Annotated in this window: 48 protein-coding genes, 1 tRNA gene and 2 rRNA genes (1 of these 51 cut by a window edge); 22 read left to right on the top strand and 29 right to left on the bottom strand. The window is 68.5% G+C overall.

Annotated features, from left to right (window positions below; all coding sequences use genetic code 11):
- On the top strand, positions 1–1,055 hold the 3' portion of the coding sequence (locus EPN98_RS22335) for an alpha/beta fold hydrolase (RefSeq protein ID WP_293365149.1). The gene continues 709 nt to the left of window position 1, outside the view; 1,055 of the gene's 1,764 nt are visible here — the last part of the coding sequence; the start codon falls outside the window, past its left edge; it ends in the stop codon at positions 1,053–1,055.
- Here the strand turns inward: EPN98_RS22335 and EPN98_RS22330 are convergent.
- From EPN98_RS22330 to EPN98_RS22315, 4 genes are read right to left on the bottom strand one after another with little or no spacing between them, the layout of a single operon-like run.
- Positions 1,052–1,846, bottom strand: coding sequence for a glutathione S-transferase family protein (locus tag EPN98_RS22330; protein ID WP_293365148.1), 795 nt, complete (start codon positions 1,844–1,846; stop codon positions 1,052–1,054). The genes EPN98_RS22335 and EPN98_RS22330 overlap by 4 nt on opposite strands.
- Positions 1,843–2,481 (bottom strand): glutathione S-transferase family protein, encoded by a 639-nt coding sequence (locus tag EPN98_RS22325; RefSeq protein ID WP_293365147.1) that lies wholly within the window; start codon positions 2,479–2,481, stop codon positions 1,843–1,845. Before EPN98_RS22325 ends, EPN98_RS22330 begins: the two co-directional genes overlap by 4 nt.
- 2 nt (positions 2,482–2,483) lie before the next feature.
- Positions 2,484–3,281 (bottom strand): enoyl-CoA hydratase/isomerase family protein, encoded by a 798-nt coding sequence (locus tag EPN98_RS22320; RefSeq protein ID WP_293365146.1) that lies wholly within the window; start codon positions 3,279–3,281, stop codon positions 2,484–2,486.
- A 2-nt stretch (positions 3,282–3,283) separates the two neighbouring features.
- Entirely contained in the window at positions 3,284–4,249 is a 966-nt protein-coding gene (locus EPN98_RS22315; RefSeq protein ID WP_293365145.1) for an alpha/beta hydrolase, read from the bottom strand.
- A gap of 123 nt (positions 4,250–4,372) precedes the next feature.
- On the opposite strand from EPN98_RS22315, the gene EPN98_RS22310 reads away from it, so the two are divergent.
- Entirely contained in the window at positions 4,373–5,455 is a 1,083-nt protein-coding gene (locus EPN98_RS22310) for an SDR family oxidoreductase (RefSeq protein WP_293365144.1), read from the top strand.
- A gap of 59 nt (positions 5,456–5,514) precedes the next feature.
- Here EPN98_RS22310 and EPN98_RS22305 read toward each other — a convergent pair whose 3' ends face one another.
- Entirely contained in the window at positions 5,515–6,444 is a 930-nt protein-coding gene (locus EPN98_RS22305) for a hypothetical protein (RefSeq protein ID WP_293365143.1), read from the bottom strand.
- A gap of 176 nt (positions 6,445–6,620) precedes the next feature.
- Between EPN98_RS22305 and EPN98_RS22300 the strand changes: the two genes are divergently transcribed.
- Together EPN98_RS22300 and EPN98_RS22295 are read left to right on the top strand one after the other, a co-directional pair.
- The gene (locus tag EPN98_RS22300; RefSeq protein ID WP_293365142.1) at positions 6,621–7,433 is read left to right on the top strand and encodes an enoyl-CoA hydratase-related protein; all 813 of its coding nucleotides are present in this window, start codon (positions 6,621–6,623) and stop codon (positions 7,431–7,433) included.
- A 5-nt stretch (positions 7,434–7,438) separates the two neighbouring features.
- On the top strand, positions 7,439–8,203 hold the full coding sequence (locus tag EPN98_RS22295; protein WP_293365141.1) for an SDR family oxidoreductase: 765 nt from the start codon (positions 7,439–7,441) through the stop codon (positions 8,201–8,203).
- A gap of 12 nt (positions 8,204–8,215) precedes the next feature.
- On the opposite strand, the gene EPN98_RS22290 is transcribed toward EPN98_RS22295, so the two are convergent.
- A complete protein-coding gene (locus EPN98_RS22290) occupies positions 8,216–9,007 on the bottom strand; it encodes a PEPxxWA-CTERM sorting domain-containing protein (RefSeq protein ID WP_293365140.1) in 792 nt (263 codons plus the stop codon).
- 269 nt (positions 9,008–9,276) lie between these two features.
- Here EPN98_RS22290 and EPN98_RS22285 point away from each other — a divergent pair, with 269 nt between their 5' ends.
- The 3 genes from EPN98_RS22285 to EPN98_RS22275 are packed head-to-tail and all read left to right on the top strand — an operon-like array spanning position 9,277 to position 12,575.
- Positions 9,277–10,929 (top strand): histidine kinase, encoded by a 1,653-nt coding sequence (locus EPN98_RS22285; RefSeq protein ID WP_293365139.1) that lies wholly within the window; start codon positions 9,277–9,279, stop codon positions 10,927–10,929.
- Positions 10,926–11,543, top strand: coding sequence for a response regulator transcription factor (locus EPN98_RS22280; RefSeq protein WP_293365138.1), 618 nt, complete (start codon positions 10,926–10,928; stop codon positions 11,541–11,543). The genes EPN98_RS22285 and EPN98_RS22280 overlap by 4 nt, the downstream gene beginning before the upstream one ends.
- Positions 11,544–11,582: 39 nt before the next feature.
- Positions 11,583–12,575 carry a hypothetical protein gene (locus tag EPN98_RS22275; RefSeq protein WP_293365137.1) on the top strand — a complete coding sequence of 331 codons (993 nt, stop codon included), beginning with the start codon at positions 11,583–11,585 and terminating at the stop codon, positions 12,573–12,575.
- Positions 12,576–12,619: 44 nt separating this feature from the next.
- On the opposite strand, the gene EPN98_RS22270 is transcribed toward EPN98_RS22275, so the two are convergent.
- From EPN98_RS22270 to EPN98_RS22250, 5 genes are all read right to left on the bottom strand, one after another.
- On the bottom strand, positions 12,620–13,114 hold the full coding sequence (locus tag EPN98_RS22270; protein ID WP_293365136.1) for a GNAT family N-acetyltransferase: 495 nt from the start codon (positions 13,112–13,114) through the stop codon (positions 12,620–12,622).
- Positions 13,114–13,923: an enoyl-CoA hydratase/isomerase family protein gene (locus EPN98_RS22265; protein WP_293365135.1), complete on the bottom strand. Its 810-nt coding sequence runs from the start codon at positions 13,921–13,923 to the stop codon at positions 13,114–13,116. The genes EPN98_RS22270 and EPN98_RS22265 overlap by 1 nt, the downstream gene beginning before the upstream one ends.
- Positions 13,924–14,199: 276 nt before the next feature.
- Complete coding sequence (locus EPN98_RS22260; RefSeq protein WP_293365134.1) at positions 14,200–14,844, bottom strand: hypothetical protein; 645 nt, start codon at positions 14,842–14,844, stop codon at positions 14,200–14,202.
- Positions 14,845–14,875: 31 nt separating this feature from the next.
- Entirely contained in the window at positions 14,876–17,527 is a 2,652-nt protein-coding gene (gene ppc / locus EPN98_RS22255) for a phosphoenolpyruvate carboxylase (protein ID WP_293365133.1), read from the bottom strand.
- Positions 17,527–18,513 carry a DUF885 family protein gene (locus EPN98_RS22250; protein WP_293365132.1) on the bottom strand — a complete coding sequence of 329 codons (987 nt, stop codon included), beginning with the start codon at positions 18,511–18,513 and terminating at the stop codon, positions 17,527–17,529. The genes ppc and EPN98_RS22250 overlap by 1 nt, the downstream gene beginning before the upstream one ends.
- Positions 18,514–18,584: 71 nt before the next feature.
- Between EPN98_RS22250 and EPN98_RS22245 the strand changes: the two genes are divergently transcribed.
- Positions 18,585–19,505 (top strand): alpha/beta hydrolase, encoded by a 921-nt coding sequence (locus EPN98_RS22245; protein WP_293365131.1) that lies wholly within the window; start codon positions 18,585–18,587, stop codon positions 19,503–19,505.
- Here EPN98_RS22245 and EPN98_RS22240 read toward each other — a convergent pair.
- Both EPN98_RS22240 and EPN98_RS22235 read right to left on the bottom strand, forming a co-directional pair.
- Positions 19,492–19,920 carry a hypothetical protein gene (locus EPN98_RS22240; RefSeq protein ID WP_293365130.1) on the bottom strand — a complete coding sequence of 143 codons (429 nt, stop codon included), beginning with the start codon at positions 19,918–19,920 and terminating at the stop codon, positions 19,492–19,494. The genes EPN98_RS22245 and EPN98_RS22240 overlap by 14 nt on opposite strands.
- A gap of 37 nt (positions 19,921–19,957) precedes the next feature.
- On the bottom strand, positions 19,958–21,580 hold the full coding sequence (locus EPN98_RS22235; protein ID WP_293365129.1) for a pectate lyase: 1,623 nt from the start codon (positions 21,578–21,580) through the stop codon (positions 19,958–19,960).
- A gap of 87 nt (positions 21,581–21,667) precedes the next feature.
- On the opposite strand from EPN98_RS22235, the gene EPN98_RS22230 reads away from it, so the two are divergent.
- Positions 21,668–23,236: a carboxylesterase/lipase family protein gene (locus EPN98_RS22230; protein WP_293365128.1), complete on the top strand. Its 1,569-nt coding sequence runs from the start codon at positions 21,668–21,670 to the stop codon at positions 23,234–23,236.
- A 109-nt stretch (positions 23,237–23,345) separates the two neighbouring features.
- The gene (locus EPN98_RS22225) at positions 23,346–23,513 is read left to right on the top strand and encodes a DUF465 domain-containing protein (RefSeq protein ID WP_293365127.1); all 168 of its coding nucleotides are present in this window, start codon (positions 23,346–23,348) and stop codon (positions 23,511–23,513) included.
- A gap of 66 nt (positions 23,514–23,579) precedes the next feature.
- Here EPN98_RS22225 and EPN98_RS22220 read toward each other — a convergent pair whose 3' ends face one another.
- Positions 23,580–24,047, bottom strand: coding sequence for a response regulator (locus tag EPN98_RS22220; protein WP_293365126.1), 468 nt, complete (start codon positions 24,045–24,047; stop codon positions 23,580–23,582).
- Positions 24,044–25,132: a sensor histidine kinase gene (locus tag EPN98_RS22215; protein WP_293365125.1), complete on the bottom strand. Its 1,089-nt coding sequence runs from the start codon at positions 25,130–25,132 to the stop codon at positions 24,044–24,046. Before EPN98_RS22215 ends, EPN98_RS22220 begins: the two co-directional genes overlap by 4 nt.
- A 401-nt stretch (positions 25,133–25,533) precedes the next feature.
- On the opposite strand from EPN98_RS22215, the gene EPN98_RS22210 reads away from it, so the two are divergent.
- From EPN98_RS22210 to EPN98_RS22195, 4 genes are all read left to right on the top strand, one after another.
- Positions 25,534–26,610, top strand: a complete 1,077-nt coding sequence (locus EPN98_RS22210; protein ID WP_293365124.1) for a PEPxxWA-CTERM sorting domain-containing protein — start codon at positions 25,534–25,536, stop codon at positions 26,608–26,610.
- Positions 26,611–26,720: 110 nt separating this feature from the next.
- Positions 26,721–27,233, top strand: coding sequence for a hypothetical protein (locus EPN98_RS22205; RefSeq protein WP_293365123.1), 513 nt, complete (start codon positions 26,721–26,723; stop codon positions 27,231–27,233).
- A gap of 223 nt (positions 27,234–27,456) precedes the next feature.
- Positions 27,457–28,974, top strand: a complete 1,518-nt coding sequence (locus EPN98_RS22200) for a M20/M25/M40 family metallo-hydrolase (protein ID WP_293365122.1) — start codon at positions 27,457–27,459, stop codon at positions 28,972–28,974.
- Positions 28,975–29,430: 456 nt separating this feature from the next.
- The gene (locus EPN98_RS22195) at positions 29,431–29,742 is read left to right on the top strand and encodes a hypothetical protein (RefSeq protein WP_293365121.1); all 312 of its coding nucleotides are present in this window, start codon (positions 29,431–29,433) and stop codon (positions 29,740–29,742) included.
- A 51-nt stretch (positions 29,743–29,793) separates the two neighbouring features.
- Here EPN98_RS22195 and EPN98_RS22190 read toward each other — a convergent pair whose 3' ends face one another.
- Genes EPN98_RS22190 through uxaC form a run of 5 tightly spaced genes read right to left on the bottom strand, consistent with a single transcriptional unit; the run spans position 29,794 to position 34,668 of the window.
- Positions 29,794–30,900, bottom strand: a complete 1,107-nt coding sequence (locus tag EPN98_RS22190; RefSeq protein ID WP_293365120.1) for a sugar kinase — start codon at positions 30,898–30,900, stop codon at positions 29,794–29,796.
- A gap of 5 nt (positions 30,901–30,905) precedes the next feature.
- Positions 30,906–31,577 (bottom strand): bifunctional 4-hydroxy-2-oxoglutarate aldolase/2-dehydro-3-deoxy-phosphogluconate aldolase, encoded by a 672-nt coding sequence (locus tag EPN98_RS22185; protein ID WP_293365119.1) that lies wholly within the window; start codon positions 31,575–31,577, stop codon positions 30,906–30,908.
- A gap of 33 nt (positions 31,578–31,610) precedes the next feature.
- Positions 31,611–32,369: a 2-dehydro-3-deoxy-D-gluconate 5-dehydrogenase KduD gene (kduD, locus tag EPN98_RS22180; RefSeq protein ID WP_293365118.1), complete on the bottom strand. Its 759-nt coding sequence runs from the start codon at positions 32,367–32,369 to the stop codon at positions 31,611–31,613.
- Positions 32,370–33,206, bottom strand: a complete 837-nt coding sequence (kduI, locus tag EPN98_RS22175; RefSeq protein WP_293365117.1) for a 5-dehydro-4-deoxy-D-glucuronate isomerase — start codon at positions 33,204–33,206, stop codon at positions 32,370–32,372.
- Between the two features lie 13 nt (positions 33,207–33,219).
- Positions 33,220–34,668 carry a glucuronate isomerase gene (gene uxaC, locus EPN98_RS22170; RefSeq protein WP_293365116.1) on the bottom strand — a complete coding sequence of 483 codons (1,449 nt, stop codon included), beginning with the start codon at positions 34,666–34,668 and terminating at the stop codon, positions 33,220–33,222.
- Positions 34,669–34,893: 225 nt separating this feature from the next.
- Between uxaC and EPN98_RS22165 the strand changes: the two genes are divergently transcribed.
- A complete protein-coding gene (locus EPN98_RS22165) occupies positions 34,894–35,736 on the top strand; it encodes a 2-keto-4-pentenoate hydratase (RefSeq protein WP_293365115.1) in 843 nt (280 codons plus the stop codon).
- Positions 35,737–35,742: 6 nt separating this feature from the next.
- Positions 35,743–37,023, top strand: coding sequence for an MFS transporter (locus tag EPN98_RS22160; protein WP_293365114.1), 1,281 nt, complete (start codon positions 35,743–35,745; stop codon positions 37,021–37,023).
- 76 nt (positions 37,024–37,099) lie between these two features.
- Here EPN98_RS22160 and EPN98_RS22155 read toward each other — a convergent pair whose 3' ends face one another.
- The gene (locus EPN98_RS22155) at positions 37,100–39,109 is read right to left on the bottom strand and encodes a redoxin domain-containing protein (RefSeq protein ID WP_293365113.1); all 2,010 of its coding nucleotides are present in this window, start codon (positions 39,107–39,109) and stop codon (positions 37,100–37,102) included.
- Positions 39,110–39,241: 132 nt separating this feature from the next.
- Between EPN98_RS22155 and EPN98_RS22150 the strand changes: the two genes are divergently transcribed.
- A complete protein-coding gene (locus EPN98_RS22150) occupies positions 39,242–39,832 on the top strand; it encodes a TetR/AcrR family transcriptional regulator (protein WP_293365112.1) in 591 nt (196 codons plus the stop codon).
- A 4-nt stretch (positions 39,833–39,836) separates the two neighbouring features.
- Here the strand turns inward: EPN98_RS22150 and EPN98_RS22145 are convergent, their stop codons facing one another.
- Entirely contained in the window at positions 39,837–40,892 is a 1,056-nt protein-coding gene (locus EPN98_RS22145; RefSeq protein ID WP_293365111.1) for a LacI family DNA-binding transcriptional regulator, read from the bottom strand.
- Between the two features lie 199 nt (positions 40,893–41,091).
- On the opposite strand from EPN98_RS22145, the gene EPN98_RS22140 reads away from it, so the two are divergent.
- A complete protein-coding gene (locus EPN98_RS22140) occupies positions 41,092–42,498 on the top strand; it encodes a mannitol dehydrogenase family protein (protein WP_293365110.1) in 1,407 nt (468 codons plus the stop codon).
- Between the two features lie 34 nt (positions 42,499–42,532).
- On the opposite strand, the gene EPN98_RS22135 is transcribed toward EPN98_RS22140, so the two are convergent.
- Positions 42,533–42,802 (bottom strand): helix-turn-helix transcriptional regulator, encoded by a 270-nt coding sequence (locus EPN98_RS22135; RefSeq protein WP_293365109.1) that lies wholly within the window; start codon positions 42,800–42,802, stop codon positions 42,533–42,535.
- A gap of 183 nt (positions 42,803–42,985) precedes the next feature.
- On the opposite strand from EPN98_RS22135, the gene EPN98_RS22130 reads away from it, so the two are divergent.
- From EPN98_RS22130 to EPN98_RS22120, 3 genes are all read left to right on the top strand, one after another.
- Positions 42,986–45,781, top strand: a complete 2,796-nt coding sequence (locus EPN98_RS22130) for a TonB-dependent receptor (protein ID WP_293365108.1) — start codon at positions 42,986–42,988, stop codon at positions 45,779–45,781.
- Positions 45,782–45,786: 5 nt separating this feature from the next.
- On the top strand, positions 45,787–47,352 hold the full coding sequence (locus EPN98_RS22125; protein WP_293365107.1) for a family 43 glycosylhydrolase: 1,566 nt from the start codon (positions 45,787–45,789) through the stop codon (positions 47,350–47,352).
- 176 nt (positions 47,353–47,528) lie between these two features.
- A complete protein-coding gene (locus tag EPN98_RS22120) occupies positions 47,529–50,336 on the top strand; it encodes a TonB-dependent receptor (RefSeq protein ID WP_293365106.1) in 2,808 nt (935 codons plus the stop codon).
- A gap of 75 nt (positions 50,337–50,411) precedes the next feature.
- On the opposite strand, the gene EPN98_RS22115 is transcribed toward EPN98_RS22120, so the two are convergent.
- From EPN98_RS22115 to EPN98_RS22105, 3 genes are all read right to left on the bottom strand, one after another.
- Entirely contained in the window at positions 50,412–51,599 is a 1,188-nt protein-coding gene (locus EPN98_RS22115) for a CoA transferase (RefSeq protein WP_293365105.1), read from the bottom strand.
- Positions 51,600–51,703: 104 nt separating this feature from the next.
- Positions 51,704–53,518 carry a transglycosylase domain-containing protein gene (locus EPN98_RS22110; RefSeq protein WP_293365104.1) on the bottom strand — a complete coding sequence of 605 codons (1,815 nt, stop codon included), beginning with the start codon at positions 53,516–53,518 and terminating at the stop codon, positions 51,704–51,706.
- 122 nt (positions 53,519–53,640) lie between these two features.
- A complete protein-coding gene (locus tag EPN98_RS22105) occupies positions 53,641–53,994 on the bottom strand; it encodes a DUF1428 domain-containing protein (protein ID WP_293365103.1) in 354 nt (117 codons plus the stop codon).
- Positions 53,995–54,179: 185 nt separating this feature from the next.
- On the opposite strand from EPN98_RS22105, the gene pyk reads away from it, so the two are divergent.
- Positions 54,180–55,595 carry a pyruvate kinase gene (pyk, locus tag EPN98_RS22100; protein WP_293365236.1) on the top strand — a complete coding sequence of 472 codons (1,416 nt, stop codon included), beginning with the start codon at positions 54,180–54,182 and terminating at the stop codon, positions 55,593–55,595.
- A 250-nt stretch (positions 55,596–55,845) separates the two neighbouring features.
- Here pyk and EPN98_RS22095 read toward each other — a convergent pair.
- The 3 genes from EPN98_RS22095 to EPN98_RS22085 form a co-directional block, all read right to left on the bottom strand.
- A tRNA-Met gene (locus EPN98_RS22095) sits at positions 55,846–55,922 on the bottom strand.
- 57 nt (positions 55,923–55,979) lie between these two features.
- Positions 55,980–56,094, bottom strand: a 5S ribosomal RNA gene (gene rrf / locus EPN98_RS22090).
- Between the two features lie 70 nt (positions 56,095–56,164).
- Positions 56,165–57,133: ribosomal RNA gene (locus EPN98_RS22085) — 23S ribosomal RNA — on the bottom strand; the annotation flags it as partial.

Genomic DNA, 57,133 nt, shown 5'->3' with positions numbered 1-57,133 from the left:
TGGCGTTGGGCCTGACCCGCGCCGAGGCCGCGGCCACGCTTCACATCAGCGAGCACGCCATCAAGGACGAGCTCAGCGCCCTGTTCGACCGCTTCGATCTGCGCAGCGCCACCGACCTGTCGCGCCTCACCACCGAGGCCGTCGTCCTGTTGGGCGTCGCGGGCAACCGCAACCTGACGGCCGGAGCCTCCTGGAGCGCGCTCCGGCCCCTGCGCTTCGTCAACCGCCGCGACCAGGCGGGCCGGATCGCGCTCTCCGACTTCGGCCCCGCCAGCGGCCAGCCGACCCTGCTATTTCACAGCGCCGCCACGGGCTCGCTGCTGGATCGGCGACTGGTGCGCGCCCTGCAGTCCCGCGGCCTGCGTCCCATCGCCATTGAGCGGCCCGGCTACGGCCTCACCGACGCGCCCGAGCGCGATGCCGACGGCGCGGCGCTCTCGGACCTGCTGACCGTGATGGACGCCTTTGGGCTGAAGAAGGTGCGGCTGGTCTGCCGCGGCGGCGAGGACGCGGCGCTGCGCCTCGGCCTGGAACACCCTGAACGCATCGAGCGCGCCGTCCTGATCAATCCCTTCACGCCCTACGCCGTCGACAGTCGCTGGGACGGGTTCATGAACGGGGCCAAGTGGCTGTTCGTGCGCCAGCCGCACATGATCGACGTCCTGGCCCGCTTCCTCGGCAGCCGCCTCAGTCCGCAGACCCTGGAGCGCCTGCTGCGCAACTCGCTGAGCAGCAGCCCTGCCGACACCGCGCTGCTGACCGATCCGACCGTGGTGGAGGACTATGTGGAATCCGCCCGCCTCGTGGCGCTGCGCTCCACCTGGGGCTTCACGCACGAGCAGAAGGGCTACCTGTCGTGGACGCCGCCTCGCCTGCCCGACGGCTCGGCCTGGACCCGGCTGATCGGCGAGCAGGACGTGCTGTACCGCGCGGGCGACGCGGACGCCCTCTGGAACGCCGCCCTGCCCGGCCACCGCCTCATCCGCCGCGCCGATGCCGGGCGGATGCTCCACGCCTCCCACCCCGACCTGGTGGCCGAGGCGCTGCTGGCCTAACTGAACGCCGGCGCGAAGCGGATATTATCGCGCTCAAGGCCCTTCAGCACCACGTCGATCCCGCCGGACTTGATCATCCACTCCAGGCGGTGGTCGCGGTACTCGCGCTTGAACAGGCCCTTCTCGACCAGCTCAGCCACGTTGGTCATGGAGGCGCCGGCCGAGTTCAGGGCGGCGATGTCGGCGACGCACGCCGCCACCGACGGCCGAGCGTTGGCCCGCGCCAGCCACGCCGACAGCTTCGTGCCCTTGGCCGGCGGATGGCCATGGCCCACCGAGCCGTTCAGGTAAGGCACAACCGACAGGTCGCCCCACCCGAAGGTCTCGCCGTTGAACCACTCGCGCTCGCCCAGCTGCTGCTCCAGCCAGGCGAAGAACCCCTCTGTCTGGGCCTTCGCCGCGGCGAACAGCGCCTCGGCCTTCTCGCCCTCCGCACGCCGGAACCAGCGGATCTCCGAGAGCCCCCAGTTGATCGCCTCGAAGTGAGTGTCCATCACCTCTTCCAGCATTCGCACGCGGGCCCGTTCGGCGGCGGACTTCGGGCGCATCGCAGGCTCTGGATAGGCGTCGTCCAGGTACTCCAGGATGATCGTGGAATCGAAGACGCGGACGTCGCCGTCCACCAGCGCCGGCACCTCCGCCCGCGGGCTGGCTTCCACGAACGCGCCCTGCGCGCCGCCGGCTCCGAGGCCGCCGGGCATCGGCGCTTCGAACGCCAGCCCCTTCTCCCGCAGCGAGATCTTGACCTTCTGCGCATACGGCGAGAACGGGTGGTCGTAGAGCGTGATCATGTCGACAGCGCCTCTGAGAGATCCATCTTCTGCGCGGCCTTGGCCGCCTTGAAGCCTGGGCGGTCCTTGAGCCTGTCCCAGTAGGCCTGGATGGCGGGCGAGAACTTGCCGTCCAGCTTCAGCTGTCTTGCGAGAAGTAGCGCGTAACCCACGGAAATATCAGCGCCCGTGAACCGGCCGGCGCAGAGCCACTCGCGCCCGTCGCCCAGGGTGCGGTCCACGTGGCGCAGGCGGCTCAGGAACCACTGGGCGTAGTCGTCGGCCACCACCTCGGCCTTGCCCGGCTCGAACTGGCGATAGCGCAGGACCAGGGTCTGCGGGAACGTCAGCGTCGCCTCGCCGAAATGCAGCCAGTTCAGCCACGCGCCATAGGCCGGATCGTCCACTGCGACGGCCAGATCGCTCGGACCATGGCGCGTGCACAGGTACTGCACGATGGCCGCGCTCTCCGACATGAAGGTGTCGCCGTCCTTCAGCGCCGGGATGGTGCCCAGCGGATTGATCTCCAGGTAGCCCGGCTCGCGGACCCTCGGCGGGAAGGGCAGCAGGTGCAGTTGGTAGGGCAGGCCCATCTCCTCCAGCGCCCACAGCGGCCGGAACGAGCGCGCGTCAGGACAGTGCCAGAGCTCGATCATGGTCAGGCGTCCCGCTTGGAATAGTGGGGTTTGCGCTTCTCCAGGAACGCCTGGACCCCTTCCTGGAAGTCGCCGTCGGAACTGGCCAGGATCTGGTTGCGGTCCTCCATCGCGATGGCCGCCTCAAGGCCCCCTGCGTCGATGGCGTGGTTCAGCGCCTCCTTTGTCAGGCGCAGGCCCAGCGGGGTCGCGTGCAGCATGTCCTCGACGAAGCCCTTGGCCTCGGCCTCGAGCTGGTCGGGCTCGACCACCCGGCTCACCAGGCCCAGTTGGTAGGCCCGCTGCGCGTCGATGAAGCGGCCGGTCAGCATGTACTCGGCGGCCACCGACGAGCCCACCATGCGCGGCAGGAAGTAGCTCACGCCGATATCGCAGGCCGAAAGGCCGATGCGGATGAAGGCGGCGTTCATGCGCATCTTCGGCGTCGCGATCCGCACGTCCGACGCCAGCGCCAGCGCGAAGCCGCCCCCGGCCGCCGCCCCGTTCACGCAGGCGATGATGGGCTGCGGACAGCGGCGCATGGCGATGACGATCTCGCTGATCTCGCGCTGCCGCGTCAGGCCGGCGCCGATCGAGCGGCTGCCCTGCGGGTCGCCGCGCTCCTTCAGATCCAGCCCGGCGCAGAAGGCGGCGCCGGCCCCCTGCAGCACCACCACGCGCACGTCGCGGCGCCAGTAGAGCCCCACGAAGAACTCGCGCAGCTCGGTCACCAGGTTGCGGCTGAGCGCATTCAGGCGGTCGGGCCGGTTCATGGTGGCCCAGACCACCTCGCCCTCTTGGCGCAGTTCCAGGTCGGCCATGATCAGAGTCCTTTCAGCCAGTCGAGCAGGAGGGCGGTCACCTCGTCGGGCCGCTCCTGCTGGGTCCAGTGGCCGCAGCCCGGCAGGACATGGACGCCACGCAGGTCAGTCGCGAACGCCCGCATCAGCGCGCCCGGGTCCGGGATGCGGCCGAAGCCGTTGAACGCCGGGTCGCGGTCGCCGCCGATCAGCAGCGTCGGCATCGTGAGCTTGCGGTCCTTGAACTGCTGCAGCCAGGCGAAGTCGCGCTCGTGATTGCGGTAGCGGCTGATGGGCCCGCGGAATCCGGACTGCTCGAACTCGGCCACGTAGTAGTCCAGCTCCTCCTCGGTCAGCCACGCGGGGAACTCGCCGGGATCCATCATCCCTTCCAGCAGGCTGGCGCCGTGCTTCTTGGCGGGCCATGAGCCGTCCGGGGCGTCGCCCGAGATGCCGAAGTAGAACTTGCGCAGGAAGTCGCGGACGTCCTTCTCCGCTTCAGCCTCGGGCGGCCCCACCTCCTGGAACCAGGCCTGGTAGAAGAAGTGGCCCTTGTCGGTGAAGAGCTCCTTGAAGACCTCGCTGAAGGGCTTGTGCGGCACGCCCGTGAAGGGCACCGACAGGCCGGCCACCGCCTTGATCTTGTCGGGCCGCGACAGCGCCGTGTTCCAGACGATCGGCGCGCCCCAGTCATGCCCCATCAGGATCGCCTTGCCGTCGTCCGACAGCGCGTCGATCACGCCGGCCACGTCGCCGGTCAGGGCCTCCATGTCGTAGGCTTCGATCGGGTGCGGTTTGTCAGACCCGCCATAGCCCCGCACGTCGATGGCGGCCACCTGGTAGCCGGCTTTCGCCACAGGCCCGATCTGGTCGCGCCACGAGTACCAGCTCTCGGGGAAGCCGTGGACCATGACCACCAGCGGCCCCTCGCCCTCTACGGCGGCGCGGATCCTGACCTTGCCGGCGTCGACGGTGCGGAATTCCGGCATGCGCTTTGCGCCTCCCAAACGCTTGTTGGGCGCATGCTTCGTCTCCGCGCGAGGCACTGGCAAGACTGACCATGCGGCAGGGTGGCGTGGGGGTAGTCTGCCCCCGGGATCAAGGAGGCGCGCATGGACACGGTGCTGGTGGCGGGCGCCACGGGACTGGTGGGCGAGGCGGCGATGACCGCCTTCGCCGCGGCCGGCTGGCGCGTGATCGCGACGTCGCGCCGGACCCCCGACCCCATGCCGCCGGGCGACGTCCGCCACATCGCCGTCGACCTCACCGACGCCCAGGCCTGCCAGGCGGCTTTCGAAGGCCTCTCGGACGTCACGCACGTCGTCTACGCCGCACTGTATGAGAAGCCGGGGTTGCTCGCGGGCTGGCGTGAGGCCGACCAGATGGAGACCAACCTCTCCATGCTGCAGAACCTGATGACGCCGCTCACCCACGCCGCCAGAAGTCTGCAGCACGTGACCCTGCTGCAGGGCACGAAGGCCTACGGCGCGCACCTGAAGCAGCCGCCGCTCCCGGCACGCGAACGGGCGCCGCGCGACGACCACGCCAACTTCTACTGGCTTCAGGAGGACTGGCTTCACGCCAGGGCGGCGCAGTTCGATTTTGCCTGGACCATATTCCGGCCCCAGATCGTGGTCGGCGCCGCCTGGGGCGCGGCTATGAACCCGCTGTTGGCCATCGGCGCCTGGGCCGCCCTGCGTCGTGAACAGGGTCTCCCACTGGCCTACCCCGGCGGCTCCGCCCACGTCATGGAACTGGTCGACCCGAGGTTGCTGGGGGACGCGTTCCTTTGGGCGGCCCGGTCCCCCGCCGCTGGAAACAACACCTTCAACATCACCAACGGCGACGTTTTCGCTTGGCCCGAGGTGTGGCCGGCTATCGCCGACGCCCTGGGCATGCCGCTCGGCCCGCCCGAACCGACCCGTATCGCGCCCCTCCTGGCCGCGAGCGGCGAGGCCTGGGCCGCCCTCGCCGCCCGGCATGACTTGCGCCCCATCCCGCTGCCCGCCCTGCTGGGCGAGAGCCACCACTACGCCGACGCCCTGCTACGCCCGGGCGTCGAGGCGGTCACGCTTCCGATTCTGGTCAGCACCATCAAGCTGCGGCAGGCCGGCTTTCCCGGCTGCTACGACAGCGAGGACACCCTGCGCCACTGGCTGGGCGTCATGGCCGAACGCCGGCTGCTTCCGCGCTAGAGCTGCGGACAAGAGCCTGTTTCATCCGTGCTGGCGGCGTCGCCGGATCGAAACCGGTTCTAGCGGGCGGCTCCCCCGGCCTTTGCGTCCTCTTCCTGCTGGCGCGCGCCCAGAAGGATGTTCCGCAGCGAATAGTTCCCCTCGTGGCAGGCGTGCTCGTAGATCGGCGTCCTGGCGCGGAACCACGAGAACTCGGCCAGCCAGGGCCCGCTGAACGTCTTCGGGTCGACCACCGTGAACTGGTACAGCATCTCGCGATCCGAGATCGGGGTGAAGCGCTCGACCACCTTGGCGTCCCCCGACACCAACAGGGTCGGCGCCAGGCGCACACGGTCGCTGTCCGGCATGCCGATCGTCTCCACCACCAGGGTCTCGCCCTCCCAGTGGCCGATAGAGCTACCGAGGCGCGACCACAGCGCCTTCGGCGCGTGCGGCTTGTTCAACGCGATGATGCGCACGTCGTCGCCGTACTCGGAGTGGATCGCGACGTGGTCTGCGGTCGCTACGATCTGGATCTGACTGTCCAGCGAGAAATTCACCAGCGGCGCCTGTCCCGACCCGACCAGGCAGCGCTCGGCGTTCGGCCGCTGTTCTGGATTGTCGTAGCTGCCTGGCGGCGGCGGGTCGCTGAGCGACTTCCGGGCCTCCGGGGTGTAGGGGAGGATCCCGTCGGCCGGCTGGATCACCACGCGCGAGCGTCGCTGTCCGCGCACGATCGGCAGGCCATCGGAGTGCTCCACCAGCATCGGCAGCTCGGGATCCAGGTCGGCGGCGAACTCAGCCGCCAGCGCGGCCCCCACCTTGGCCGCGAGGACCTTCGCCTCAGCCTCCGGAACGACCAGCGCCGTGGCGCCGGCCGGCGTCTCCATCGGGATGGTGAAGTTGATCGCCCAGTCGCCGTCGATCGTGCGCTTCCCCGCCTGGGCCAGGGTCGCGGATGGAAACATGCAAGCGCAGGCGAGCAGACCTGCCGTGATCGCAAACCGCATCGACTGGCCTCCCCTTGTGCGGCCTATTTGGCGACCGAACGCCGTTCTCCACAAGGAGAGTCTTTGCCCGCACCCGTCGCCTGCGGGTTCCGGCGACCGCCCGTCGCTGACGGGGCGTCACCGTTGACCTGCTCGTCCCCCAGGCGAACAGTCGCCAGCCAAGAGGAGGAGCGCCCATGGTCTCGCTGGCCGAAAAGAGCGCCGGGTTCGAACACACGCTGGTGACCGTGGAAGACCACGTCGCCACGATCACCCTGAACCGGCCGCACCGCCGCAACGCCCTCAACTATCCGGCCTACGACGAGCTGGAGCAAAGCCTGCGGACCGCCGCCGCCGACCCTGACGTCCGCTGCGTGATCCTCACCGGCGCGGACCCTGCCTTCTGCTCGGGCGACGACGTCGGCGAGATCATGGCCGGACCCAAGCCCGTCTCGCGGGCCCCGATGCCGGTCACCTTCAACGCCACGCCCGCGGCCATCGCGGCCCTGGAGTGCGACAAGCCCATCATCGCCGCGGTCAACGGCGCCGCCGTCGGCTGGGGCATGGAGCTGGCGCTCTTCGCCGACATCCGGCTGGCGTCCGAGAAGGCGAAGTTCGGCGAGCTGTTCGTGAAGCGCGGGCTGGTCTGCGACGTGGGCGGCTTCTATCGGCTGCCGGCCATCGTGGGCCCGGCCAAGGCCGCCGAGCTCCTGTTCACCGGCGACATCTTCGACGCCGCCGAGGCGCTGCGCATCGGTCTCGTCAGCCAGGTGACCGCGCACGACGACCTCCTGCCCAAGGCCCGCGAGCTGGCCGGCCGCATCGCCGCCAACCCGCCGCTGGCGGTGCGCCACCTCAAGGCCGGCCTCAGCAAGTATGCCTACGGCGATCCGCGCGAGATCGGGGCCTGGGCCATCGAGAAGATTCGCCTCCTGATGCAGACCGAAGACCACAAGGAAGGCGTCGCCAGCTTCCTCGAGAAGCGCCAACCCGTATTCCAGGGACGTTGAAGACCATGACCACCCGATCCGTCGCCGGCTCCGTCGTCCTGGTCACCGGGGCCGCGTCAGGCATGGGCCGCGCCACCGCCGAAGTCTTCGCCGCGGAGGGCGCGCACGTGGCCGTGACCGACCTGAAGCTCGAGACCTGCGGCCCCGTCGCCGAGGCCATCCGCCAGTCCGGCGGCAGCGCCGAAGCCTGGGCGATGGATGTCTCCGATCCTCAGGCGATTCAGGACGTGGTCGACTCCGTCGCACTGAAGTTCGGGCGCCTCGACGCGATCGTGAACAACGCCGGCATATCCGCCTTTTCGCCCATCGATTCAGAAGACTACGACCGCATCTGGAGCCGTGCGATGGACGTCCTGGTCACGTCGCACCAACGGATCATCCGCGCGGCGCTGCCCTACCTGCGACAGTCGCCGGCCGGCCGCATCGTCAACATCGCCTCGACCGAAGCCCTGGGCGCCACCAGTCGCGACAGCCCCTACTCGGCGGCCAAGGCGGCGGTCACCGGCCTGACCCGGGCGCTGGCGGTGGAGCTGGGTCCCGAAGGAATCACGGTGAACTGCATCTGCCCCGGGCCGATCCTCACCGGGATGACCGACGCCATTCCCGACGCCGACAAGCAGACCTACGCGCGGCGGCGCACCGCCATGCGCCGCTATGGCCGGCCCGAGGAGGTCGCCCACATGACGCTCAGCCTGTGCCTGCCCGCCGCGTCGTATATCACCGGCGTCACCATCCCGGTGGACGGCGGCCTCATGGCGCGCAACGCCTGAGGCCGCGGCGCCTCAGGCGGCGACGGCCGCGGCCCGGCGGCGCAGGATGGCGCCCGCCGCGCCGAAGCCCATGATCATGAGCGCCCAGGTCGTCGGCTCCGGCACCGCCGTGGCCGAGAAGTTGGCGCCCGCCGAGGCGCGGAAGTCCCGCAGTTGCCGCGTGCCGTTCGCGCCGATGATCGCAGCCTGCGGCGTCAACCCCGAGAACGAGAAGCCCAGGTCCCCGTCGATCAGCTTGTTCATCGGGATGACGCTGGAGGTCAGAGTAACGGTCCCGCCGGTCAGGCCGTACGAGTCGGCGAACCCGCCGGACGAGCCGCCCACCGAGAGCCAGCCGTTGGTGAACGTCCCGCTGAGCAGGTTCGCGCCGGTGTTGAATGTCGTCCCGTAGGCCGTCACCGGGCTCCCGCCGGTGTATTTGAAGGCGAACGAGCCGTTCAGGCCGCTCTGGCGGATCGGATTGGTGTTGGTCAGCTGCGTCGCCGCGCCCGTGGGCGCCGTGGCGTTGAACAGCAGTTGCCCCTGCAGGCCCATGACGCCGGCGTCGTTGAAGTTGAAGATGACGTTGACCCACTGGGCGCTCGCCGCGCCGATCTGCGCGGCCGAGGCGTTGGCCGCGAGGGTCGAGTTGGTGAACAGACGGCCGCCATTCCCGCCCACGCCGTCCCAGGCGAAGGTCTTGCCGCCGCCGACCTGGGTGTAGCTCGCGATCTGGACCACCGTCGCGGCGTTCGCGCCCGCCGCGAAGCCACCGGCCGAAGCCAGCACCGCCGCGGCGACCATCGCCTTCATCTTCGCACCCATCACTACCCCTTTCGACCGCCGCGGGCGGTCAGACTTGTCTGGAGGCGGACGCTTTCCGATGGCCGTTTGCCACGGGACAGAACGCCGCCTCCCCTTGGTTGCGAGTATGTGCGACGCAGCAAAGCGAACAATCTGGCGTGACGGTGGGGGCCGACCCCTACCTTTCGATCAGGATGGGCACGCCGAGGCGCCTGCTCCAGACTGACGCCCGGAACCGGGGAACGGCATTGAGCGGCAGGGGACTTTTCTACGTCAGGAGTACGCGGCTGGTGGCCGGCGCCCGCGCCGTCCTGGTCGGGTTCCTGGCCGTGGGCGTCATGTTCGGACCGGACGCGCCGAGCCTCGAGGGCGGCCTGGTGCGCCCTCTGATCGGCGGGTACCTCGCCTACAGTCTCGTCCTTTTGGCGCTCTCGCGCAGCCGGCGCTTCGCCTACCGGGTCCTGCGCCAGCCCCTGCTCCCGACCGCGATCGATCTGGGGGTCTTCACGGCGCTCTTCTACATGACGACCGGCGCCGAGAGCCCGTTCTTCAGTCCCCTCGTCTTCCTGATCGTGAGTGCGACGATCCAATGGGGGTCGCGCGGCGCGCTGTTGATGAGCCTGACCATCCTGGCGGTGTTCCTCCCGGCCGGCTGGTCGGCGGCGCTGGGCGCGGACCACGACGACGCCGCCGCGCTCTCATGGATCGTGCGGCTCGGCTACATCGTGATGGTGATGATCCTGCTCACCGGTTTCGGCCGCCACTTCGAGCGGATGGTCGAAGAGTTGTCGCGGATGGCGGATCCGGTGGACGCGGGCTTCGACGAGACCGAGCCGCCCACCCGCGAGGCGCTGAATCACGCGCTGGGCCTCTTCCGCACCCGCCGCGGCATGGTCCTCTGGACCGAAGGCGACGAGCCCTATCTGAACGTGATCGAGGTGGATGGCGGCGAATACGCCAAACGTGTCCTGCCGCCCGGCGGCGACGACTGGCTGGTGTCGCCGCGCCTGGAAGGTTCGGTGTTCCTCTATGATCGCGCCAGCGACATGGCGATCACGCGGCCGGACGGCCGATCCCGCGTCGTCAGGGGACCGCCGGTCGCGCCTTCGCTGCTGGCGACCCTGTCGTTCGAGCGGATGCTGGTGCTGCCGATCCGCGCCGATCCGCTCGAGGGTGTGATCCTGGTGCTCGACCAGGAAGAACCGGCCACCGAGGACCTGGCGTTCGGCGCGATGGTGAGCGCCCAGATTTCGGTCGGTCTGCAGCGCTGGCATGCCCAGATGACCCACCGCGCCACCGCCGCCAACGCCGAGCGTGTGCGCCTGTCGCGCGACCTGCACGACGGAGTCCTCCAGTTCCTGGCCGGCGCGGCGATTCAGCTCGAAGGCCTGTTGCGCGCCGGCAACCTGCCCGTTGCGGCCAAGGTGCGCCTGCTGGGCCTGCGACAGGCCCTGACCGAGGAACAGCGCGAATTGCGCACCTTCATCACCGCCATGCGCCCGGCCCGATCCAACGAGCCGGCCAAGCCGATCGACCTTCGCGAGGAGTTGGAAGAGCTGGCGGACCACCTTTCACGCTACTGGAACATCTGCGTCCTGGCTGACATGGCGTCGGACAGCCCGATGGTGTCGACCCAGACCGCCTACGACATCGGCCGCATCGTTCGGGAGGCCGTGGCGAACGCCGTGCGCCATGGGCTGGCCCGCAATGTCACCGTCCGGACCCTGACCGGGCAGGGCCGCCTCAGCCTCGAGATTGTCGACGACGGGCACGGCTTCGGCTTCCAGGGCGAGATGATGGATGAGGACCTCAAGAAGGCCGCCGTCGGCCCGCGTTCGCTGCAGGAGCGGGCCAGGGCCATGGGTGGCCGTGTCCGGCTGGCGAGCAGCCCACGCGGCGCAAGCGTCGGCATCGACCTGCCCCTGGAGAAGATCGCCGCATGACCACCCTGCTGATCGCCGACGACCATCCCCTGATGCGTGACGCGGTGGCGGGCCTCTTCGGACCGCCCTACGAGGTTGTCGACCGCTGCTCGGACGGGCTTCAGGCCCGCACCGCGATCCTCGCGCGGCAGCCTGACATCGCGATCCTGGATGTCCAGATGCCGGCGCTCTCCGGCCTGGACCTGCTGCGCCAGGCCCGGGCCGAGGGGTGGCCCTGCAAGATCATCCTCCTCACCGCCGGGCTGGAGCCCAAGCCACTGGTCGAGGCGGTGAAGCTCAAGGTCGACGGCCTGATCCTGAAGGACGCCGGCGGCGAGATGCTGGTGCGCTGCGTCGAGGCCGTTCTGGAAGGCGGTCAGTGGATCGACAAGGAGGCCATGAAGCAGGTGATGTCCATGCTGGCCCAGGCGCCGACGTCGACCGCCGAACTCACGCCCCGTGAGAGCGACGTGGTCCGCCAGGTCGCCCAGGGCCAGCGGAACAAGGAGATCGCCCGCAGCCTCGGCATCTCCGAGGGCACTGTGAAGATGCACCTGCATAACCTCTACGAGAAGCTGGGGGTGTCCTCCCGCACCGAACTGGCGCTGCTGGCGAAGGAGCAAGGTCTCGATTGAGCCGTTGACGGCCACGCTCCGTCGCGTCACGCGTTAGCGATGCTGCGCCTCACGCTCCTCGCTGCGTGCATCGTCCTCACGCTTGCGCCGTCGGCCGGCGCTCAGGCCTACAAGACGCCGCGGACCGCTCTGGGCCAGCCAGACCTCCAGGGGCTGTGGGATAACGACAGCATGACGCGGCTGCAGCGGCCCAAGGCGTTCAAGGCCCTCGTCGCCACGCCGGAAGAGGTCGCCGCGTTCGAGGGCAAGGGCTTCGCGCGCTTCGACAAGGTGATCGCGCCGGTCAACCCCGACGAGCCGGCCCCGCCGCCGGACGGGGTCACCGACGACGACCGCTTCGAGCGCCCGCAGGGGCTGGCCCGCGTGCGCGGCGAGCCTCGCAGCTCGCAGATCGTCGACCCCGCCGACGGCCGCCTGCCCTACACGCCCTCCGCCAAGGCCGCCGCCGAAAAGGCCCTCGCCGACGAAGAAGTCTACGACGACCCCGAGGCCCGCCCCTTCGACGAGCGCTGCCTGCTCGGCGGCGGCGGGGGAGTCGCGGCGCCGATCATCAACCGTCACCACATCCTCATCGTGCAGACCGCCGAGCACGTCGTGCTGTTCGGCGAGCAGAACCACGAGGCCCGCATCGTGCGCATGAAGAACCGCACGCCCCTGCCCGCGGCTATCCGCCCCTGGATGGGAGATTCCGTCGGCCGCTGGGACGGCGACACCCTGGTGGTCGAAACGACAGGGCTCAGCCCCAACGACCGCTGGCGGTGGAACGCCGGCGACTGGATCATGCTGACGACCCGCGCGAAGATCGTCGAGCGCTTCCGGCGCATCGCCGCCGACGAGATCCTGTACACCTTCGAGGTCGACGATCCCGGCGCCTACACCCAGGTCTGGCGGGGCGAGCACCCGATGCGCGCCACCAGCGTCCCGATCTTCGAATACGCCTGCCACGAAGGGAACTATGCGCTCACCAACATCCTGGCGGGCGGTCGCGTGAAGGACCGCGAGGCCGGCGCTGCGCCGGCTGCCGCCCGCTAGAGCGCGTTGGGCGAAGGTGGAAGCCGGTTTCGCCCCGACAGGCGCTAGGCATCCAGGCGGAAGTAGACGCTGTCGCACCATTCTCCGCCGACGCACCACGTCCGTTCCGCCCGCCCGGTCTCACGGAACCCGGCCCTCGCCAGCAGCGCCAGGCTGGCCGTGTTGCGCGGATCGACGTCGGCGGTGAGATGGTCGGTGCGGTGGGCGAAGGCGTAGCTCACGAACGCGGCCAGGGCCTCGCGCGCATAGCCCCGCCCCCAGTGCGGCCGCCCGATCAGATATCCGATCTCGGGCAGCCGCCAGGCTCCCAGCTTGCCGATGGTCTCGCCGTCCTTCTCGACGATGAAGTCGTCGCTGGTCTCGGGCGGCGCGGCGATCATGCCCTCCAGCCAGTCGCGGGTGGTCGCCAGGTCGGCATGCGGCGGCGTCGACCAGTACCGCATGGTCTCCGCATCCGACATCATGGCGTGCAGAGCCTTGAGGTCATCGGGCCGCGCCTTGCGCAACACCAGCCGCTCGGTTCGCAGAATGACGCTCATCAGCTGCCCGTGAACTTGCCCGGCCGCTTCTCGCGGAACGCCGCGAGGCCTTCGCGATAGTCCTGACTGGACGTCGCCAGCAGGAACTGGTCGCGGTCCATGTAGATCGAGGCCTGAGCCGTGGCCTGGGTGACCGCGTTCACCGCCTCCTTGGTCATCCGGATCGGCAGCGGCGGCAGGGCGGCGACCTTGTCGGCCCAGCGCCGGGCGGCCGTCACGGCCTCGCCCTTCGGCACGCCCTCATCGGCGAAGCCCCAGTTCAGGCAGGTGGCGGTGTCCACCGCCTCGCCGAACATCACGAATTGCTTGGCGCGCGAGGGGCCGACCAGGGCCGCGATTTTGGGGATCGAGCGCCAGCTCATGTTCATGCCGAGCGGAACCTCGGGCAGGCGCAGGTAGGCCCCCTCGCCCATCACGCGGAAGTCGCAAGCGATCACCAGCGCCGCCCCGCCGCCAATGCAGTAGCCCTCGATGGCCGCGATGGTGACGGCCTCGATCTCGCTCCAGGCGCGGCACATGTCGGGCCCAGCCATCACGGCCCGGCGGCTCTCGATCAGGCTCAGTGACGTCCGCTGCTGGCTGGCGTTGAGGTCTGCGCCGGCCGAGAAGTAGCCGTCGGCGCCCTTCAGGATCACCGCCCGTACGTCGGTCCGCAGGCGCAGCAGCCCAGCCGCCTCGGTCAGTTCCTCCATGAGGTCGCCGTTCAGGGCGTTGCGCGCGTCCGGGCGGTTCAACGCCACCTCGACGATGTGCTCCCGCCGCTCGACGCGGATGGTCCGCCACGGATGATCGAACAGCTTGTCGCTCAAGGCCGCCTCCCGGTGATTTGGCCCCATCTTGGAACGGAGCCGCCCCTGGGCGGTAGTCCAAACGGACTCGACCGAGACGGCCGCGGCTGAAGTCCCGACCCCGTGCCGGACAACACCACCGCCGCGACAAGCCCGCGTCGCCCCCTCATCTGGAACGTCATGGCCGCGCTTGTCCCGGCCACCTAGAATCGCCGTCGTCAGCGGGGAAAGCGGCGGCGGCTAGGCTCAACACCCTGCGCGAGCGCCGCGTATCTGGAGAAACGAACGCGAGGAAACTCAGTCCTTCTTCCCCAGCCCCAGGCGGCTGCGGAGGCTCTTCTTCGCCTGCTTCGGCGGAGGCGGATCCAGGGTGACGATATCGGATGGACGAGCTTCGGCCTTCGGCGCCGCGGCCACCGCCTCGGCTCCTGGCGTAGGATCGCTCGCGGCGATCTCCTGAACACCCAGGTCGCGATCGCAGCGCTGGTCGCGCGCCTTGGCCTCGAACACGGTCGCGGTCAGCACGGGCTGGCGTCCCGGCTTCGACGTGCTCACGAACACGGCCAGCGCGCGGCGGCCGGGGATGTTGCAATAGGTCTCGCGGGTGGCCCACTCGCCGGGCGTCCAGGCGCTCTTGGCCAACGAGAAGATCTCGGCCCGCCGCTTCATCGCCACCTGCACCGCGTCGCGGATGACAACCGGCTCCCCGGCCGTGACGCGCACCGTGCAGCTGACCGGATTCTGCCCGCGCCGGATCGAGACGTCGTCGCCGTCGATGTCGTCGACCGGGGCCCCGTCGATCACCGCCGCCAGACAGGCCGCTGTGGCCGAGCGCGCCTCCTGCACCGGATCGGCGTGAACCGCGGCGGCGGGAAGGGTCAGCAGGGCGGCGAGGATCAATGAGCGCATGCCGTCCCGTTCGCCCAGCATCGCGGCGGTCATGTGGCGATCGAACTCAACCGCACCGAGACGCTCACCCCGTGTTCCGCAGCCCCGACGCCACGCCCGCCACCGTCAGCTGGATGGCCAGCTTCAGCTGCGGGTCGTCGTCGCCCGCGCGGCGGCGGGCCAGCAGTTCCACCTGCAGATGATTGAGCGGATCGACCACCTCGGCGGCCAGGGCCACGGACTCGGCCATCTCAAGGTGGTTGTCCAACAGCCGCGTCCCGCCGCGGATCGCCAGCACCAGCTCGATCGCCGCATCGTGCTCGGCGCGGATCTTCTCGAAGATCGGCTTTCCCCGGGGGTGCAGGGCCGCGTACTTGGCCGCGATCGCCATGTCGGACTGGGCCAGCGCCACCTCCATATTGGAGACCATGGTGGCGAAGACGTTGTCCTCGGCCAGCACCTTCAGGTCGGCCGCCGACAGACCGGCCAGGGCCGCCCCGCCCGCGAACCCGAACCAGGCCGGCAGCATGAAGCGCGCCTGCGACCACGAGAACACCCACGGGATCGCCCGCAGGTCCTCGATCCGGCGGCTGGGGGTTCGCGAGGCCGGACGGCTGCCGATGTTCAGTCCGACGATCTCGGAGATCGGCGTGGCGTTCCAGAAGAAGTCCTCGAACCCCGGATCGTCGTAGACCAGCGCCCGATAGGCCGCGAACGAGGCCGCCGACAGCGTCTCCAGCATCGGCGAGGCGGGCGCGCCCTCGTCGGGCCGCGCGCTCGCCATCAGCACCGAGGCCGCCAGGCTCTCCAGGTTGCGCCGCGCTGTGGGCTGATCGCCGAACCGGCGCGAGATCATCTCGCCCTGCTCGGTGAGGCGCAGTCGGCCCTTCACCGTGCCCGGCGGTTGCGCCAGCACGGCCTGGGCCGCCGGTCCGCCGCCCCGGCCCACCGAGCCGCCGCGGCCGTGGAAGTACCAGAGGTCATAGCCCTTGGTCCGCGCCTGGGCCGACAGCGTCTGGGCCGCCTTGGCCACGTTGTGCCGCGAGGCGACGTAGCCGCCGTCCTTGTTCGAGTCGGAATAGCCCAGCATCACCTCGCGCCAGCCGGCCTCTCCGAACAGCGCCGGCGGCAGGTCCAGGGCCAGCCACTGGCGCAGCAGCTCGGGCCCGAACTCAAGGTCGCCGATGGTCTCCAGCAGCGGCGTGATGCGGATCGCGCTGCGCCCCTTGTCGCCGCCCTGCACCAGGCCGGCCTGCTTCAGCAGCACCAGCGGCTCCAGCACGTCCGACAGCGTGGCCGTCTTCGAGATGATGTAGCTCCCGAGCGCCTTCTCGCCGTACAGCCGCACCACCTCGGCCGCCGCGTCCAGCGTGCCCAGCTCGCGCATGGTCTCTTCGGAATAGTCCAGGAACGGCGAGCGCAGCGGCCGGTCGTGGCTCAGCTCCTTGGTCAGCACCCGCACCCGCTCGGCCTCGTCCGAGCCCAGGTAGTCGATGTTCACCGACGCGCGGACGTACAGTTCGTGGATCATCCGCTCGTGCACGTCGGCGTTCTGGCGCAGGTCCAGCGACAGCAGGTGGAAGCCGCAGGCGCGCGCCACCGCGATCAGGGTGCGCAGCCGCGCCCCGATCACCCGATCCCCCAGGTGCTTGCGGATCGACTGGCGGATGGTCTCCAGGTCGGCCACGAACTCGGCGGCGCTGGCGTAGGGCGCCGAGCGGCTGCCCCAGTTGGTGTCGGCCAGCTTGTCGGTGGTGGCCGACAGGCGGTTCGAGATCTCCTGCAGGGCCTGGCGGTAGGGCTCGTCCTGGCGATGCACCGACTGGTCGGTCGACGCCCCCGCCAGAGCCAGCACGCCCGGGCTGGCCGGCGCCAGGTCGGAGGTGACGGCGAGGTCGAACCACAGCTTTCTCACCTCGTCGAAATAGTGGTTGAGGATCAGCCGCGCCTGCGAGCGCAGGGCCAGCTTGAGCGTCTCGCCGCTCACGCCCGGGTGGCCGTCGCGGTCGCCGCCCAGCCATGAGCCCAGGGTCAGAGGGGTGGCCGTCTCGAACCGCTCGCTCCAGCCGTCGTACAGCTCCACCAACGCCGGCAGGATCGAGCGGCGCACGATGGCCAGCGAGTTGCGGATCTCGTCGGCGGGCGTCAGCCGCTCGGGCCGGTGCATCCGCGCCTTCCACAGCAAGGCCACCTCGCGGAACAGGTCCTCGCGCAGGCGCTTTTCCACGTGCGGCGGCAGCCGGTGAGTGCGCAGCGACATCAGCCGCGAAATCTCGGCCTCGCGCTCGACCACCGCGCGACGGCGCACCTCTGTGGGATGGGCGGTCAGCACGGGCGCCACGGCCATGCGCGGGATCAGCCGGCCCGCCGCGCGCTCGCCCACCCGGTCGGCGGCCTCGGCCAGGGTGCGCGGCAGTTCGCCTGGCAGTTCCTCGGCCTCGATCAGCCGCCGGCGGCCGGCGACGTCCTCGCCCAGGTTCGACAGCATCGAGGCGCAGGTGAACGCGCGCGCCAGATAGACCGCCTGATCCGGGCGCAGGCTGGAGAACAGGGCCTCCAGCGCCTCCTCGTCGTCCTGGCGCGCCACGTCGCGGGCGCGCTTGACCAGGGCCGCGGCTTCGTCGCCGTCGAGGTAGTCGATCACCTCCTCGAGCACGCCCTCGAGATAGTGGACCGCCTCGCCCGCGCCGCGCGGCAGGCCCTGACCCAACGCGGCGGGCGCCATCTTCATGTCCATCAGAGGCTCCCGCCCTTCGCAACTGCAGCAATCATAGCGCAAGGCCACGGGCCGTCAGCCAGGATCGCGCGATGAAACGCCGGCCAGCGCGCCGTCTCGCGCGGTCGCAGGCGGGCGATCTCCAGGGCCCCGAGGCCGTGCGCGGCGAAGACGCCGGGCTGCGCCCGCATCCGCGCCGCATCGGCCGCGATGGTGGCGAAGGCGATGTCGCGGCCCTGGAGCTCCCGCATCTCGGCCGCCGCGCGTTCGACGCTCCAGCCCAGAGCCCCCTGCCCGATGTCGGCGACCACCCGGGCCTGCCGGAATAGTCGCCAGTGCAGCGACCCGATCTCGCCCAGCGGGTCGTCGGCATAGACGCCCAGGTCCGCCGCCAGCTGCTCGGCATAGGTCGCCCAGGCCTCGGAATAGACCCCGAGCCACCGCTGCCGGGCCGGGTCGGGCGACTGCATCGACGCCTGCAACGCATGCCCGGGGCAGGTCTCGTGAAAGGCGACGCTGGGCAGGGTCCAGGACGGCCGCGCGCGGATGGCCTTCAGGTCCACATAGTAGGCCGGCGGCTCGCGGTAACCGCCCCGCCCCTTGGCCTCGTCGTCACGCGACATCCGGCGCACCTCGGCCGGCGGGACAGCCAGATCGCCGAACGCCAGCGCCAGTTTCGGGCGCAGCGCCGCCAGACTGCGGTTCATGTCCGCCACCGCCCGGTCCCGGCCGGCGTCGTCGTCCGGATAGAGGTAACGCGTGTCCGCTGCCAACTCGCGCAGCCGCTCGGCGACAGTGCCGCGGCGCAGACCCAGTCGATGCAGCAGGGTGTCAGCGCGACGCCGCAGCCGTCCCACCTCAGCCTTCGCCTGCGCGTGCGCATCCCTCGGGCCCAACGGCCCACCCCAGGCATCCGACAACGCTTTGGCATAGGCGTCATCGGCCCGCGCCGCGCCTGCGGCGGACATGGCGACGGTGGAGGCGATCACGGCGCGTCGGGTCAGCATCACGCTCCATCTAGCCCCCTGAAATCGCGAATGCTACCGGTGTCATTATGCAAATCGACCGCAGATCGCTGATGTCCCTGGCCTCGGCCGCCGCCGCGACCCCGGCCCTGGCGCAGGCCTCGGACCCCACCGAGGTCGTGAAGCTGTGGCCCGGTCGCCCGCCCGGCGCTCCCGCCGTCCTGCCCCTCACGAAGATCACCGACCGCGTCGCGACCACGGGCTGGCAGGACCGCTACGCGACCGACATCGGCGAACCGCTGATGACCGTCTTCCGCCCCGCCCGGCCGAACGGCGCGGCCGCCCTCATCGCCCCCGGCGGCGGCTACATCCGCGTGGTCATCGACAAGGAAGGCTTCGAGGTCGCGCGCCGCCTCGCGGAGGCCGGGATCACGTCCTTCGTCCTGCGCTACCGCCTGCCCAGGGAGGGCTGGGCCGACGCCTCCGACGTCCCCCTCCAGGACGCCCAGCGCGCGATACGCCTCATCCGCGCTTCGGGCTACAAGCGGGTCCTGGCCCTCGGCGGCTCGGCCGGCGGCCACGTCGCCGCCTCGCTGGCCATTGGCTACGCCCGCCCGCTCTACGCCCAGGTCGACGCCGCAGACGCCCATCCGGCCCGCCCCGACCTCTCGGCGCTACTCTACCCCGTGATCGACATGGCGAAACCGTACGCCCACACGGGTTCCCGCGAAGCGCTGCTGGGCCCTTCCCCCACGCCCCAGGCCGAGGCGAAATACTCACCGCACCGCCAGGTGACGGCCGACGCCCCGCCCACCTTCCTGGTCCACGCCGCCGACGACCCGTCCGTGCCGGTCGAGAACGCCCTCAACTATCTGGCCGCGCTCCGGGCGGCCAGGGTCCCGGCCGAAGCCCACATCTTCGAGGAAGGCGGCCACGGCTTCGGCATCCGCCTGGCCCAGGGCAAGCCCGCCGCCGCCTGGCCCGACCTGCTGGTGAGCTGGCTGGGGCGGCGGGGATTCCTCACTGCGGCCTAGGAACCGGCGGGATGTAGGTCTTGTGGCAGCCGTTGCAGCTGTCGTAGAGGCGCCCGCCGATCTCGAACGCTTTCTCGGCGTCCTTCGCCCTGGCCGCGGCCTCGCCCTCCTTCGACACGTCGATCATCATCTGGGCGAACTCGTTCCAGCGGCCCGGCCGGCTGTACTGTTTCAGCGCCTCACCCTGCGCCTGCATGACCTGAGCGCCCTTCACCGCCTCGTCCCAGCGGGCGGCGGCCTCGGCCTTGCTCTCGTTCTCGGGCGGATCATTGCCGCCGGCCCAGAACGCCAGCGCCCCCGGGTTCACCGCCGTCGCCATGATCGCCTGCACCGGCAGGTCGTGGTTCATCACCTGGGCGACGGCTTCCCCCCCGGCGAGTACGGCGCAGGCGGCGAGCATCAGGCGAAGGCGCATGTTGGAATCTCCGGTACGGCCCGGAGAAGGTAGCCGCTTACTTCGCCCGGTCCAGCCAGTCGATCAGCGTGGTCATGTTCTGGATGTACGCCCCCGTCGAGATCCCCATCGCCGGCTTGTCGGTCGGATACGGCGAGGTGTCGGTGGCGTCGCCCACGTGGGTCGTGGCGTAGTCCCCGTCCGGCGTCGTCGGCGGCTTGGCGCCCGTGTAGGGGTGGCTCGTGGCCACCAGGGGGGTCGGCCAGTAGCCCTCGCGATTCAGCCCGCTCACCAGCTTCTGCGCCTGGGCGCCGTCGACCGTCTTGCCGGCCGGGGCCTTCAGGTTGAGGTCCGAGGTCTCCAGGTCGCGGGTCGCGAAGTACTTCGGCAGCGGGACCTGGTTCTTCGCCATCAGCGGCGAGTCCCTCGTCACCTTCGCCGGGTCCGACGCGCGCAGCTTCTCCAGCCGCGCCCGCATCTTCGCCACGTCGATCTTCCGGTAGGCCCCATAGTGCGCCAGCGTCCGCTCGCGGCTGTAGTCGACGTAGTATTCCCCGTTCTCCACGTTCGACCCGCGCCGATGAACGTACAGGGGCCGGTCCGTCCCGATCTCGATGAAGGTGGGGTGCGTGCGCCCGTCCGCCGTCGGCTGGTCCAGCTTCACCTTGTCCAGCCAGTCCAGCCCCTCGCCCACCCGGGCCAGGTACTTCGTCTCGCCGGTCAGCTCGTAGAAATTCATCAGCTGGCTGAGGTTGTTCGCCGTGGTGTGCGTGGCGAACGCCTTGGGCTCATAGCTGCGCGCCGCCGCGGGCTTCAGGTCGTCGACCGTGTGCTGCAGGCCCCAGGCCGGCTGCGGCTGGCCCTGCTGGGTGACCAGGAAGCTGCCCATCGCCCGGTTCACGGCCGCCAGGGCCCGGGCGTCGCCCAGCGCCTGATAGACCATCACCAGGAACTTGATGTTCTCCCCGGCCACGTCGTCGTTGAAGGTGATGTAGCTGGTGTAGTCGGCCAGCCCGTGGTGCGCGAACTCGTGCTGCAGCGGATAGCGCTGGGGCCAGCCGCCGACCGGGTACTGGCTCTTGAGCACGAAATCGATCGCCTTCTCCAGCGCCGGCCGCCACTTGGGATCGCGCTTCTCGACATAGAGCCGCAGCAGGAACTGCATCGCCTCGGACGTTCCCGCGTCGTCGAAGGTGGCGTTGCCCCAGTAGTGCTGGAATTCCTCCATCCGCCAGGCGTTCTTGCCGTAGGTGGCGTACCAGTCCTTCATCGAGGCCTCGCCGCCGAAGTCGATCATGTAGTGCCAGCCGCCGCTCTCATGCTGGCCCCAGATCAGCGCCTCGGCCGCCTTCTCGGCGGCGCGGTAGTAATATTCGTCCCCCGTGGCGTGATAGGCGTCGAGGAACACATGGCCCATGGTGCCGGTCCCCGGCGGCTGCACCCAGATCATGCTGGGCTTGGCCTCCAGCTCGCCCCAGCGGCGCGACAGGTCGGCGGTGTACGACCACACATAGCCGCCGTTCGTGGAAACCTTCTCGACCATGAAGGTGGTCGCCGTCTTCATGGCCGCCAGCGTCTGGGCCCGGCTGGGCGACCCCTTCGCCGGCGATTGGGCCACGGCCCCGCCAGCCATCACCAACGCCACGGCGCCGATCACGCCGGCCAGCACGCCCCGCAACATACGCGTTTCCTTCCGCTTTGATTGCGGTGTAGCGCAAATTGCTACCGGTGTCATAGTGCCGGAAAGGCAGAAAACAGGGCGGATTCCATGGCAGCCGAGCTTACCCGGCGAAACGCGATGGCGGGAGGGGCTGGTCTGGCCAGCCTGGCCTGGAGCGCCCGCGCCGCCCAGCCGCAGGCCTCCCCTGTCGCCACCACCGCCCATGGCCGTGTGCGGGGTTACATCGACGACGGGGTCCTGGCGTTCCGCGGCGTGCGGTACGGCGCCGACACCGGCCCGCGCCGCTTCCAGCCCCCCGCCCCGCCGGCGCCGTGGAAGGGCGTGCTCGAGGCCACCGACTATGGCGCCGCCGCCCCCCAGCGTGGCCGCGCCGACGAACTGCGCAGCGAGGATTGCCTGTTCCTGAACGTCTGGACCCCCGCCCTGACCGGCGCGCGCCCGGTGATGGTCTATATCCACGGCGGCGCCTATTCGTCGGGCTCGGGCTCGGCCCCGCTCTACGACGGCGTCCGCCTGTGCAAACGCGGCGACGTGGTGGTGGTGACCGTGAACCACCGCCTGAACGCCTTCGGCTACGCCTACCTCGCCCGCCTGGTCCCCGAGCTGGCCGACAGCGGCAACGCGGGCCAGCTCGACCTGATCCTCGCGCTCCAGTGGGTGCGGGCGAACATTGCCGGCTTCGGCGGCGATCCCGGCAAGGTGATGGTGTTCGGCCAGTCGGGCGGCGGCGCCAAGATCGCCACCCTGATGGCCACCCCCGCCGCGGCCGGCCTCTTCCATCGCGCCGCCACCATGAGCGGCCAGCAGGTCACCGCCTCGGGCCCCGGCAACGCGCATCGCCGCACCCTGGCCTGGCTCGACGCCCTGAAGCTCAGGCCCGAACAGGCAGGCGAACTCGCCACCCTGCCCGCGGAACGCCTGATCGAAGGCCTCGCGGCCGAGGACCCCGTCCTGGGCTTTGGCGGCCTCTACTTCGGCCCGGTGCTCGACGAGCGCAGCCTGAAGCGCCACCCGTTCTACCCGGACGCCCCGGCGCAATCCGCGGCGATCCCCATGATGATCGGCAACACCCACGACGAGACCCGCGCCTTCCTCGGCGGCGACCCCACCAACTTCACCATCGGCTGGGACGGCCTGCCCGCGAAGCTCACCCAGGCCAACATGCGCGTCGATATCGACCCGGCCACCGTGATCGCCGAGTACCGCCGCCTCTATCCCGCCTATTCGCCCAGCGACGTCCTGTTCGCCGCCACCACCGCCGCCCGCTCGTGGCGCGCCGCGATCATCGAGGCCGAGGAACGCGCCAAGGCCGGGACGCCGGCCTTCGTCTACCAGTTCGACTACCCGGCGAACGGCGAGCGCCTCCGCGCCGGCCACGCCAGCGACATCCAGATGGTGTTCGACAACCTCGCCAAGCCCGGCGCGACGGCGAAGGGCCCCGACGCCCAGGCCATGGCCGACCAGATGAGCGAGGCCTTCCTGGCCTTCGCGAAGACCGGCGACCCGAACTGCGCGGCGATCCCGAAGTGGGAGCCCTACGATCTCAAGCGCCGCCAGACGTTGGTGTTCAACACGCCCTCCGCGCTTGCCGACGATCCGCGCGGCGCCGAGCGAAAACTTTTCGAGAAAGTCCCCTTCGTGCAGGCCGGGACCTGAGGCGCGAGCACATTCCCGTGATCTTTACCAATGCCTGGGGAATCCCTGCCCAAATGAACAGAACCGGCGTCCGCGACACTGCCGTCGCGCTCCGGCGAGGACATCGCGCATGAGCCGCCAACACCTGCTGCAGCTGACCCGCAAGCATCAGGACCTGGACGCGAAGATCCACAGCGAGGGGCGAAGCCCCAGCTCCGACGATCTCGCCCTCCGCGCGCTCAAGCGACAGAAGCTCAAACTCAAGGAACTGATCGTCCAGGCCGAGCAGGCGCTCTAGCGCCGCCGACGACACCCGTCAGTCCGCGCCCTCGGGACGACGAGGCTGCGAAGGGGCGTCCCGCCCCTAAGCCGCCCTCGGCGTCCCGTTCGCCTCATGGTCGAAGACTTCGAGCGTGGCGGGTCGCGGCAGGCTGTCGTCGCCCTTGAGGTGGGCCAGCAGGTAGGCCACCGCCACCACCATGTCGGCCACGCTGTACGGCTTTGGCAGCGATCCGATCGCCGCCGTCTGCGCCGACCTCGCCCGGCTTTCCTGGCCGCTGATGAACAACACGGGAATCCCCTGCGCCTTCAGATCTTCCGCCAGGACGATGCCGTCGTCGCGGCCATGCAGCCTGATGTTCACCAACGCCAGGTCGGGCTTGCAGTCCTTCACCGCGGCCAGCGCCTCCTGCCAGCGGCCCGTCAGATCCATCACGCGATAGCCGGCGTCCTCCAGCTCGTCCCGCAGGGCCATGGCCGCGAGGATCTCGTCCTCGACGATCAGCAGCGTGCTTGCCCCCTGACCTCGCGCGTCGCGCTCGTAGCCGGTCACTTGGATTGGGCCGCCCGGCCCGTGAGCGATGGCGGCGCCGGCGCGCTGTCGACCAGCGCGATGTGGGTGTGGTCGATGGAGACGCAGACCCCCGGGTTTGCGGAAGTGATTTCAACGGTGGCCTGCAGCTGCTGAGCCAGCGCCTGCACGATGCTGGTGCCCAGTCCGGTGCGGACCAGCGCCGGATCGGTGGGCAGGCCCACGCCGTCGTCGGTCACCGTCAGGGTCCAGTTCGCGCCCCGGAAGTCGCAGGCCACCACGATCTTCCCGCGGTGGTTGTCCGGGAACGCATGCTTCAGCGCATTGATCACCAGCTCGGTGACGATAAGGCCCAGGCTGACCGACACGCGGGAATCGACGACGCCCCGCCCACCCTCGACCACCAGCGACAGCAGATCGGGGTCGGCGATCATCGAGGCGGCGATGCTGCCGCAGAGCTCGGTGAAATAGGCGTGCAGCTCGACGCGGTCCTCGCCCGACCCCGCCAGCAAACGCTCCAGTGCGGCGATCGACATCACCCGGTGATGAGCGTCCTTGAGGTGACCGCGGGTCTCGGTCGAACCGGACTTGCGGGCGTTCTGCAATAGGACGCTGGCGATGATCTGCAGGCTGTTGGCGACGCGGTGGCGCACCTCCTGGAGGAGGACCAGGTTCTCGCGCATCGCAAGCGCCCGGGCGGCCTCGTCGGCGCGCGCGTCGGTGACGTCGGCGATCGCCACCAGCAGCCGCACGTTCTCGAGGTCGAGATAGTCCAGGCGCTGGGCGTGGATCACCAGTTGGCGCGCCGGCTGGCCGGAACGCTCCAGGTCCATCTCGTAGGCGGCGATCGTCGCCGCGCCCGAGCGGGTCGCCTGCAGCAGCGAGCGAAGCTTGGGCGAGGCCCACTCTCCGCCGCCCAGGCTGGCCAGCGGCCGCCCGCGCGCCGTGTCGGCATCGATCCCGAAGGCGTCGAGAAACGACCCGCTGACCGCGACGACCTGTAGATCGCCGTCCAGCAGCAGCAGTGGGCCAGGGGAAGCTTCGACCACGGCCATGCTGAGGCTGAGGGCCGCCGCCTCGGAGGGCGATGTCGGTTGGGTAGTCATTCGGTCGTTCAACGACCGGAGGCTCGCGTGGTGCGAGTCATGCCCGAGTCGACTGTCAGGGAGGCGCGGCCCGAAGGAGGCCCGCGCTATCCCCGTCAACGCGGACTCTGCGCCTCTGTTCCAGGTCGTGCGAGGTATTTCCATCGGATGAGCCTCAGCGCCCGCCGGTCGCTTGGCGCTGCGCGCCGCGCCGCCGCCGGAATGGTCCCGCAGAGCACGCGACGGTGGAGGTCGATTCACCGGTCAGGCGAGCGGCCCCAATCTGAGTAGTTTCGCCATCTGCCCTGCGGATGGATCCCTACTCGGGAAACCCAGTCGGGCGGCCCGTTACTATCGTTTGGTCAGGTTGCACCGACGACGCCCCCATGCGCTTCCCCATCTGTGATCTGTTGGGGTTAGTAATGTATCGAAGCCTTCTCGCCGCCGCCGTGACCGCCACCGCGCTGGCCGCCGCCAGCTCGGCCTCTGCGGTCGTCTGGACATCGAACCTGGAATACCAGGGTGTGAACGGTGCGGCGGAAAAGCCGTACGGCGTCGTCACGATCGAGGACGGCATCAACTTCGGCAAGACCGTGAAGGTCTCCGTGGCGCTGACCAATCCGAAGTCGCTGTTTCTCAACACCGGCGGTCCGCACGACCCGTTCCTGTACAACGTCCTGAGCGCCCCCGGCGTTCAGGTGGTCAATGCGATCAACCAGAACTTCTTCGATGGCGGCTACTCGAACCCGGGCGTCTTCGAGGCCACCCCGTTTGGTCTCTTCACCAGCAAGATCGGCATCGGTGATTGGGTCGATGGCCAGAACGTGGTCTCAGGCTTCCACTTTGTCGATCAGACTACCAGCCAGCAGGTGCTGGTCGGCTACCAGATCGGCGGCTACGAGATCAAAGGCTACGAGATTTCCGGCTACGAGCCGAAGCGCGACAAGAACGGCAAGATCGTCCTCGACAAGAACGGCAAGGCCGTCGACGATAAGAGCAAGCCGATCTACGACCAGTCCAAGCCCATCTACAACTACAACAAGCCGATATACGACCAGACGAAGCCCATCTACGAGACGAAGACCACCACCACCAAGGTGAAGGTCCTCGACTATACCTATGTGCCCGGTCACTGGGTCGAGGCCGGCAATGGCGCGAGCAACGGCGTCACCGGACCGCTGGAGTTCTACCTCCACGACGACGCCGGCCTGACGTTTGCGGGCGTGGGCTTCAACGCCGATCCCGACACCGGCAAGCTGCTGGCGCCGTTCGGGACGGGCAACCGGTTCTTCTCGAACACGGGCGGCTGGTGGTTCACCGCCGACATCTTCGATGCCGACACCGGCAAGACCTACAACGTCGCGGCCAAGGACGCGTTCTGCGACGAGTGCATCGTGAAGACCGCGGTCCCGGAACCCGGCGCATGGGCCCTGATGATCCTGGGCTTCGGCATGGCGGGCGCGCTGGTCCGCCGCCAGCGGCGCTTCGCCGCCGCCTGATAGGAACGCACCCGCCACCAGAGGGCCCCGGTCCCCACAGGGGCCTTTTCTGTGCCCGGCGCGATCGGGGAGGATTGACTCCGGCCCCCGGATATGTTCTCTTTTTGTTCATGTCGAACGCGACCGACACGGTGGCCGAACAAGCCCTGCTCCTGGAGCTCGCCCAGCTCGGCATGGGCATGGCCCGCAAGGTGCACGAAGCCGCGCTCGCCACCGACGACACCCGCGAACTCGTGGCCCTCGCCGGCGCCTACCACCACATGAGCCGCGGCGTGCGCCAGTCGCTGGCCCTTCGCGCCCGCTTCGCCGCCGGAACCGTCGCCCCTGCCCCCCGGGCCGAGGCGACACGGTCGTCCGCCCGGCCCGCCAACCAGGACGGACGCCCCGAGCGCGACGACGCCTACGAGCGCCCCGACTGGCACGTGCGCCTCGAAAAGCCCGAGGCCGAACGCCTCCACGCCGACGACGACGTCAATCGCGCGAGAATCCGCCGCGATCTGACCATCGTCTCCCGGACCCCGGCCCTGGCCGCCATCCCGGCCCTCCAGGCCCCCGCCGCCACCCTCGCCGGCCGCGCCGCCCTCCTCGGCGGCGGCGCCCTGCGCCTCGTCAACACATCCTGAGGCACGCGCCCCTCTCCCGTGCGCGGCAGCGCCGTGGAAGAGGCCGGTAGAAGGCGGCGCGACCACCCGATCATCACCACCCTTGGCCCCGAATCTAGCCTCACCTCCCCCGCGACGCGGTGGGAGGATAAGGCGCGTTGCGCAACCTCGCCGTCGGACCCTGCAGGCCTTGCTCGCCATGAGACTCTAAGGTCTAGCTCCTTCCCCTGGATCAGGGGGAACCATGCGCTCAGTCCTGGCTGCAGCCGCCGTCGTCATCGCCATGACCTCTTCGGCGCTCGCCGCCGACCTGGCGAAGGTCCGCGCCTGGCGCGTGACCCAGGAGCGCGACATCGTCCGCCAACTGGCGGATTTCACCGCGATCCCCAGCATCGCGGCCGATCCCAAGGGTCTGCAGACCATGGCCGACCGCCTGCAGGCGGAACTCGCCAAGCGTGGGTTTGAAGCCCGCCTGCTCTCCGCCGGCGCCGGCGACCCGCCCAGCGTCTATGGCGCGCTCTCCACGCCCGGCGCCAAGCGGACGGTCGTGTTCTATGCCCACTATGACGGCCAGCCGGTGACCCCCAGCCAGTGGCGCTCCGATCCCTTCAGGCCGGTGATGCGAACCGGCATCGGCGACGACGCCCGCGATATCGATTGGCAAGCTGCCACCGGCCGCCTGGATCCGGAGTGGCGGCTGTTCGGCCGCGGAACCAGCGACGACAAGTCCTCGATCGTGGCCTTCCTCGCGGCCTTCGACGCCCTGAAGGCCAGCGGCCAAAAGCCGTCCGTCAACATCAAGGTCTTCTGGGAAGGCGAGGAAGAGGCGGGTTCGCCCCACCTCGAGGCCGTGCTCGAGGCCAACCGCGACCTGCTGGCGGCCGACCTCTGGCTGATCGGCGATGCGCCGGTCCACCAGTCGCGCCTCCCCACGATCTACTTCGGCGCACGCGGCGTGATGGGCGTGGACGCCACGATCTACGGCCCGACCCGCGCCCTGCACGACGGCCACTACGGCAACTGGGCGCCGAACCCCGCGGCCATGGCGGCGCAGCTGATGGCCGACATGCGCGCCCCCGACGGACGCATCCGCATCCCCGGCTTCGACAGCGACGTCCGCCCCCCGACGCCGGCCGAGCTGAAGGCCGTCGCCGCCCTGCCCGACGTCGACGCCGCCCTGCAGCGAGACCTCGGCATCGCCGCGCCGGAAACCCGCGAGGGATTGGCCAGCAGCATCCTGCGCCCCTCGCTGAACTACCGGGGCCTGAGCGCCGGCCGGGTGGGCGCGGCCGCTGTCAACGCGATCCCGACCGAGGCGGTCCTCTCCATGGACTTCCGCCTGGTGCCGAACCAGACGCCGGCGTCCGTGCGCGCCAAGCTCGAGGCCTACCTGCGGGCCACCGGCTGGACCGTGGTCGACGCGCCGCCGACCGCCGCCCAGCGCGCGGCCAGCGCCAAGATCATCCGCCTCGCCTGGGAGGGCGGCTACCCGGCCCTGCGCTCCGACATGTCCAGCCCGCACGCCCAGGCCGTGCTGGCCGCGGCGGGCCGCGCGGCCGGCCGGCCGGTGGCTGTCCTGCCCACCATCGGCGGCAGCGTGCCGATCTACCTCTTCGACGAGGTGCTGGGGGCCCCGGTCATCGGCCTGCCCATCGGCAACCATGACAACAACCAGCACGCCGCCAACGAGAACACCCGCCTCCAGAACCTCTGGGACGGCATCGACCTCTACGCCGCCATGATGAGCGACTTGCGCTGGTAGGCCCTCACCCTCCCCGCCTCGCGGAGAGGTCGGAAGGCGCGATCGGACCGACGTCCGCTTGCCGCGCCGATCTCAGTGGCTGCAAACGACCCGTAGCGGACCCTTACCTCCCCCGCGAAGCGGCGGGAGGGGGACCAGTCGCCGAGCGCAGCGGAGAGCGACTGGTGGAGGGGGCGGGCCTCAGGCTCAGCGGAACGATTGGCCGCTGTTGGCTCAGCAGGTGGAGCCCGCCCCCTCCACCAACCGCTCTTCAGCCGGCGGCGCCGGCTTCGGCGGCCGGTCCCCCTCCCGCCGCTTCGCGGGGGAGGTAAAGCCGCAAACCACCCCTCGCTGACGTTCAGGACGGCCGCCTTCGGGCAACGGGCCGAACGTCCGGTCTGAGGCTCGGCCTCGATGTCCGCCTTAGACCCTTAGCGGACGTTCCACTGCGCAACTGGCATCGCTAAGCTCGACGCGATGAGCGAGCTAAGACATGTGCGAGCGCGTTGGCCTGAACCGGAGGTCCCACCGGGCGAGCCGTTATGGCTCCACTACGAACTCGATGAATCGGCTGACGTGGTCGTCCGCTCGGTTGACCTGTTTCCGAACGGGGCGGTCAACAGGAATAGCATCGAGGTCGAGGAGCGCGGCGGAAAGCCTTGCCCCTCACTGATCGACTGCTCGATCGCCGAAGGATTCGCTGGCGTGGAGTTGGAAGAGATCACGCGCGACGAATTCGAGGAGATTTGGGCGCGAGGCAAAGACACGCCGTTCTGGAATGTCGGCTAACCACCCCTCGCTGACGTTCGCCAGGTCGGCTTCGGGCCCCGATCTATCGCCCTACCGGATAACCCGCGCGCCCTTCGACTTGATCGCGGTCTCGACCTCGGCCGCGCGCACCATCGAGGTGTCGCCTGGCGTGGTCATGGCCAGCGCGCCGTGGGCCGCGCCGTACTCCACCGCCATCTGCGGGCCCAGGCCCTCCAGGAACCCGTACGCCAGGCCCGAGGCGAAGCCGTCGCCGCCGCCGACGCGGTCGTAGATCTCGAGGTTCTCGCGGGTGCGCGACTGGTAGAACTCGCCGCCCGCCCAGATCACCGCGGACCAGTCGTTGACGCTGGCGGTCTTGGCGTTGCGCAAGGTCGTCGCCGCCACCTTGAAGTTCGAGAAGTGGTTCGTGCAGGCCTCGATCATCTTCTTGAAGTTGGCCGGGTCGATGTCGCTGATGTGCTCGTCCAGCCCCTCGACCTCAAAGCCCAGGCAGGCGGTGAAGTCCTCTTCGTTGCCGATCATCACGTCGACGTACTGGGCGATGTGGCGGTTGACCTTCTGGGCGCCTTCCTTGCCGCCCTGACTCTTCCAGAGCGAGGCGCGGTAGTTTAGGTCGTACGAGACGATCGTGCCGTACTTGCGCGCGCACTCGACCGCCTCGATCACCGCCTCGGCGGTGTTCGAAGCCAGCGCCGCGAAGATGCCGCCGGTGTGGAACCAGCGCACGCCCTCCTCGCCGAACAGCTTCTCCCAGTTCACCTCGCCCGGGCGGATCTGCGAGGCCGCCGAGTGGCCGCGGTCGGAGGTGCCCAGCGCCGGGCGGATGCCGAAGCCCTTCTCGGTGAAGTTCAGGCCCACGCGGGTGTTGCGCCCAATGCCATCGAAGTCGCGCCAGATCAGGTGCGACTGGTCCACGCCGCCCTGCATCATCAGGTCCTCGACCAGCCAGCCGAGGTCGTTGTTCGGCAACGCCGTGACGTGGGTGGCGCGCTTGCCCCAGCACTTGCGCATGGCGCGCGCGACGTTGTACTCGCCGCCGCCCTCCCAGACCTGGAACTGGCGGGCGTTGCGCACACGGCCGTGGCCCGGATCGAAGCGCAGCATGACCTCGCCGAACGCGGCGCAGTCCCACTTGCATTCGTCCGCCTTGCGGATGTTGAGCACGTCGCCCGCCATGGTCTTCAGTTCCCTTTGATCTTCTTGATGAGCGCGACCGTCTCGCGGACGCGCGTCTCGATGCCGTCGTAGTCCTGGGCATCCAGGAGCTGCTTGGTGATGAGGTTCGAGCCGATGCCGCAGGCGACGATGCCCGCGCCGAACCAGGCCTTCAGCGACTCCTCGGTCGCCTCGACCCCGCCCGTCGGCATGATCTTGGTCCAGGGCATGGGGCCCAGGACGTTCTTCACAAAGTCGGGGCCGCCGACCGAGCTGCCCGGAAACACCTTCACGATCTCGACGCCCAGCTCCTGGGCCTCGCTGATCTCGGTGGCCGAGCCGCAGCCCGGCGAGTACGCGATGCCGCGGCGGTTGCAGAGCCGGGCCACCTCGGCGTTGGTCATCGGCCCCACGACGAAGTTTGCGCCGTTGGCGATGTAGATCCCGGCGGTCGGCGCATCCACGATCGAGCCCACGCCCATGATCACGCTGGGATCGGCCTTGGCGAAGTGCCGGGTGACCTCCAGGAACACGTGGGCGGCGAAGTCGCCGCGGTTGGTGAACTCGATGCACTTGGCCCCGCCGTTGGCGCAGGCCTGGATCACCTTCGAGCAGACCTCCACGTCCGGGTGGTAGAAGACCGGGATCACCCCCTGGTCGATCATCGCGGACAGGACTTTCAGGCGGTCACGAGCCATCGGGCGTACTCCTTGAGATGCGCGGGCCGCGCGTCAGCGCGCGAGCCAGCCGCCGTCCACGGGGACGATGGCGCCGTGCATGTAATCCGCCGCCCGGCTCGCCAGGAAGACCGCAGCGCCGGCCAGGTCCTCGGGCGTGCCCCAGCGGCCGGCCGGGATGCGCTCCAGGATCTGCCGGTTGCGCACCTCGTCGGCCTGCAGTTGGGCGGTGTTGTTGGTGGCGAAGTAGCCGGGGGCCAGGCCGTTGACGTTGATCCCCTTGGCCGCCCACTCGTTGCAGAGCGTCTTGGTGATCCCCGCCAGCCCGCTCTTCGAGGCCGTGTACGAGGGCACCCGCAGTCCGCCCTGGAAGCTCAGCATCGACACGACATTGATGATCTTGCCGCCCCGGTTGTCCGCGACCCAGCGCTTCGCCACCGCCTGGCTGAGGAAGAACACCGTCTTGAGGTTGGTGTTCATCACCGCGTCCCAGTCCTCTTCGGTGAAGTCGAGGCTGTCGGCTCTGCGGATGATGCCGGCGTTGTTGACCAGGATGTCCAGGCGGCCCGCCGCGGCATAGGCCTCGAACACCACCCGCTCGATCGGCTCGGTCGTCGAGAGGTCGGCCTTCACCTGGAACAGCCTGCGGCCCGCGGCTTCCACCAGGGTCGCCGTCTCGTCGGACGCGCTGCGGCCCACGGCGACGATGTCGGCGCCCGCCTGCGCCAGACCGACGGCGATCGCCTGGCCCAGGCCCATGTTGGCGCCGGTGACCAGGGCGACCTGGCCTGTGAGATCGAAGAGGCTGGTCATCTACTTCAACTGGCAGATGTCGAGGACGTTCATGTCGGTGTAGTCGAGGTTCTCGCCGCCCATGGCCCAGATGAACGCGTAGTTCGACGTGCCCGAACCCATGTGGATCGACCACGGCGGCGACATCACCGCCTCCTCGTTGGCCATCACGATGTGACGTGCGTTGTCCGGCTCGCCCATGAAGTGGAAGACCCGGTCGTTCTCGCCGAGACCGAAGTAGAAGTAGATCTCGCTGCGGCGGTCATGCAGGTGCGGCGGCATGGTGTTCCACACGCTGCCGGTGTTGAGGATCGTGAGCCCCAGCAGCAGCTGCGCCGACTTGCACGTCTGCGGCACCACCAGCTGGTAGATCGTCCGCTCGTTGGACGTTTCGAGCGCCCCGCGCTCCAGCGGCACCGCATCGGCCAGCGCCAGCTTCTTGGTCTCGAACGCAGCATGCGCCGGCGTCGACACCAGGTAGAAGCGCGCGCCCTCGCCCTCGAAGGTCACGTCCTTCGCGCCCATGGTCACATACAGGCAGTCGCGCGGCGCCAGCGCGTGCGCCGTCCCGTCGACCGTCACCACGCCCGCCACGTCCGAGACGTTGATGATCCCCATTTCGCGGCGTTCCAGGAACGGATGGCCCTTGGCGCTCTCGGGCTCGGTCTGGTCGGGCAGCTTGATCGCGGTCTTCGCCGGGGCGGCGCCGCCGATCACGAAGCGCTCGTAGTGGGTGTAGTTCAGCACCACCTCGCCGGCGGTGAACAGGTCCTGCACCAGGTAGCGCTGGCGGAGGGTCTCGTTGTCGACGCCCTCCATCATGTCCGGATGGGTCGCGTGGTAGATGCGCTTGAACAAGGTCGTCCTCCCGTCAGACCAGCTCTGAGGCGGGCTTGGCCGCCGGCTCGTCGAGTTTGTAGGCCCGCTTGGGCAGGTTGTAGGCGAGGTCGACGGCAGTCTCGGCTGCGTCGTCCTCAGAGATCCGATGTTCGGTCACCAGCCGCGCGAGGAAGCTCGCGTCGACCCGCCGGGCCACGTCGTGCCGGGCCGGGATCGACAGGAAGGCCCGCGTGTCGTCGTTGAAGCCGACGGTGTTGTAGAAGCCTGCCGTCTCGGTCGTCTGCTCGCGGAACCGGCGCATGCCCTCGGGGCTGTCGTGGAACCACCAGGCCGGCCCCAGTTTCAGGCACGGATAGTGCCCGGCCAGCGGGGCCAGTTCGCGCGCATAGCTGCTCTCGTCCAGCGTGAAGACGATGATCGACAGCCGCGGATCGTTGCCCAGCTTGTCCAGCAGCGGCTTCAGCGCGCGGACGTAGTCGGTGCGGGTCGGGATGTCGGCGCCCTTGTCGCGGCCGAAGGTCCCGTGGAGCCAGCGGTTGTGGTTGCGGAAGCTGCCCGGGTGGATCTGCATGACCAGCCCGTCGTCCAGGCTCATCTTGGCCATCTCGGTCAGCATCTGCGCCCGGAACAGTTCGGCCTCCGCCGGCGTGAACACCCCGCTCAGGACCTTGCGGAACAGATCGTGAATATCCACCTCCGACAGGTCGGCGGTCTGCGCCGTCGGATGGCCGTGGTCTGTGGACGTCGCGCCCATTTCCATGAACGCCGCGCGGCGGATGCGATGAGCTTCGAGGTAACCCTTCCACGAATGGACGTCCTGGCCGGTCATCTCGCCGAACCGCTCGATCTCGTGGGTGAAGTCCTCATGCTCGGGGTCCACCACCGGGTCGGGGCGGTAGGCGGTGACCACCCGGCCCTTCCAGCCCGACGCCCGCATCGCCTTATGGTGCGTCAGTGGATCGGTCGGCGACTCGGTCGTGGCCAGCAGTTCGATGTTGAACCGCTCGAACAGCGCGCGCGGCCGGAAGCCCGGCGTCGCCAGGGCCTCATTGATGCGGTCGTAGTAGAGATCGGCCGTGGCGCTCTCCAGCGCGACGTCGAACCCGAACACCTCGGCGAACACATGCCCCAGCCAGATGGCCGACGGCGTGCCGCGAAACAGGTGCTGATTGGCCGCGAAGATGCGCCAGGCGGCCCGAGGGTCGGCGCCGGACGGCCCCTTGCGCGACGGCACGCCCAGGCTCTCAAGCGAGACGCCCTGTGAATAGAGCATGCGGTAGAGATAGTGGTCGGGCGCCAGCAGAAGCTCGGCGGCGTTCGCGAACGGCGCATCGCCCGCGAACCACTCCGGGTCAGTGTGCCCGTGAGGGCTGATGATCGGAAGGGTCTTCACGGCGGCGTACAGGCGGCGCGCCACGGCCCGGGTCGCGGGCTCGGCGGGAAACAGCCGATCCGGATTGAGCTGCAGAGGCCTTGTCATCCGGCCGTTTCCTCCTCGTTCTGAGCTAGGTAACCGGTGTCATTTCCCGGCGCAAGCCATTTGCGTCCTGGCTGACCGACTACCGCATGGCGGCCGGAATGTCGCGTTCGGAGTAAATTGACACCGGTTACCTTCTGCCACAATGTGCGCGCGACCCGGCCGGACAACGGCCCAACGACAACGCCGTGCGCCTGGAAACAAGGGCCGGCCGGAGGACGACAACTCGTGACCGTTCCCGCGGCGACGCCCGCGACTGCGTTTGACCCGGCCCAGGTCGCCCGCCAACTGGTGGGTGCGCGCCGGGCCGCGCGCGCCCTCCCCGGCTTCCCGGGCGACCTGCCGGCCGGCATGGCTGAAGGCTACCGCGTTCAGGAGGCCGCCATCGAACTCTGGCCCGAGCCCGTCGTGGGCTGGAAGGTCGGCCGCATACCGCCGGAGTTGCAGGCTGAGCTGGCGGCCGAGCGCGTGATGGGTCCCGTATTCGCAGGCCATGTCTGGACAGCCGACCCCGCCACCCCCACGCCCCTGCCGGTGATTCCGGGCGGGTTCGCCGCCGTCGAGGCGGAATACATCTACCGAATGGGACGCGACGCCCCGGCCGACAAGCTGGAGTGGACCCCCGAGGAAGCCCTCGACTACGTGGGCGACCTGCTGGTGGGCGTCGAGTTCGCCGGCAGCCCGCTGGCGACCATCAACGTCCTGGGGCCCCGGGTGGTGGCCTCGGACTTCGGCAACAACGCGGGCCTGATCCTGGGGCGCGTGGTCCCGCACTGGCGCGCGCGGCCCGACGAGATTCCGCCCTGCCACGCCTGGGTCGAGGGGAAGCTGGTGGGCGAAGGGTCGCCCGCCTCCATCCCCGGCGGCCCGCCCGCCTCGCTCGCGTTCCTGATGGCGGCCTGCGCCGCCCGCGGCCGTCCCCTGAAGGCTGGACAACTGGTGACCACCGGAGCCGCCAGCGGCATCCATGACATCGAGGCCGGACAAGCGGCCCGCATCACCTTCGGCGACCTGGAAGAGATCCGCTGCGTCGCGGTTCCGGCCAGGCCCGTCGAAGCCCGGGAGGAGTAGACCGAAATGACCGCCGAAGACGCCGCGCGCGCCGGTCCCACCGCCGCAACCGGCCGATATCGCTGGGTCGTCGTGGCCCTGTTGTTCACCGCGATGGTGATCAACTACGTCGATCGTCAGGCCCTGGGCCTGCTGAAGGCCGACCTCACCGCAGAGTTCGGCTGGAGCGAGACGAATTACGCCGACCTCGTGTTCTGGTTCCAGTGCGCCTACGCCGTCGCCTACCTCGCCTGGGGCCGGATCATCGACAGGATCGGAGCCCGTTTCGGCTTCGGCATCGCCTTCGCCATCTGGCAGATCGGCCACATGGCGACTGCCGCGGCCACCTCCTTCGGCGGCTTCATCGCGTCGCGGGTGGTCCTGGGCCTGGGTGAAGGCGGCGCCTTCCCGGCCGGCATCAAGTCGGTGGCCGAATGGTTCCCCAAGAAGGAACGCGCGCTGGCGACCGGCATCTTCAACGCCGGCACCAACATCGGAGCCATCATCACCCCGCTGCTGATCCCGGCGCTGACGCTGACGTTCGGGTGGCAGATGACGTTCATCATCACCGGACTCATGGGCTTGGTCTGGCTGCCAATCTGGCTCCTGGTCTACCGCCGCCCGCGTGAGCACAAGAAGGTCTCGGCGGCCGAACTCGCGCACATCGAGAGCGATCCGGCTGACCCGGTCGAGAAGGTTCCGTGGGTGAAGCTGCTCGGCTATCGTGAGACCTGGGCCTACGCGATCGGCAAGTTCCTGATCGACCCGATCTGGTGGATGTTCCTCTTCTGGCTGCCCGACTTCCTGGGCAAGCGCCATGGCCTCGACCTCAAGACGTTCGGCCCGCCGCTCGTGGCCATCTACCTGCTCTCGGATGTCGGCAGCGTCGGCGGCGGCTGGCTGTCGTCGCGGTTCATGAAGATGGGCTGGTCGATCAACCGGGCGCGCAAGACCACCATGCTGATCTGCGCGCTCCTGGCCGTCCCGGTCGCCGGCGCGGCGCTGGCCTCCAACCTCTGGGTCGCGGTCCTGATCATCGGGGTCGCTACCGCCGCCCACCAGGGCTTCTCGGCCAACCTCTACACCCTGCCCAGCGACGTCTTCCCGCGGTCGGCCGTCGGCTCGGTCGTCGGCATCGGAGGCATGCTGGGCGCCGTGGGCGGGATGGTGTTCTCAAAGTACATCGGCGCCGTTCTCGAAGACCTCGGCACCTACACGCCGATCTTCGTGATCGCCGCCTCGGCCTATCTGCTGGCCCTGCTGGTCGTGCACATCCTCACGCCCAGGATGGAGCCGGTGAAGATCTGAACCCGCTCGTTCAGGAAACCAAAACGCCGGCGTCTCACGACGCCGGCGTTCTTGCTTGAGCGATGGCGACGGGGCCCTACTGCCCGCCCGGGACGCCCCCCGCAGGGGTGGGCGTCGCGCTGGCCGTCGGCGCAGCGCCTCGGCGGCCGCGCGGCATCATCTTCAGCGCCGCATCCAGCTCCTTCTGGTCGACGCCGCCATCCTTGTTGGCGTCGATCATGGCGAAGTACTTGTTGATGTTCTCGCCCAGGTTCCCCTTGAGCTCGGCGGGCGTCAGCTTGGCGTTCATGTCGTCGTCCATGACGCCCATCATCAGCCCGGCCTGCATCAGCTTGTCGTTCTCGGGCTTCTGGTTGGCAACCGTCTCGTCCGTCCAGCGGTAGTGGAGGTAGAGGGCCAGCATCTCTTCCGACGACTGCTCGCCCCAGGTGACCCGCTTGGTCGGGTCGGGATTGGACGGATTGCGGGTCGAGTTGTCGAAGGTCCAGCGGGTGACCACCTTCGAGCCCGCCGGGATCTTCAGCGGGTCCTTCAGGAAGTACTCGTACTGCCACTCGAACTCGTAGCGCGGCAGGGACAGCAGCTTCTGCTCCTTGCCGTCCGGATAGATCACCGCGACCTGCACCGAGCCGCCGCGGTGGTGGGCGTGCGGGGTCAGCCCGTACAGCACCATCTCCTTGGGCACGGCGATGTACGCGCTCTCCTGATGCCACTCCTCGCCCGGCGGGATCACCAGCGAGAAGTCGAAGATGCCGAAGGTGCGCAGCACGTACTTCGGCTCCTGCCCTTTCGGGTAGAAGTAGAGGCCCATCTGGGTCTTCTCGACGGTCTCCCTGCCGTAAGGCGTGTAGTGGTTCTGGAAGGCGATGCCGCCCGACGGCGGCACCCAGGTGCCGGTTCCGGGGGGCGAAATGTTCGAGCCACGACCCGGGCCGTAGCCGCCCAGCGACGCGCCCCACTGCGACTCCGTCGCCGTGGCGCCGGGCTTCTGTTCGCCGTCGACGACACCGGTCAGGATGTGGTGCACCACCTGGCGGTCGGTGACGCGGAAGGTGGTGGCCTTCATCCAGCGGCCTTCGGTAAGCACGCTGGGCACCACCGGGCGCTGGTATTCCATGACGCCGGTCGCCGGGATCTTGGCTTCCGGAATCTCGACGATGACGTCCGGCTTGCCAAGGGGCCAGTCCGGAGCCTCGAACTTGATCTTGGCCAGCGGGTCCTCGCCCTTGCCGCGCGGCGCGCCGGCCTCGACCCAGTGGACCAGGGTCTTGATCTCGGCCGCGGTCAGCCGGTCGTCGTGGGCGAAGGCGCCCACGGTGGGATCGGCCAGGTAGGGCGGCATGCGCTTGGTGCGGATCACCTCGCGGATCATCGGCGAGAAGCCCTTCACCTGCTCATAGCTGTTGAGCGGCATGGGCCCGATGCCGCCCGGCTGGTGGCAGGTGGCGCACTTCTTCTCGACGATCGGAGCGATGGTCGCGGTGTAGCTGATCTTCTCGTGCGCCCGGCCCCGCTCGGGGAAGGCGATGGCGCCGCCGGTCGCCGCGCGCACCACCAGCGAGGGCTTGTTCCCGGCCACCAGGGCGTCGAGCGTGGCGGCCGCGCCGTCCACCGGGCCGCGATAGGCCACGGTCCACGATTTCGGGTCGACGACGATCACCTCGGCGGCGCGGGTGACGTTCAGGCCCTCGCCGATCAGCTGGTCGTAGTCGAACAGGATGGGCATGGAGATGCCCAGCGCCTTGGCCTCGGGCGCCACCTTCTCCCGGGTCTCGCCCAGCTTCGAGGCCAGCATCATGACCTCGACGCCTTTGGTCTTGTAAGCGGCCTTCAGCGCCTCGTACGTCGCGGCCTCCTTGCGCACGGTCGCATCGCCCGAGGCATATGTGATCAGCACCACCGCCTTGGCGTCGCCCATCCGGTAGAGCTGACGGGCCAGGTAGTGCTGGTCGGGCAGGACGAAGTCGTCGACCGCCTGGGCCGCCGGGCCCTGCGCCGTCGCGCCGCCGGCCAGCATAGCGCCCATAGCGGCCGTCGCGAGCAAGGCGGCCAGCCCGGCTCGCGTCATGTTCTTCGAAATGGCCATCGACGGCTCCCCCAGCGGTTCTTCCCAGTGCTTCGCGCCCGGACTTGTCTTAAGTCTCATCGCGCCGCCGGCTTGACGCCGCCACGAAGCACTTACGATATACACTGGATCATAACGGGGTGCAGCCGCTCTATGTCAATCGCCCTCGACGCCCGGATCGTCCGCACGCGCGCCGCCCTGCGTCAGGCCATGGTCGACTTGGCCACCGAGAGCGCGCTGGACGAGATCACCGTGCGCGCCATCGCCGCCCGCGCCGGCGTCGGTTACGCGACCTTCTTCCGTCACTATGCGGACAAGGAGGCGCTGCTGGCCGACGTGGCGGATGCGCTGACCGGAGACTTCCTGACCCAGGTGCGACCGCTCCTGCTGCAGAAGGACCGCCGGGGAGCCGCCCGCTCGCTGTGCGCCTTCGTCCAGGACAACCTGCCGATCCACCGCGCCCTGATCGCTGGCGGCGCGGGCGAGACCGTGCGCGCCGGCATGCTGCGCCAAACCCTGGAGACCCTGGGCCGCGCCCGTTCGTCGGCGTCACAAGATCCGCTGGACGAGATGCTGCTGTTCCATCTCACCTCGTCGATCCTGAACCTGCTGGCCTGGTGGCTCCGCAACCTCGACCGCGTCGACGCCGAGACCATGGCCGAGATCATCGAGCGGACGGTGCTCACGCCGGTGGGAGCGCTCCGCAAGCAACCGCCGGAGGGGCTCGGCGAACCCGGCGGCTAAAGACTCACCTCTTCGCGGGCGGGGCCGTCGACTCCCGCACCACCAACGACGGCAGGCGGCTCTTCGGGTCGCGGCTGTCGTCTTCTCGGCCCATCAGGCGTTCCACGGCCAGGCGGCCGATCTCGCGGGTGGGGGTCCGCACCGTGGTCAGGGTGGGCCAGAGGCGAGACGCGATCTGGAAGTCGTCGAAGCCCACCACCGAGACGTCCTCGGGCACCCGGACTCCCAGTTGACGGGCGGCCTGCAGGACGCCCGCGGCCATCTCGTCGTTGCCCGCGAAGATCGCGGTGGGACGGTCGGCCATTTCCAGCAGTGCGCGGCCGCATTCGACGCCGGATTCGTAGGTATAGGCGCCCTCGGCCACGTAGGCCTTGGCCAGCGACAGGCCGCGCTCGTTCAGCGCCTCCTCGAAGCCCGATCGCCGCTCGTGCGAGGAGCGGAACGTCGGCGGGCCCGAGAGGAACGCAATCTTCGTGTGGCCTAGCTCGGCCAGGTGGGCCGCAGCCTCGCGTCCGCCCAGGCGGTCGCGGGTCTCGATCATGTGGTCGGGCGTATCCAGGGTCACCGAGGCCACGCGGACGTAGGCGCAACCGATGTCGGCCATCAGCTTGGCGGCCCGCTCGTCCTCGGACACCGACGGCGTCAGCACTACCCCGTACAGCCGCTGGCGCTCGATGAACGCGCGCAGGTCGTCCAGGAACGTGGGGCTGGAGCGGTCGCAAGGGTGCACCACCAGCTCGAAGCCCGAGTTGCGCATGCCGTCCAGCAGCCCGAGCTGCATGTTCACGACGTACTGCGGGTTGGGGTTGTCGTAGACGAGGCCGATCAGGAACGCGCGCCCATAGGCCAGCCCCCGCGCCTGCGGGTCGGGCGCGAACCCCAGTTCGGCGATAACGGCCTGGATCCGCTCGCGTGTGTCGTCGCGGACGAACGGCGAAGCGTTGATCACCCGCGACACGGTCTTCTTCGAGACCCCGGCCAGGCGGGCGATATCGTTGATCGTGGGGCGTCGCCGCAGGCCTTCGGAGGCCCCCTCTTCGGGCGTGGGCGACTTGCTCATCGGAGACTTCACGGGGGTTGTGACCGATCCTTCGGGCCGACTGTTAGCCTTCATATCCCCTGCGCCGCGCCGGGCCGCAACCACAAGCCTGAAGCAGGTCCGCCTTCCTATGCAGATTAGGTGACACCGGTTACCATCTACAAATGCTTCGGAACGGCCTTCCCCGTTGATGCGTCTCTGCAGTTCCACGCTCGCTCGGGTGCCTCCGCCGATCGGCCTACCGGCCTATAATCGCGAGCTGGCGCGGATCGGCGTCGTGCACTTCGGACCGGGTGCTTTCCACCGCGCGCACCAGGCCTGGTACTTCGACCGGATGCTCTCACGCCGGCCCGACATGGCGGTCTGCGCTGTCTCTTTGCGAACGCCGGACGTACGTGATGCGCTGACGCCGCAGGACGGGCTCTACACCCTGGTCGAGAAGGACGCCGCGCCGGCGCTGCAGGTCGTCGGTTCGATCCTGCAGGTGGTCGTGGCGCCCGAGGATCCGGCTCTGGTCTTCCGCCGTCTGCTCGAGGCCCGCTATGTGACCGCGACGGTGACCGAGAAGGGCTACTGCCTGACCACCGAGGGCGAACTCGACCTCGAGCATCCGGACATTCGCCGAGATCTGGGACGGCGCGAGCACCCGCTCAGCCTGATCGGCTGGATCGCCGAGGGCCTTTCGCGGCGCCGCCGTCATGATCTGCCGGCGTTCACGGCCATCAGTTGCGACAATCTCTCGGATAACGGGCTGAAGCTGCGCCGCGCCGTGGTTCGGTTCTGCGAGGCCCGCGGCGACCGGGAGTTGGCCCGCTGGATTGAGAGCGAGGCCCCCTTCCCGTCCAGTATGGTCGACTCGATTACGCCGGCCACCGACGAAGCCCTGCGCCAGCAGGTGCGCGCCGCCCTGGGCCTGGAAGACGCCTGGCCGATCCAGCGCGAGCGGTTCGTACAGTGGGTGGTCGAGGATCAGCTGGGGGCCGACGCCGAGCTGTTCCGCGAGGCGGGGGTGACAGTCGCCAGCGCGGTCGCCCCGTTCGAGCGCGCCAAGCTGAGATTGCTGAACGGCGCCCACTCCACCCTCGCCTACGCCGGCCTGGGAATGGGCTGTGAGACGGTCTTCGACGCCATGAACCATCCGCGTCTGGCGGGCTTCGTCGAGGCGATGATGCGCGAGGATATCGCCGCCAGCCTGCACGCCCCCGAGCTCGACCTGCCAGACTATGTGACCCGCATCCTCGCCCGCTTCCGCAACCCTGCGATCGTGCACAAACTGTCGCAGATCGCGTGGGACGGCTCGCAGAAGCTGCGCTTCCGGCTGCTCGAGACGATCACCGAGGCGCTGGCGGACGGCCGGCCGATAGGGCGACTGGTCGTCGGCGTCGCCGCCTGGATGCGCTTCGTGGCGCATCAGGCCCGGGCCGGCGGCGTCATCGTCGATCCGTTGGCGGAGGTTCTGACCGGGATTGGGCGGGAGTGTGACGGCGGCAAGGACGATGTCGGCCGTTTCCTGGCCCTGCCGGAGGTGTTCCCGGCCGCGCTCGCCGCAGACGAAGCCTTCCGGACCGCCGTGACCCAGGCCTATGTGGGTCTCGGCTCCGATCCGGACAGGGTGCTCGCGAGCTAGCCTCCGCCCCCTGCGCGAAGGCGTCGGGCCGGGCTCATGCCGCCGCCCGCAGGGCGCAAAGCTGGGTGGCGATCCGCCCCACCAGGGCGTCGGGCGACAGGCCCAGGCTCTCGGCGATCCGGCAGAATTCCAGCAAGTCCACCCGCCGCTGGCCGCGCTCGATCATCGCAACGTGTGAGCCGGTCTTGCCCAGCCTGGCCGCAAGGGCCCGTTGGCTCAGCCCCGCCTCGCGCCGCGCCCCGATCAGCACGTCGCGGACTACGCCATACTCGTCCGAGAACACGGGGTTCGGCCGGCGCGCCATCCTGACAGGCTGAAGCGTCAAGTTGTTGACACCGGTGTCACAGACAGACATGTTCCCTCCAGTATTCTGGCGTTCGCCTCCTATGGAAGCGAGTCTCAGGGTAGTATGACACCGGTGTCATTGCAACATGAGCCGGTTGGGAACCACTAAGCCGCGATACAGTGGCGCTCGGGGAGTGAGACGATGACTGCGACGACGACGCGGCTGCGCATGCTGGCCTGTGGGGCTTCCACCCTCATCCTCGCCGGCCTGGCGGGTCCGGCCTTCGCCCAGGCCAGCGCCGACGAAGTGCAGGAAGTGGTGGTGACCGGCTTCCGCGCCAGCCTGGCCAGCGCAATCTCGGTGAAGAAGGCCGAAACCGACATCGTAGACGTCATCAACGCCGAGGACATCGCCGACTTCCCCGACCTGAACCTGGCAGAGAGCCTTCAGCGCATCCCTGGCGTCGCCATCGACCGCGACGGCGGCGAAGGCCGCACGATCACTGTGCGCGGCCTTTCCTCCGACTTCACCCGCGTCCGTCTGAACGGCCTGGAAGCGCTGGCCACGACCGGGGGCAAGGACGGCTCGGGCGGCGCCAATCGCGGCCGCTCTTTCGACTTCAACATCTTCGCCTCGGAGCTGTTCAACCGCCTGACGGTGCGCAAGTCGCAGTCCGCCGAGGTGGAGGAAGGATCGCTGGGCGCGACCGTCGACCTGCGTACGGCCAAGCCGTTCGACTACGGCGAGGGTGTCGTCGCCGTCGGCGGACAGTACGGCTACAACGACCTCTCTAAGAAGTGGGACCCGCGCGGCACCCTGCTGCTCAGCGACACCTGGTTCGACGGCAAGCTGGGCGCCCTGTTCTCGCTGGCCTACGCCAAGCGCACGACCCTTGAAGAAGGCTCGTCCACCGGCCGCTGGGAGAACCCGAGCGTCCCCACCAACTCGGCCGGCTGCTTCCAGACCCCCGGCCCCTGCAACGTGCCGGTGGGGACCTATTCGAACGTCAACTCGGCCTGGCACCCGCGGATCCCGCGCTATGGCCGGCTGACCTACGACTGGGAGCGTACGGGCGCGACCGGCGCGATCCAGTTCAAGCCCACCGACAGCACCACCTTCACCCTCGACGGCCTCTACGCCCTGCTCGACGGCAGCCGGCGCGAGAACTACCTCGAGGTCATCTCGTTCAGCCGCTCGGGCCAGGGCAACCCGCAGACCGACGTGCGCAACCCGGTCTTCGACTCCAAGGGCCATCTGGTCTCAGCCACCTTCGACGACGTCGATGTCCGAACTGAGGACCGCTACGACCGGCTGAAGACCGAATTCAACCAGATCGCCTTGCAGATCGATCACGAGTTCAATGACCGCTTCCGCGGCTCCCTGCTGATCGGCCGGTCCACGTCGATCCAGAACAATCCGGTCCAGACGACCATCTCGTTCGATCGTTACGACAGCGACGGCTACCAGTACGACTACACGCAGAGCCTGAAGCAGCCCGGCTTCAACTACGGGTTCGACGTCACCAACCCGGCGTCCTGGACCTTCGGCACGACACTGGCGCTGGGCGATGCGTCTCTCATCCGCATGCGGCCCAATAAAACGGTCAACGTGCTGAAGAACGTGCGCGCCGACCTCGAGTTCGACGTCAACGACGTGTTCCAGGTGAAGGGCGGCCTGCTCTACAAGGAGTACGACTTCCGCACCCAGGAGCAGCGTCGCTTCGTCCTGGGCGGCATCACCGAAGGCGCCGTGGCCCTGCCGCCGGGCGTCACCATCGCCACGCTTTCCAAGCTCATCACTGGTTTCGGCAAAGGGCTCAATCTGCCGGCCGGGACGCCGACGTCGTGGCTTTCGCCCGACCTGGAAAAGGTGGCCGAGGCCCTGGGCATCAACTGCAACTGCATCAACCAGTTCGGCGATTTCCGCCTATCTGGCGACAACCAGCGTGGCGCAAACCGCGACGTCGAAGAGCGCGACTTCTCGGCCTACCTGCAGGCCGACTTCGACACCGAGATCGGGGGCATGCCCGTGCGCGGCAACATCGGCATCCGCCATGCCCGCACCGACCAGGAAGCCCGCGGCTTCGTCGGCGTGAACTACGTCAACGTCGCGCGCAGCTACAAGGATACGCTGCCCTCGCTGAACGTGGTGGTCGAGCCTGTCGACAACGTCATGGTGCGCTTCGCGGCGTCCAAGGTGATGTCGCGGCCGCAGCTGCCGAACCTGACCCCCGGCGGCACGATCAATAACACCGCGCGCACGCTGAACGTCGGCAACCCGCTGCTCAACCCGATCCGGGCCGATACTTTCGATCTCTCCTTCGAGTGGTACCCGGACAGCGAGACGCAGTTCACCCTGGGCTTCTTCTACAAGGACCTGAAGAGCTACATCCAGAGCGCTGCGTCCACGATCCCCTTCTCGGAGACGGGCCTGCCGACCAGCCTGCTCTCCAACGGCAACACAGCCGACACCATCTTCACGGTCACGCAGCAGCAGAACACCGACGGCGGGTCGCTCAAGGGCCTGGAAGCCAGCATCCAGCGGCCCTTCACGTTCCTGCCCGGGCCGTTCGACCGCTTCGGGGGCATCGTGAACTTCACCTACGTGAAGTCCGACATCGAATACATCACCAACGCGGCCGCCAACCCGCCGACGACGGTCGTCCAGCCGCTGGTGGGCCTGTCGCCCTACTCGTTCAACGCGACGCTCTACTACGAGTATGAAAAGGTGAAGGCTCGCGTCTCCGCCTCTTACCGCGACGGCTACCTGTCGACGGTGCCGGGCGGCAACGGCAACGACGTGCGGGGCAAGTTCTCCACCCTGAACTTCGACGCCTCGGCCAGCTACGAGGTCACCGACAAGCTCACGCTGTCGGTCGAGGGCATCAACCTGACCGACGAGTTCGACGACCGCTGGATCTCGTCCGAGCGCAAGAGCTCGGAGGAATACGTCCACACCGGCCGGCAGTTCTACGTGGGCGTGCGCTACAAGTTCTGAGACTCATGTCGAAGCTTACCCGCCGCACGGCCTTCGGCGCCCTCGGCGCGGCCGCCGCCCTCCCCGCGGCGGCCGCAGCGCCCACGTGGCGTCGCGGCGTCGAAGGGCAGCGCACGGCCGACCTCGGCGATGGAACGTTCCTGAACCCCATCGTCGCTGGAGACCGTCCGGATCCCACGATCCTTAAGGACGGCTCCGACTACTATATGACGTTCTCGTCCTTCGAGGCCTATCCCGGCGTGGTGATCTGGCACTCGCGGGACCTGGTGAACTGGGCCCCGATCACCGCGGCGCTCAAGACGCCGATCGGCTCGGTCTGGGCCTGCGAACTGATCCGGCACAACGGTCGCTACTACATTTACATTCCGGCCCGGTATCCGGACCGGCGCTCGATCTACGTGATCTGGGCCGACGATATCCGCGGGCCATGGAGCGAGCCGATCGACCTGAAGCTGCCGGCCCACATCGACCCGGGCCATGCGGTGGGCGAAGACGGAAAGCGCTACCTGTTCCTGTCAGGCGGCGACCGTGTGCGGCTGACCGACGACGGGCTCTCCACCGACGGTCCGGTCGAGCACGTCTACGACCCGTGGCGTTACCCGGCGGACTGGGACGTCGAGGGCTTTGCGCCGGAAGGACCGAAGATCACTCGGCGCGGAGACTGGTTCTATCAGATCACGGCCGTCGGCGGGACGGCGGGGCCGCCCACCGGCCACATGGTCATCGTCGCGCGCTCGCGCTCGATCCACGGCCCCTGGGAGAACTGCCCTCACAATCCCGTCGTGCGCACCGTCTCACGCGATGAGAAGTGGTGGTCGAGAGGCCACGCCACCCTGGTCGAAGGGCCGGCCGGCGACTGGTGGATGGTCTACCACGGCTATGAGAACGGCTTCTGGACCCTGGGCCGCCAGTGCCTGTTGGACCCGATCGAATGGACCACCGACGGTTGGTTCCGCGCCAAGGGCGGCGACCTGTCAAAGCCCCTCAGGAAGCCCCGCGGCGGCAAGCCGGGTCCGCATGGCCTGGCCTTCTCAGACGATTTCACCGTCTCGAAACTGGGCGTGCAGTGGGGGTTCGCCGACCCGGCGCCCGACGAGCTCGCCCGTGTGCGCTTCGACAACGCCCTGGTGTTGACCGCGCGCGGGACGGCGCCGAAGGACTCCCCGCCCCTCACCTTCATCGCGCCCGACCAGGCCTATGAGGTCGAAGTCGACATCGAGATTCCCGCCGACGGCTCGGCCGGGATCCTGCTGTTCTACGACAAGCAGCTCTACTGCGGCCTGTCCTTCAACCAGACGGCCTTCGTCACCCACCAGTACGGGATCGAGCGCGGCCGCCCCGCGAATCCGAACGGGCGGCGCATGCGCATCCGCATGAAGAACGACCGCCACATCGTCACCTTTCACACCAGCCCTGACGGACGGACCTGGACCAAGTTCGATCGCCAGATGGAGGTGTCAGGCTATCATCACAACGTCCGCGGCGGCTTCATGGCCCTGCGCCCCGCCCTGTTCGCAGCCGGCCGCGGCGAGGCCCGGTTCAGGCGCCTGATCTATCGCGCGTTGCCGTAGTCGGGCTGAAACCGCACCACTGTGGCGCCTGCGCCATTGCATTTCGCCGCGGTTTGGCTACCCTGCATGACACCGGTGTCACTGATGGCGCCACCGGTAGCAATGTCGACTATTCGGCGACGGCCGGGAGAACACCGGCGCATGGGGAGGGTATGCTTATGGTCCGAACGGGCGAAATGCGTCTGCGCCAACTGGTTTGCGGCGCGTCCATGCTGGCCCTGGGCCTCGGCCTCGCAAGCCAGGCTGCCGCCCAGGCGGCCACAGCCCCCGACGAGGTCGAAGAAGTCGTCGTCACCGGCTTCCGACAATCCCTGGGCGCTGCGATCGCGGTGAAGCGGGAGTCCGTCTCGTCCGTCGACGTCATCGTCGCTGAGGACATCGCGAAGTTCCCCGACCAGAACCTGGCCGAGTCTCTCCAGCGGATCCCCGGCATTTCCATCCAGCGCGACGGCGGCGAAGGACGCGCCATCACGGTGCGGGGTCTGTCGGGCCAGTTTACGCGGGTTCGCGTCAATGGCCTGGAGGCCATCGCCACCTCCACAGACGGCGCCAGCCCCAACCGGGAGCGCGCCTTCGACTTCAACGTATTCGCGTCCGAACTCTTCAACTCGCTCGTCGTGCACAAGACCGCCGAGGCCTCGCTCGACGAGGGTTCGCTGGGCGCGGTGGTCGATCTCAACACCGGCAATCCCCTCGCCGGCAAGGATGGCCTGACCTTCGTGGCCTCAGCCCAAGGGCAGTACAATGATCTGAGCGACAACATCGGCCCACGCCTGGCCGGGCTGGCCGCATGGCGGTCTGAGGATGGTGTTTTCGGTGCGTCGCTATCGGTCGCCTATAGCGAGAACGATACGCTCGAGCTCGGCAACAACACGGTCCGCTGGGCGCAAGCGAGATTCGACTCTGTCGATGGCGTGCGCTGCTTCACGACGCAGAACAGTGGCGGGACCTATGTCCCGGGCGCCGCCTGCAACGCCGCTGCCCTGGCCTTCCATCCCCGTATCCCGCGCTACGGCAACATCGGCCACGATCGTGAGCGACTGGGTCTCACCGGCAGCCTCCAGTGGGCGCCTACAGAACGCACGAAGGTCTCGTTCGACGGCCTCTATTCGCGGTTCCGCGAGACCCGCACCGAGGCGTGGGCAGAGGTGTTGTTCCGCTCGAACGAACGCGCGATCGACGCCCGAAACCTGACCATCGACACGGCAACCAACAGCATAATCGCGGGCACGTTCGACGATGCGTGGGTGCGGACCGAAAACTACAAGCGCAAGTCGCAGACCGAGTTCTACCAGCTCAGCTTCAACGCCAGCCACGAGTTCACGGACACCTTCCGCGCCAACGTCCTGGGTGGTGTCTCGAAGTCGGATGCCGACATCCCGGTCGAGACGACTTTCGTCTACGACGACCGCGACGCCGCCGGCTACCGCTACGACTACACCGACGCGCGTAGCCCCCTGCTCGCCTTCGGCACGAGCGTCACGGATCCGGCGAGCTTCCAGCTGGCGGAGATCCGCGACCGACCGTCCAACAACACCAACAAGTTCCGGACCCTGTCCGGGCGCGTGGAATGGGACATGACCGAGGGCGTGCAATTCGTGGCCGGCGGTGTCTACCGCCGCTTCGACTTCGACCTCGAGGCCTATACCCGCGACACGGTCGTGTGCCCGACCCGGACGACGGCGGGACCAGACGTCGTGCGCAGCACGATCACCTGCACGCCGTCCAGCGTGTTCGGACCGACGGCCGTCTACGGCTTTGCAGCGACGCAGGCGCTTAGCAAGACCGTGAACCTCGGCAACGCTGGCCAACCCACCGGCACGACGACGACCTGGATCATCCCCGACATCGACGCCGCCGCCGCCCTCACCGGCCTTTACGGGCGCACCGCCGCGCCCGACACCGGCAATATCCGCTCGGTGCGCGAGGAAGACACCGGCGGCTACCTGCAGGCCAATTTCAAGGGCGAGATCGGCGGCCTGCGCTACGCGGCCAATGCCGGCGTTCGCTACATGGAAACCGACCAGTCCTCCACGGGCCTTAACAACGGCGTCGCGGTGACGGTAAAGCGCAAGTATCACGACTGGCTGCCGGCCGTGAACCTCGCCCTGTTCCCCACCGACGACATCATCATCCGCGCTGCGGCGTCCGAAGTGATGACGCGGCCGAACCTCGGCAACCTTACGCCCGGCGGCACGGTCGATGGCTTCAACTACCGTGTCACGTTCGGCAACCCGAACTTGGACCCGTTCCGGGCCAAGGCCTACGACGTTGGTCTAGAGTGGTACTTCGCACCCCAGGCGCTGGCGTCAATTGCGGTTTTCAAGAAGGACATCCAGTCGTTCCCGCTTGGCGTCACCCGGACAGGCACCTTTGCCTCGACGGGCCTGCCGACCTCGATCATCAACCCGAGCTCGCCCGCGGCATCGAACGTGGAGGGCCAGGCCTGGACCATCTCCACCATTGAGAACGGTACCGGTGGCAGCCTCAAGGGCGTCGAACTGGCCATCCAGGCGCCATTCAGCTTCCTGCCGAGCTTCTGGTCGAACTTCGGCGGCATCGTGAACGCCACCTTCGTGGACTCGAACGTCACGTACCGGGTCTCTGGTCCAGCCACCACGCCGGGCGGCGCTCTCCCCGGCCTGGACGTCGACTCCACGCTGTATGGCCTGGCTAAGCGGGCCTACAACGCGACGCTCTACTATGAAGAGGGCAAGTTCAGCGCCCGTGCGTCGATCGCCTACCGTTCCGGATTCATCGACAACGCCTCCGGCACCGGGAACGTCTTCGAGGGCTACAACTCCTCAGTGAACGTCGATGCCTCCGTAAAGTATCGGGTCACGGAGCAACTCGAACTCTCAATCGAAGGTATCAACCTGACCGACGACTACCGCGACCGCTACGTCGATAAGCAAGCCAATCGGGCGTACGAGAACAACCACTTTGGCCGCACCATCATCTTCGGTGTTCGCTACCGCATGTAGTCTGGAAGCCAGCTGTCACAGCAGCCCCAGACAAGGCCGGGCTCAGCACGTCGCCCGGCCTCCTTCCGGGCATCGCTAGTCGACGGCCAGCGCCTCGATCTCGGCCGGCGAACAACCGAACTCGGCCAGCAGCGCGCGCGTGTGCTGGCCGATGTCGGGCGCCATGCGCGGGGGCAGCTTGGCCTCGCCCTGAACCTGGAAGGGGCTGTCGACGGTCCGCAACCAGTGGTCCGAGAACTCGGGGAACAGGCCGTTCGCCTCGATCTGGCCGTCGGTGAAGTGGTCGTAGATCGTCGCTACGATGCCGAAGGTGACGTCGCCCTCGGACAGGATCTTCGACCAGTGCTCGTAGGGGTGCTCGGCGAACGTGGCGTCGAACCGGGCGACCAGGTCCGGGCCGTTCATCAGGCGGGCCTCCGGGGTCGCGAACAGCGGGTCCTCCAGCCATTCCGCATGCCCCACCGCCTTGGCCAGCAGCGGCCAGTCGCGGGCGGGATTGGTGCTGACGATGATGAAATGACGGTCGTCGCTGGCGCGATACATCTCGTTCAGCGCGCCCCGGTCGCCGCGCTTCGGCCTCGGCGCCAGCTCGTAGCCGCACAGCGCGGCCTGGACCTGGCAACCGTTGGCCCACAGCCCGTTCGCCAGCAGGGAGGTGCTGACCTCCGAGCCCTCGCCGGTCAGCTGGCGCTTGTAGAGCGCTGTCAGGATCGCGCCGTACATCGCCATGGCCGTGGGGTGATCGCCCATCCCCGGCATCGAGATCGCGGGCTCGGCGCCAGCGGTCGGGCGGACCAGGTCCATCAGCCCCGATCGCGCCCACCAGACGGTGGCGTCGAAGCCGGTGCGGTCGCGCTCGGGCCCGTGCTCGCCGTAAGGCGTGAGCGACGCGTAGATCAGCCGCGAGTTCAGGGGCATGAGGTCCTGGGCGCGCACGCCCAGCCGCTCGCGCGCAGGGAACGGGATGTTGGTGATGAAAACGTCGGCTTTGCGGACCAGCGTCCGCAGCACGGCCTGGGCCTCGGCCCGACGCAGATCCAGCGCTAGGCTCTCCTTGTTGCGGCTGTCGAGCGCCCAGAAGTAGTCGACGTCATCCGGCGTGCCGCGCAGGCGGAAGAGGTTGCGATAGGCGTCGCCGATCCCTGGCGGCTCGATCTTGATCACCCGTGCGCCGAAGTCGCTCAGCACCGTCGCCGCCGCCGGCCCCGCAATGAAGCTCGCGCAGTCCACGACCAGCAGGTCGCTGAAAAGGCCTGTCGACATGGGCCCGCCTCCCCGAGTTCAGGTCGCGTCTCTGCTCAGCGGCGCGCGACTCCGCGGCATTAAGTTGGCATGCCCGGGCGTCAGTCCAGGGGGCGGCGACCAGCTCAGTCGGTCGGAGGTTCTTCCGCGGCCTGGTCGGAATCCTCGGCGGTCTGTTGGCTCGCCACCTGAACCGGCGGCGCGGGCGCGGGGGCAGCGGGCCCCACGGGGATCGCCTGGTTCGGGACTCGCTTCAGCGCCGTGCTCATGAACTGGCGCCACATTTCGGCCGGCGCGGTGGCGCCGCTGATCCGCCCCATGGGCTTGGCGTCGTCGCGGCCCATCCAGGTGCAACTGGCCAGATAGCCGGTGTAGCCGCAGAACCACGCGTCCTTGTAGTCTGATGTGGTGCCCGTCTTGCCGGCCAGGTCATAGCCCGGCGCCGCGGCGCGGCCGCCCGTGCCCGCAACCATGACGGTGCGCATCATCTGGTTCAGCTCGCTGAGCGCCGGGTTGGCGATGGCCGGGACCGGCGCGGGGGGCCGCTTCTGATAGATGACCTGGCCGCCCGAGCGGATCCGCTCAATGCCATAGGCTTGCACTCGGTTTCCACCGTTCGAGAACGCGGCATATGCCTGGGTCATCTCCAGCGGGGAGACCAGGGTGGTGCCGAGCGCCATGGCCGGGTCGGTGTTGACCGCGGACTGGATGCCGATCCGCCGGGCGGTCGCGGCGATGTTCGGGCGGCCCACTTCGTCGGCCAGACGCGCGGCGACTGTGTTCACCGACTTGGCCAGCGCCAGCTCGAGCGTGATGGGCCCGAGATAGCTGCCGGCGTCATAATTGCTGGGCGACCAGCCGTTGATAGTCACCGGCTCGTCGACGACCTCGGTCGTGGGCGTGCGCCCCTGCTCCAGAGCGGTCAGGTAGACGAACGGCTTCCACGCCGAGCCCGCCTGCCGCCGCGCATTGACGGCGCGGTTGTAGGGCGCGGTGGCGTGGTCGGTTCCGCCCACCAACGCCCGCACACGCCCCTGCCCGTCGATGGCCACGATCGCCGCTTGGTCGGTGGCCTGCGCCTTGTACCGCGCGACGACCGACTTCGCAGCCTCGCCCGCGGCGCGCTCCATCGCCTGGTCCAGCGTGGTCTCGACGATGAGGTCGCGGTTCGGCTTCGGGACCATCCGGCGGACTTCGCCGTCCACCCAGTCAACGAAGTACTGCGCCGCGCCATTCGGCGCGGTTTTCCACACCCGGGGCTTCTGGCCCTTGGCCTTGTCGCGTTCGGCCGCGGTGATCACTCCGTTCTCGACCATGACGTCCAGCACCAGGTTCGCGCGTTCCAGACAGGCCTCGTACTGGTTGATCGGGTCGTAGTTCACGGGCGACTTCAGGACGCCCGCCAGCATGGCGGCTTCCTTGATCGAGAGCTTCGCCGCCGGCTTGTTGAAGTAGCGTTGAGCCGCGGCTTCGTAGCCATAGGCGCCGGCGCCGAAATAGGCGCGGCTCATGTACATCCCGAGGATCTGGGCCTTGGAGTAGGTCTTCTCCAGCTCGACGGCATAGACCAGCTCGATGGCCTTGCGCTCCAGCGTGCGGTCCTGGTTCAGGAACAGCAACCGCGCGGTCTGCTGGGTGATGGTGGATGCCCCGCGCATCCGCCCGCCGGTCAGACCGCCCACGACGGCGCTGGCCATGCCGCGCGGATCGAACCCGGTGTGCTCGTAGAAGCGGCGGTCCTCGATGGCGACAATCGCGCCCGGCACGTGCTTGGGCAACCGGTTCACGTCGACCGGCGGCGCATATCGCCCGCCCCGCACACCGATCACGGCGCCGCTGCGGTCGACGTAGGTGATCTGAGGCTGCCGCTGGATGGCCGGCATGCGCGGCAGCTCGGGCCCCTGCGCGGCCAGGGCCAATGCGGCGAGTTCGGAGATCAAGGCAGGCGGCTCCAGGTACGCGTCCCGGGCCTTCTCTCCCCCGCCCCGCGCTCAGGGCCAACATAAATCGCGGTAATGCGACCCCGCTGCGCAGCATCGGGACCGCATCTGCACTGGTTCTGCTAGCGCGCGAGGAAGCTCTCGAAGCCGCCGAAGATCATGCGCTTGCCGTCAAACGGCATGTCGGCGGCAGAGCCCTTCATCCGCGGGTCGGCCATGACCTTGGCGTTGACTTCGTCGCGCTTCGCCCGGCTCTCGTACGTGATCCAGGAGAACACCACCACCTCGCCCTCCTTCGCCTGCACGGCGCGGGGGAACGAAGTCAGTTCGCCCAGCGGCACGTCGTCGCCGATACACTCGACGTAGCTGAGCGCACCGTGGTCCATCCACACCTCGCCGCCGATGCGGGCCATCTCCTTGTACGCCTCGAGGTTCGCCCTCGGCACCGCCAGCACGAACCCGTCCACATAGGGCATCTAACCCTCCTTTACGCTCGTCCTGGACCCAGGACGTTCGACCCGCCGCCATTCCGACAATGGAAACCAGGCCATCGGCGTGACCGTTGCTTGCTGGCAAGGCTCATGACCGTCAAATTCAGGCGTCCGGGGTCGCCCCGATTCCCGGGCCGTTCTGCAAGGAGACCACCCGCGTGGCTGAAGGCATCCGGCGCCGCCGGCGGGTGAAGATCGTGGCCACCATCGGGCCCGCCTCGTCGAGCCTCGAGCGGCTGGAGGAGCTGTTCCGAACGGGCGCAGACGTCTTCCGCCTGAATTTCAGCCACGGCAGCCAGGATGGCCACGCCGAGGTCGTCGATCGCATTCGCAAGGTCGAGAAGAAGACGGGCCGCCCGATCGGGATCCTAGCCGACCTTCAGGGCCCCAAGCTCCGGGTCGGCCGCTTCGCCGGCGGCGGGGTCGTGCTGCAGTGGGGGCGCACGCTGCGCCTCGACCTGCAGGAGCGGCCCGGCGATGGTCAGCGCGTGCAACTGCCGCACCCTGAAATCATGGCGGCGGCCTCTCCTGGCTCGGTTCTGCTGCTCGACGACGGCAAGGTCCGCCTCGAGGTCACCCGCCAGACGCCCGACTTCCTCGACACCCGCGTGATCGTGGGCGGACGCCTGAGCGACCACAAGGGCGTCAACCTCCCCGGCCTGACCCTTCCGATCCCGGCGCTGACCTCCAAAGACCGCTCGGACCTCGCCTTCGCGCTCGAGCACGGGTGCGATTACATCGGGCTGTCGTTCGTCCAACGGCCAGAGGATGTCGCCGAGGCTCGGGAGCTGGTCGGGGACCGGGCCTTCATCCTGTCCAAGATCGAGAAGCCTGGCGCACTGCAGTCCATCGACGAGGTGATGCGCCTGTCGGACGCCATCATGGTGGCCCGCGGCGACCTGGGCGTCGAACTGCCGGCCGAGGACGTGCCGCTGATCCAGAAGCGCCTGATCCGCGCCGCCCATCGTCACGGAAAGCCGGTCATCGTTGCGACCCAGATGATGGAGAGCATGATCGAGAACCCCGCCCCCACCCGGGCGGAGGCCTCGGACGTGGCCACCGCGGTGTTCGACGGAGCCGACGCGGTCATGCTCTCAGCCGAGAGCGCCACGGGCAAATACCCGGTGGAAACCGTGCGGATGATGGATCGGATCATCGCCCGCACCGAGGAGGACGAGGACCTCAAGGCGGCCCGCGCCGCGGCCCGGCCCACACCGGACAAGTCGGCGGGCGACGCCATCTGTGCGGCCGCTCGCCAGGTGGCCGAGACGATCGAGGCCAAGGCGATCGCCGCCTTCTCCCTCTCGGGTCGCACGGCCATCCGCATCGCGCGCGAACGGCCAGACAGCCCGATTCTGGGCCTGACCCCCAGCATCCAAACCGCGCGGCGGCTGGCGCTCGTCTGGGGCGTCCACGCCCTGACGTCTGACACCACCCACACGATGACCGAGACGGTTTCGCAGGCCGCCGCGCTCGCGTTGAAGAGCGGCTTTGCAAAGCGGCGCGACGAGATCGTGGTGATCGCGGGCATCCCGTTCGGGAAGTCCGGCGGCACCAACTCGCTACGCGTCGCAAAGGTGACCTGATCAGAACGTCCAACGTTCCGACGGGCTCGCATCGGCCGCCGCTCACGCAGCCAGCCCCGCCTCATGGCGGCTCGCCTTGGCGCATTTCACGACGACCGGCTGGGGATTCGGCATTGCAGGGTCGCTGTCAGAGCCCCACGCCACGCCCATCGAGCGCAACGGCGCGCCCAGAAGGCTCGGGACCTGCCCTCATGGCGCCAGAATCAAAAAAGCCTCCCGAAGGAGGCTGTCCAATGGCGAAACGAAGCTTTGGGTGCGGGGACAGGATTTGAACCTGTGACCTTCAGGTTATGAGCCTGACGAGCTACCGGGCTGCTCCACCCCGCGGCAAAGCCTTGCTGGCATCGTGAATTGAAGGGTTCTGGATCCTGATCCGCTTGATAGACCTGGCGGCGACCTACTCTCCCGCGCCTTGAGACGAAGTACCATCGGCTCTGAGAAGCTTAACGACCGAGTTCGGGATGGGATCGGGTGGGGACTTCTCGACAAAGCCACCAGGTCAATGAAGCGGATCAGATTTGAGAAGACATCAGAGCTGCTCTGCAAAGCGCTCATAAGTTTTACTAAGAACGATCAAGCCGATCGAGCGATTAGTACCAGTAAGCTCCATGCCTCGCGGCACTTCCACACCTGGCCTATCAACGTGGTGGTCTACCACGGCTCTCAGCGAAGCCTTGTTTTGAGGTTAGTTTCCCGCTTAGATGCTTTCAGCGGTTATCTATTCCACACTTAGCTACCCTGCTGCGCAGCTGGCGCCACGACAGGTCCACCAGAGGTGTGTCCATCCCGGTCCTCTCGTACTAGGGACAGATCCTCTCAAGCTTCGTACACCCACGGCAGATAGGGACCAAACTGTCTCACGACGTTCTGAACCCAGCTCACGTACCACTTTAATCGGCGAACAGCCGAACCCTTGGGACCTGCTCCAGCCCCAGGATGTGATGAGCCGACATCGAGGTGCCAAACTTTGCCGTCGATATGGACTCTTGGGCAAAATCAGCCTGTTATCCCTAGAGTACCTTTTATCCGTTGAGCGATGGCCCTTCCACGCGGGACCACCGGATCACTATGGCCGACTTTCGTCTCTGCTCGACTTGTCAGTCTCGCAGTCAGGCGAGCTTATGCCATTGCACTCGACGAGCGATTTCCGACCGCTCTGAGCTCACCATCGCGCGCCTCCGTTACACTTTAGGAGGCGACCGCCCCAGTCAAACTACCCACCACGCCATGTCCCGGGACCGGATAACGGCCCTCGGTTAGACGTCAACGACAGTAAGGGTGGTATTTCAAGGATGGCTCCACCAGAGCTGGCGCCCCGGCTTCATAGCCTCCCACCTATCCTACACATACGGTCGCTAACGCCAAGGCGAAGCTATAGTAAAGGTTCATAGGGTCTTTCCGTCTGACCGCGGGAACCCCGCATCTTCACGGGGAATTCAATTTCACTGAGCCTATGCTGGAGACAGTGGGGAAGTCGTTACGCCATTCGTGCAGGTCGGAACTTACCCGACAAGGAATTTCGCTACCTTAGGACCGTT

It is taken from the genome of Phenylobacterium sp. (genome assembly GCF_004299445.1).
In the GTDB taxonomy this organism is placed as follows: Bacteria; Pseudomonadota; Alphaproteobacteria; order Caulobacterales; family Caulobacteraceae; genus Phenylobacterium.
This window is presented reverse-complemented; position numbering and strand designations above follow the sequence as displayed.

Coding starts and splice junctions, on each gene's coding strand:
- EPN98_RS22190 (WP_293365120.1), bottom strand. CDS start 30,900: ATGGCGGGCGACGTGCTCAACATCCGCAAGGCGGACGAATGCAAGTGG.
- EPN98_RS22230 (WP_293365128.1), top strand. CDS start 21,668: ATGGCAGCCGAGCTTACCCGGCGAAACGCGATGGCGGGAGGGGCTGGT.
- EPN98_RS22260 (WP_293365134.1), bottom strand. CDS start 14,844: ATGACCGCCGCGATGCTGGGCGAACGGGACGGCATGCGCTCATTGATC.
- EPN98_RS22250 (WP_293365132.1), bottom strand. CDS start 18,513: ATGCTGACCCGACGCGCCGTGATCGCCTCCACCGTCGCCATGTCCGCC.
- ppc (WP_293365133.1), bottom strand. CDS start 17,527: ATGGACATGAAGATGGCGCCCGCCGCGTTGGGTCAGGGCCTGCCGCGC.
- uxaC (WP_293365116.1), bottom strand. CDS start 34,668: ATGACAAGGCCTCTGCAGCTCAATCCGGATCGGCTGTTTCCCGCCGAG.
- EPN98_RS22135 (WP_293365109.1), bottom strand. CDS start 42,802: ATGGCGCGCCGGCCGAACCCCGTGTTCTCGGACGAGTATGGCGTAGTC.
- EPN98_RS22295 (WP_293365141.1), top strand. CDS start 7,439: ATGACCACCCGATCCGTCGCCGGCTCCGTCGTCCTGGTCACCGGGGCC.
- EPN98_RS22160 (WP_293365114.1), top strand. CDS start 35,743: ATGACCGCCGAAGACGCCGCGCGCGCCGGTCCCACCGCCGCAACCGGC.
- EPN98_RS22150 (WP_293365112.1), top strand. CDS start 39,242: ATGTCAATCGCCCTCGACGCCCGGATCGTCCGCACGCGCGCCGCCCTG.
- EPN98_RS22225 (WP_293365127.1), top strand. CDS start 23,346: ATGAGCCGCCAACACCTGCTGCAGCTGACCCGCAAGCATCAGGACCTG.
- EPN98_RS22205 (WP_293365123.1), top strand. CDS start 26,721: ATGTCGAACGCGACCGACACGGTGGCCGAACAAGCCCTGCTCCTGGAG.
- EPN98_RS22310 (WP_293365144.1), top strand. CDS start 4,373: ATGGACACGGTGCTGGTGGCGGGCGCCACGGGACTGGTGGGCGAGGCG.
- EPN98_RS22125 (WP_293365107.1), top strand. CDS start 45,787: ATGTCGAAGCTTACCCGCCGCACGGCCTTCGGCGCCCTCGGCGCGGCC.
- EPN98_RS22210 (WP_293365124.1), top strand. CDS start 25,534: ATGTATCGAAGCCTTCTCGCCGCCGCCGTGACCGCCACCGCGCTGGCC.
- EPN98_RS22330 (WP_293365148.1), bottom strand. CDS start 1,846: ATGATCACGCTCTACGACCACCCGTTCTCGCCGTATGCGCAGAAGGTC.
- EPN98_RS22270 (WP_293365136.1), bottom strand. CDS start 13,114: ATGAGCGTCATTCTGCGAACCGAGCGGCTGGTGTTGCGCAAGGCGCGG.
- EPN98_RS22300 (WP_293365142.1), top strand. CDS start 6,621: ATGGTCTCGCTGGCCGAAAAGAGCGCCGGGTTCGAACACACGCTGGTG.
- EPN98_RS22275 (WP_293365137.1), top strand. CDS start 11,583: ATGCTGCGCCTCACGCTCCTCGCTGCGTGCATCGTCCTCACGCTTGCG.
- EPN98_RS22325 (WP_293365147.1), bottom strand. CDS start 2,481: ATGATCGAGCTCTGGCACTGTCCTGACGCGCGCTCGTTCCGGCCGCTG.
- EPN98_RS22200 (WP_293365122.1), top strand. CDS start 27,457: ATGCGCTCAGTCCTGGCTGCAGCCGCCGTCGTCATCGCCATGACCTCT.
- EPN98_RS22280 (WP_293365138.1), top strand. CDS start 10,926: ATGACCACCCTGCTGATCGCCGACGACCATCCCCTGATGCGTGACGCG.
- EPN98_RS22315 (WP_293365145.1), bottom strand. CDS start 4,249: ATGCCGGAATTCCGCACCGTCGACGCCGGCAAGGTCAGGATCCGCGCC.
- EPN98_RS22120 (WP_293365106.1), top strand. CDS start 47,529: ATGCGTCTGCGCCAACTGGTTTGCGGCGCGTCCATGCTGGCCCTGGGC.
- kduD (WP_293365118.1), bottom strand. CDS start 32,369: ATGACCAGCCTCTTCGATCTCACAGGCCAGGTCGCCCTGGTCACCGGC.
- EPN98_RS22145 (WP_293365111.1), bottom strand. CDS start 40,892: ATGAGCAAGTCGCCCACGCCCGAAGAGGGGGCCTCCGAAGGCCTGCGG.
- EPN98_RS22240 (WP_293365130.1), bottom strand. CDS start 19,920: ATGCGCCTTCGCCTGATGCTCGCCGCCTGCGCCGTACTCGCCGGGGGG.
- EPN98_RS22195 (WP_293365121.1), top strand. CDS start 29,431: ATGAGCGAGCTAAGACATGTGCGAGCGCGTTGGCCTGAACCGGAGGTC.
- EPN98_RS22215 (WP_293365125.1), bottom strand. CDS start 25,132: ATGACTACCCAACCGACATCGCCCTCCGAGGCGGCGGCCCTCAGCCTC.
- EPN98_RS22115 (WP_293365105.1), bottom strand. CDS start 51,599: ATGTCGACAGGCCTTTTCAGCGACCTGCTGGTCGTGGACTGCGCGAGC.
- EPN98_RS22185 (WP_293365119.1), bottom strand. CDS start 31,577: ATGGCTCGTGACCGCCTGAAAGTCCTGTCCGCGATGATCGACCAGGGG.
- EPN98_RS22155 (WP_293365113.1), bottom strand. CDS start 39,109: ATGGCCATTTCGAAGAACATGACGCGAGCCGGGCTGGCCGCCTTGCTC.
- EPN98_RS22290 (WP_293365140.1), bottom strand. CDS start 9,007: ATGGGTGCGAAGATGAAGGCGATGGTCGCCGCGGCGGTGCTGGCTTCG.
- EPN98_RS22320 (WP_293365146.1), bottom strand. CDS start 3,281: ATGGCCGACCTGGAACTGCGCCAAGAGGGCGAGGTGGTCTGGGCCACC.
- EPN98_RS22305 (WP_293365143.1), bottom strand. CDS start 6,444: ATGCGGTTTGCGATCACGGCAGGTCTGCTCGCCTGCGCTTGCATGTTT.
- EPN98_RS22105 (WP_293365103.1), bottom strand. CDS start 53,994: ATGCCCTATGTGGACGGGTTCGTGCTGGCGGTGCCGAGGGCGAACCTC.
- EPN98_RS22245 (WP_293365131.1), top strand. CDS start 18,585: ATGTCCCTGGCCTCGGCCGCCGCCGCGACCCCGGCCCTGGCGCAGGCC.
- EPN98_RS22130 (WP_293365108.1), top strand. CDS start 42,986: ATGACTGCGACGACGACGCGGCTGCGCATGCTGGCCTGTGGGGCTTCC.
- EPN98_RS22235 (WP_293365129.1), bottom strand. CDS start 21,580: ATGTTGCGGGGCGTGCTGGCCGGCGTGATCGGCGCCGTGGCGTTGGTG.